We start from the raw sequence: 57671 nt of genomic DNA, 5'->3' as shown, positions 1-57671 counted from the left end.
CAATTTTTTCATCGCGCGGGTCCACCTGCTCAGCAGATGCGTCTGGCTCTACAGCCTCAACGTCATCGTGCTGTTCCGTGATAATTTCTTCAGGGGCTTGCCCCTCAGGCGTTTTCTGTTCTTTACTACTCATGAATTTCTCCGCGTTTTTCTGCATTCATCTCGCTAACTTCGCTTATTATGGGGATCAGTTTCCTGGATTCAAGGGAACAAGAGAGATTGTCATCATTCATCAGGCACAAGGACCTCCAGAAAATGAATAATCATTTCAGGTGTATTGGGATCGTCGGGCACCCGCGTCACCCTACGGCATTGACGACACATGAAATGTTGTATCGCTGGCTGTGTAGCAAAGGCTATGAGGTGATGGTTGAGCAGCAGATCGCTCAGGAACTGCAGCTTAAGAGCGTCAAAACCGGCACGCTGGCAGAGATTGGACAGCAGGCGGATCTCGCCGTGGTGGTCGGCGGCGACGGCAACATGCTCGGCGCGGCCCGCACGCTGGCGCGCTACGACATAAAAGTCATCGGCATCAACCGTGGCAATCTCGGTTTTCTGACCGACCTCGACCCGGACAACGCGCAGCAGCAGCTGGCCGATGTGCTGGAAGGACACTACATCAGCGAAAAACGTTTTTTACTGGAAGCGCAGGTGTGTCAGCAGGACTGCCAGAAACGCATCAGTACCGCCATTAACGAGGTGGTGCTTCACCCCGGCAAAGTGGCGCATATGATTGAGTTCGAAGTGTATATCGATGAAATCTTCGCGTTCTCCCAGCGTTCTGACGGGCTGATTATCTCCACGCCGACGGGCTCGACCGCCTATTCGCTTTCCGCGGGAGGACCAATCCTGACGCCTTCGCTGGATGCCATTACGCTGGTGCCGATGTTCCCGCACACCCTTTCTGCCCGCCCTCTGGTGATTAACGGCAGCAGCACCATCCGCCTGCGTTTCTCGCATCGCCGTAATGACCTGGAGATCAGCTGCGACAGCCAGATCGCACTGCCTATTCAGGAAGGTGAAGATGTACTGATTCGTCGGTGTGATTACCACCTGAACCTAATTCACCCGAAAGATTACAGCTATTTCAATACATTAAGCTCGAAGCTTGGCTGGTCAAAAAAATTGTTCTGATTTTGCATCCAGCACTTTACTGTATAAAAAACCAGTTTATACTGCATGAAAACACAGTTATGGTTTTTCATACAGGAAAACAATTATGCTGGCACAACTGACCATCAGCAACTTTGCCATTGTTCGTGAGCTTGAGATCGATTTCCACAGCGGCATGACGGCGATCACCGGGGAAACCGGTGCGGGTAAATCCATTGCCATTGATGCCCTCGGCTTGTGCCTTGGCGGGCGTGCTGAGGGTGACATGGTGCGCATGGGCGCCAACCGTGCTGATCTCTGCGCTCGCTTCTCCCTGAAAGACACCCCTGCGGCCCTGCGCTGGCTCGAAGAAAACCAGCTTGAAGATGGACGTGAGTGTTTACTTCGTCGCGTTATCAGCAGCGACGGTCGTTCACGCGGTTTTATCAACGGTACGGCGGTACCGCTTTCTCAGCTTCGCGAGCTGGGCCAGTTGCTTATTCAGATCCATGGTCAGCACGCGCATCAGCAGCTGGTTAAGCCGGAGCAGCAAAAATCGCTGCTCGATGGCTATGCAGGTGAGTATGCACTTACTCAGTTGATGGCAGAACACTATCGCCAGTGGCACCAGAGCTGCCGCGAGCTGGCTCAGCATCAGCAGCAAAGCCAGGAGCGTGCCGCACGCGCCGAACTGCTGGAGTATCAGCTCAAAGAACTGAACGAGTTTAATCCGCAGGCGGGTGAGTTCGAACTCATTGACGAAGAGTACAAGCGTCTGGCCAACAGTGGCCATCTGCTCTCTACCAGCCAGAATGCCCTCACCTTACTGGCAGATGGCGAAGACGTTAATCTGCAAAGCCAGCTGTATAACGTGCGTCAGCTTGTTACCGAGCTGGCGGGCATGGACAGCAAACTGTCCGGCGTGCTGGATATGCTGGAAGAAGCGGCGATTCAAATCTCTGAAGCCGGTGATGAACTGCGCCACTACTGTGAACGTCTGGATCTCGACCCCAACCGTCTGTTTGAGCTGGAACAGCGCATTTCCCGTCAGATTTCGCTGGCGCGCAAGCACCACGTCACGCCGGAAGAGTTGCCTGCGTTCTATCAGTCTCTCCTTGATGAACAGCAGCAACTCGACGATCAGGCTGATTCACTGGAAACGCTGACTCTAGCGGTTAACCAGCACCATCAGCAGGCGCTGACCACGGCAAAACAGCTGCATGATGTTCGTCAGCATTATGCTCAGGAACTCAGCCAGCACATTACCGACAGCATGCATACGCTGGCGATGCCACACGGCGTATTCACGATTGATGTCCGCTTCGAAGAGAACTCCCTGACGGCGGAAGGCGCGGATCGCATCGAGTTCCGTGTCACCACCAACCCAGGCCAGCCGTTACAGCCTATTTCCAAAGTGGCATCCGGCGGTGAGCTCTCCCGTATTGCTCTGGCGATTCAGGTTATCACCGCCCGTAAAATGGAAACCCCGGCGCTGATTTTCGATGAAGTGGATGTGGGGATCAGCGGCCCGACAGCCGCAGTGGTGGGTAAACTGCTGCGCCAGCTGGGCGAATCAACGCAGGTGATGTGCGTCACCCACCTGCCGCAGGTGGCGGGCTGTGGTCATCATCACTTTATCGTGAGCAAAGAAACGGACGGTGAAATGACCGAAACGCACATGAAACCGCTGGATAAACGCTCGCGTCTGCAGGAGCTGGCTCGTCTGCTGGGAGGCAGCGAAGTCACCCGCAATACGCTCGCGAATGCGAAAGAACTGCTGGCGGCATAAACTTTTTCGGGATCTCAGGGTCATACAGAACAACAAAAACGCCGCCAGACCGGTTTCAAAGTGGGGCAAGGTCTATTATCATCGGCATATTACATATGAGCCGCGTACTGCTCGGGCCCGAAAAGGAATCAAATCACTATGCGCTGTAAAACGCTGACCGCTGCCGCTGCGGTTCTTCTGATGTTGACCGCAGGCTGTTCCACTCTGGAGAAAGTGGTTTACCGTCCTGACATCAACCAGGGGAACTACCTTACCCCTAACGATGTGTCTAAAATCCGTGTAGGGATGACACAACAGCAGGTCGCTTATGCACTGGGAACCCCGATGATGTCCGATCCGTTCGGCACCAACACCTGGTTCTATGTATTCCGTCAGCAGCCAGGCCACGAAGATGTGACCCAGCAGACCCTGACGCTGACCTTCAGCAGCGCCGGTGTGTTGACCAACATCGACAACAAGCCTGCCCTGACCAAATAATCCGGCGTCAGAAATGCAAAAAGGTGCTCAATGAGCACCTTTTTTGTATCGACATTTCGCACTGGATCGTAGCCCCGGTAAGCGCAGTGCCACTACAGGGGAAAGAAAGCGCTACTTACCAGATTTCTCCGCACGCTGGCGACGCAGCTCTTTCGGGTCGGCAATCAGCGGACGATAAATCTCCACCCGGTCGCCCTCTTTCAGCACATCACCGAGCTTCACGGGGCGGCTGTAAATGCCGACTTTATTTTTTGCCAGATCGATATCGCGACGAAGCTCCAGAATGCCGGAGGCGCGGATAGCCGCCTCAACGGTTGCGCCCTCTTCCAGCGTCACGCGCTGCAGATACTGCTTCTCCGGCAACGCATAGACCACTTCCACCGCTATCTTATGCGACACTGTAGACCTCTTTGGCGCGGGTCGTGAACGCCTGAACCATATTGGACGCCAGCTCTTTGAAGATGCGGCCAAACGCCAGCTCAATCAGCTTATTGGTAAACTCAAAGTCCAGATGGAACTCGATGCGGCAGGCATCAGCGCTCAGCGGCGTAAACTTCCAGCCTCCCATCAGGGTCTTAAACGGACCATCCACCAGATGCATCAAAATACTCTGATTGCTCGTCAGCGTATTGCGGGTGGTGAACGTCTTGCTGATCCCCGCTTTGGAGACATCCACCGCCGCCGTCATCTGCGTCGGGCCAGACTCCAGAACGCGGCTCCCGGTGCATCCCGGAATAAATTCTGGATAGGACTGAACATCGTTCACTAACTGATACATTTGTTCCGCGCTGTAAGGTACAAGCGCAGTACGGCTAATCTGAGGCATAGCTTTTCCCATGGTCACACAACGGACAAATAATAACATTTATCACCTGTTAAAAAAACGCTAAGCCTCATCTCGTGCTAAGATAGCGCGTTAGACCTCACAGGACGCAATGAGGTGACTTTTTGAAATCAGATTACCGACGGCTTTACGACACTTATGACGAAGAAAAAAGCACATAAACCAGGCTCGGCGACCATTGCGCTCAACAAGCGTGCTCGCCATGAGTATTTCATTGAAGAAGAATTTGAAGCTGGCCTTGCCCTGCAGGGCTGGGAAGTAAAATCCCTGCGCGCCGGGAAAGCCAACATCGGCGATAGCTATGTGATCCTGAAAGATGGCGAAGCCTTCCTGTTCGGTGCCAACTTTACGCCGCTGACCGTCGCCTCTTCGCACTACGTGTGTGACCCAACGCGCACCCGTAAGCTGCTGCTGAACAAGCGTGAACTGGAATCCCTCTACGGGCGCATTAACCGTGAAGGGTTTACCGTGGTCGCACTGTCGCTGTACTGGAAAAACGCCTGGTGCAAAGTGAAAGTTGGCGTCGCTAAAGGTAAAAAACAGCACGACAAACGTACTGACCTGAAAGAGCGCGAATGGCAGCTCGACAAAGCACGTATTATGAAAAACGCAGGACGTTGATTCTGCACACTTATTGTACTATTCAATAAGTTAGCGTTCCGGGCTGGTATCCAGGAAGTGAAATCTGGTATACTGAGTTCAACACTATTGGGGCTGATTCTGGATTCGACGGGATTTGCGAAACCCAAGGTGCATGCCGAGGGGCGGTTTGCCTCGTTAAAAGCCGCAAAAAAATAGTCGCAAACGACGAAAACTACGCTTTAGCAGCTTAATAACCTGCTCTGAGCCCTCTCTCCCTAGCTTCCGCTCTTAAGACGGGGATCAAAGAGAGGTCAAACCCAAAAGAGATCGCGTGGAAGCCCTGCCTGGGGTTGAAGCGTTAAAACTAATCAGGCTAGTTCGTTAGTGGCGTGTCTGTCCGCAGCTGGCGTGCGAATGTAAAGACAAACTAAGCATGTAGTACCGAGGATGTAGAAATTTCGGACGCGGGTTCAACTCCCGCCAGCTCCACCAAAATTCTCCATCGGTGATTACCAGAGTCATCCGATGAAGTCCTGAGAGCCCGCATGGCGCAAGCCCTGCGGGCTTTTTTGTGCCTTCAAGTTGTCCCGCGAAGTCTGATACCAACTAATTAAATCCGAACCTTTTAGGCACCTTGTTAGGCACCTCAAAAAGCTTTATTGTTTTTGAGGTGCCTAAAACTATGGAAACCCGGCAATGGCAAGACAAACCTCTATCCGTTAAAGAAATCGAATCTGCTAAACCCAAGGGAGCGGACTACGTTCTCTATGATGGCGATGGCCTTGAGCTACTTATCAAATCCAGCGGGAGTAAAATCTGGCAGTTTCGCTACATTCGCCCTGTCACCAAGAAATGTGCGAAAAAGAGCATAGGCCCCTACCCGTCGGTTACGCTTGCCGATGCCAGAAACTATCGGGCAGAGTCTCGCTCTCTCCTTGCGAAACAAATCGATCCACAGGAACATCAGCAAGAACAACTTCGCAGTTCGCTTGAAGCTAAAACCAATACTTTCCAACTCGTGGCTGAACGATGGTGGAATGTGAAGAAAGCCGGCGTGACAGAGGACTATGCCGACGATATCTGGCGCTCTCTTGAAAGAGATGTCTTTCCTGCAATTGGCGACATTAGCGTTACAGATATTAAAGCTCACACACTGGTTCAGGCCATCCAACCAGTTCAGGCCAGAGGAGCACTGGAAACCGTTCGTCGCCTGTGCCAACGCATTAATGAGGTCATGATCTATGCCCAAAACACAGGACTGATTGATGCTGTTCCCAGCGTTAATATCGGTAAAGCCTTCGAGAAGCCTCAGAAAAAGAACATGCCCAGCATTCGACCAGATCAGCTACCTCAACTGATGCATACAATGCGAACAGCCAGCATTAGCCTTTCCACACGCTGCCTGTTCATGTGGCAACTTCTTACTATTACCCGCCCTGCCGAAGCGGCTGAAGCTCGCTGGGAAGAGGTAGACATAGAAGCGCGAGAGTGGAAAATTCCTGCAGCACGCATGAAAATGAACCGCGACCATACTGTGCCCTTGTCAGATGAAGCAATAGCTGTGCTGGAGATGATGGAGCCGTTAAGCGGGAACCGAGAATTTATCTTTCCTAGCCGTATTAAGCCCAACCAGCCAATGAATAGCCAGACCGTTAACGCATCGCTAAAACGTGCAGGTTTTGGTGGTATGCTCGTTTCACACGGTTTGCGTTCTATCGCCAGTACAGCCCTTAACGAACAGGGTTTTCCACCTGACGTTATTGAAGCGGCATTGGCCCACGTGGATAAGAACGAGGTTCGTCGTGCGTATAACCGCAGTGATTATCTTGAGCAGCGACGACCTATGATGCAATGGTGGGCTGATTTTATTATAACAACAGATAGAGAAAATTTAGTTAAAAGTGGATTAAGAGGAATAAGACTCGTTGGATAATACTTATAAACCAAGGGCTGCCCCAATACCTTAACTTGACTGTGTAGAACCATGCCTGCGATACGATATAAACACCGGCAGGGTGACAACCCTGCCATAAACCATAAAATATGGGATTGACGAGCTAAGTAGAACTATAAGTAAGGGAGAATTCTTTGATTCTCTTCACTGGAGAGCTATACGACTAAATCAATTTTCACATTGCTTGGGTATCAGCACACCTTTTCTCTAATGCCAATTGGGAAATGATTCAATTGAAAAAATTGCCACTTTTGAGCTTCATCAGAATTATGAAAAAATCTCGTAAAAACACTCCCAAAGCACATGAGTCATAACGTAGTATATCTTAAGATAACAATAGGTTATTTCATGCCACGGCGTATCGCCGAAAGGAAAATCCTAGGTCCCGCACATGAATCATCAAGAAAAACGCAAATACATACCACTTAACGTAGGCGAGACGGCAGTATTACATGACGCCAACACCTTACTTCCACGCGAGGAGATTTACGAGAGGTTAGCAGCATTCATCATAGAAGCAAGAGATCGTGCTGATGAGGCAAAAGGAAAGCCGCTAAATGAGCTACGTGCACATAATGCTATATCTATCGATGGTGCCCGTGGTACCGGCAAAACAGCAGTACTCGTTAACCTCCAACGTTATCTCGCTCTGGAGCACAGCAAGCTGTTGTCAGATATCCACATTCTGGAGCCAATCGACCCAACCTTGCTAGAAGATGGAGAGTCATTATTCCTACATATTTTAGTGGCTGCAGTGCTGCATGATGATGGAATCAAGCAGGCCCAACGCAACAACCCTGAACGATCTCGCATGCTGAATCAGGCCTTGGATAAGCTCGCACATTCGCTGGAAGCCGTCGATACACAGAAAGAGCGCCAAGGAATGGACAAAGTTCGTGCTATGTATGGCAATAAACATCTAGCCGACTGCGTGCAAGACTTCTTTCGTGAAGCTACAGAGCTTATAGGTAAAAAGCTACTGATCCTACCTATTGACGATGTGGATACATCCCTAAATCGTGCCTTTGAGAACTTAGAGATTATTCGTCGCTACCTGACAACACCTTATGTGCTCCCCATCGTTAGCGGTGACCGCGGCCTGTATAATGAAGTGACATGGCGGGATTTTCATAGCCGATTGACCAAAGATTCCGCATACCGGTCAGAATTAGCATATACAAAAGCACTTGAATTAGCCGATGAATATCAGCGTAAAATCCTTCCTTTCCCGCGTCGATTAACCATGCCAGCTGTCAGCACCTACTGGCAGCAGGAAAACATCTATTTATACGATGAAAAGCATGGCGATATTATGCCACTGCGTAACTTTATCTCTTGGATGGGAGCATTTTTAGAAGGACCAGTAAACGGCCAAGAAGATAGTCGCCTGTTATTACCTATACCGTCTATACGCAGTTTGACCCAACTTGTAAATCATTGTAGTTCCTTTATCCCCCTGTTACCTGATGCAATTCGTGGCGCTAAAAACGAATTAGAAGTGCGCCGGATCTGGCAGATGCCAACCGTACCATTAGAAGTCTTGGCTAATTTCCAATCTAGGCATAGTGAGCTAAATGAAAGAGTAAAACGTGAATATGGGGATGCATACAAAGCATTCTCAGAAAGAATGAAAGAGATTTCTCCAGTTGACTATTCCCTGTGTAAGATTAAACACGTAGATGGTGACCAGGACAGCATAACGAAAAGTGATTTAACTAAAAAAATAGCAGAATACTTCCGTTTTGAACCCAGAGCTGGCGCAGTTTATTTAGTGTTGCTTGCCAAACAACATTGGAAATTTTGGGCATCATCTTCTCCACTATTACGCCAGAGTAGTATTTTTGATACACCATTATTCCAGCCGTTGGCACACAATAAAACTGAGCTTGATTTTTTTGATAAAACTGCAGATCTTTCAGCATGGCCTAGTGCATTGGAAAACCGATTACCTAGTGAATGGCTTGCTGGTCTAAAATCTAGACAAACTATTTTGCCATACCCTGTGGCAGAAGTTGGAATTAATGCAGCCAGTCGCTGGGATTATAAGAAACTTATCTCTTCACTTACGCTAGAAGATCTAGATGAAGCTAATAAAAACAGAGCAACATTTTTGATTACATTGCTAGCACAGCGCAATTTTTATACAAATGCCAATCAGACGATGCTGTTGAATATAGGTCGTATTTTTGAGCTAATCATTGCCAGTATTATTGGGCCGGTTTCCCAGGAAGACATTCAAGCCATTTTGAATCGAGCGCCTTTCTTTTCTACCCGTGCATTGGCTCCGACCAAAACTCTTACACTTGAAGATGCGAGCGGAGAGGAACAAGATGCGATAGAGGTTGAATCGGATTATCCCTTTGAATTAATTGGCTCCTTGGTGGCTGATATCAACGAATGGCGTAACAATCATGAGGTGGATATAATAGAACTGTCACCTTGGTTGGTTTATAAGGTATTCAATAAGGTATATAGTCAAGTAACTCGCAATATAAAACCGGCAAAAGGGATATACCTTATCGGCCCATCCATCAATATAGTGGCTCATACATTTTACGCCACCTGGTCTGCTTTTGGTAGTTTTGAAAAAGGAGAGTTATTCGGTTTACCGAATGTGGTAGCAACGACCAACCTCAATTTAGATAGACTGAAAAACTTTGCGAACAACCCTCTTTTCACTACAAACATTGGTCCATTCGCGCCAACTAATGCACAAATCATTAATCGCGATGAAACTTACGAAAATAGAAGCACTTACGGCAGAAATACCCGTACAATAAGTTATTGCCTCGCTGAGCATCCATTAAAAATGTGGATTGATAAGGCTATTGATATTGAATGGCCTAGGCCTGTAAAGGACTCAACGGCTAAAATCGAGAGTTTCCTGAGAGAAAACTTACGAATAAAAGCCCAAAAATTGGATAAAGGCACCATCACTACAGCAGCAAAGAAAAGGACAAAAGCCCAGCGAGATAAAATCCTTGAGCAGATTCAACTTGCCGAATTTGATGAAGACAATGAGTTGATCAGGCTTTTTATTGAAATCTCCGCTCAGCTGGATATAATTGAACCAGCGAAAGAGACACCGTAATGCTCAAACGAACTCTTAGCGAGCATGCTGCCGAATGCTTTTACAGTGATGAGCGTTTGGCCACATTGCTATGGGAAAGCTTACAGCCAAAATCAGCCGGATTCCCGACTGATTATTGGAGTAATCTCCAAGAACATTTCTATCATTTACTGGTCGAGGGCGTTGAAGCACGCTACCCACGTGAGCACCGGTTGACCGATGTTCGCCAATTAATGGGACATATGTGTGATGGTGGATTGCTGTTAACCCCTGATTTGCCATGGCTACAAGAATTACAGGAAAGGCTGCTGCTACGCAATGGCGACCTATTATGTTATCGCGAGCGTGAGGTACAGGCTTATGTACGCCTCGCAGCAGGGATTGATCCAACGCTGCTGGCTAGCTGGCATCTAGCTCAGTGGCTGGAAAATACTCCGAAGCTAACCGAGCATAATATTCAACGCGTAGTATCAGCCCAAACTCAGTTTTTTGCGCCACTTGGCAACCAATCACTTCCTTTTGCCGAAGGGCATGTGCATTTTTGGGGAGTTACCGCTGACAATATCATTTTAGATAAGTATTTTTTTGGCGGGAATAAGTTAGCGCTGAGTAAAAAAGCAAATCTTTGGGAACGTGAGCAGTATGACCACTTAAAGATAATGATGCATCGGGCCCACCGGCTGCTCGCTTTATTGTTGGATCAACGGCAAGATTGGCGAAAGCACCTCCAGCATTTATTGATACCGATGGACACGCCGATTGCTTTACCTGATTGGCAGCTACTGCAAGACACCTTAGCAGCCGCTAGCGCTGGCTCGGTAGAATGGTTACTGAGTGAGTTCGCCCGTGCCATGCAACATGCTGATGCTAATCGTTGGTTGTGGCTTCACTTATATTTATCTTACCGCTACCGTGCGCCCGACACCCCCCCTTTACAAAGAGCGGCTATTTTGTGTTTCTGGCAAACAACTAACTCGTTACGCCGTAGCTTGATCATGGATGGTCAGGGGTTAACGCGCTTCGCTGAGCGTTATTATGGAGCAGCGCTTGGTCGTGGGGACGACTATCAGATAAATATAAATCGCATCTGGGCCGGAGCAAACGATGTCTCTGAGATCAAATCGGGACCAACATCGTTCAACCCCAAATTAGCTCGCGAGATCGCCAGAGGATTAATCACTAATGCCGGGTTGAATTTGCCCAAGCCGCCGTATATCTTCGGCGAATCGGAGATTCCTCTGGATATTAAGGCATTAACAAGCATTCAGGCCCTAGAGCGCTGGCAGTATTGCGGCCATTTTTCGCGGTCAGTCGAACATAATCAAATTAAACGCCCCACTCCGAACAGCAAGAAACTATGGAAAGACGCAGAGAAATTAAAACATAATTTGCGAAGTGCTTCTGGTTGGAGTGATGAAGAGTTTCTAGGGGGAAATCTCAATAAAAACTTCCGGTTTCAACCTTCGCGTTGGTTTCGTGGGCTAGATGTAGCAGGCGATGAAAATGCCCTAAAAATTGAATGGTTTGCGCCAGTACTGCGCTGGTTACGAAGTGATTTTAGTTCGAGCCAAGGCGAGGAATTAGCCAGTACTGGTTTTCATCTAAGTATTCATGCCGGAGAAGACTACGCTCATCCAGCCTCGGGAATGCGGCACATCGACGAAACGGTCCGCTTTTGCGAAATGCGCGAAGGCGATAGGTTAGGGCACGCATTAGCATTAGGGGTGGTTCCTAAAATTTGGGCAAAGCGACAGGGCGAAATGATACTGCCGCTAGATGAACACCTAGATAACCTTGTGTGGCTATGGCACTACGCCAGCCTTTTAAGCAGCAGCGTCACATTGGCGCAGCAAGTACTACCATTATTCACGAGGCGGATTGCCCGTTTCTGGCGTGAGTCGAGCTGGTGGCAAGTACCGGATCTAATGAATCCGTCTGACTTAGAAATGGGTTCGGCTGACTTTGATAACTCACCGTTAAGACATACAACACCTGATGATTTATTTGCGGCGTGGCTGCTACGTCGTAACTGCCATCACTGCTGGAAAGAATTGTTTGATAGGGGGACGTTGGATTCCAAGGAAATAGTTGCCCTGCCTGATTACGAGCAGCTTACGGGCAAACAGACTCTGGCAGTAAAGTTATATTTAGCACGTCATGAATGGTTGAAAACAAATAAGGATGATCAGCTTGTCATTGTACGAACGGGAAATGAGAGTCAGGTACAATCTCATTTTAAAAGCACGCGCAAAGAAAAAGTTTTGGAAGATGTCGAAACAATTGCTGAACTGGACTTTATGCATGCATTGCAAGACTGGTTGCTGAGCGAATACGACAATTTTGGACTAATTATCGAAGCAAATCCAACATCGAATGTTTATATCGCGCGGCTAAAATCACATGCTGAACATCCTATATTTCGATGGTCTCCACCTGATGAGTCTCAGCTTGTAAATGGCGCAGCGGCCAATCTTTATGGGTTACGGCGTGGTCCAGTACGAGTGCTTGTGAATACCGACGACCCGGGCATAATGCCGACCACACTACGGACCGAATTCTTGCTATTGCGCGAAGCTGCTTTCGAACTAAACATTGGCCGGACGGTAGCTGAACGCTGGCTGGAGATGCTAAGACAATATGGTATCGAGCAATTTTATCGCAACCATAAACCAGTATTTGAGCCGGTATAATTAAAATCCACCGTCCCAGGACGGTGGATTTGATTTCACCCCCGTATGGACACTCAAAGTTGGGTTCATAAAGGCCTCTTTTCATTCTTACTTTATTCACTCTGATCTTTACGAAAAATCATCGATTCTTACGAAAGGTCTACCATTAGCGTTGAAGGAAATGCTTCTCCCTCCTGTCCTCTATAACTAAGTGAATTTAAGGTCAACGACCAAGAACACCACAGATACCTCGCGATGATCGATACGATAGGTTGCCATATATCCGCATGTCTCATAATCGGGTGGCCCCAGATATTCACAACGGAGGTATGTAAGTTCTGACGGTGCCTCATATTCAAGCATGCATCCAATATAATCTAACAGAGGTTTGATCTCCTTCGCATAGGAGTAAGTTACATGGAAATAGGTCTCACAAATACCATATGACAACAGTTTGTCAAAATGCTTTTTTATGTTGACTCGCTCAAGCCCACTACAAACAAGTGCTTCATAAATGGCAATTTCTTGCCCCGACACTCTTATAACAGCATCTCGTTCACCAGGGTTACCATTAGACGTTGACCCACCGAGAGACTGATCAGCTACATCCCATTTGGCTAGTGAAAGTGAAGCTCCTAACACCTCTCTCACTGCGCTGTTAAGATCATCCTCAAATTTTGCCTCATCCTCAGTATTTTTCCTGTCGCGAAGCATCGCAGCCATATGTTGAAGTGAGGCAACAGCACGCGAGACTTGTCGAATGAGATAACCTCGAACACCTCTACCAGTGGGCCCAAGTATGTTCCCGACCAATGAAGGCGGGAGCTCACTTAATTGCTGCAGGGCGGCACGGATAGACGATATTAAATCGACATCTACAGATGCAGAAGCAATACTGGCTGGGAGCTGGCCGGACTGGAGATTATTTCTAAGTGCGACAAGTTGGTCGTCATCACCAAACTCTGTAATGGCAGCATCCAATATTGCCATCGCTTCGTCCCTATGTCCCATCTCATATTTTGCTAGTACAACAATATGTTCGATGTTCGCACTGCGCATTTCTCTACGGTGGTTAGCTACTGATTTTACTGCTTCTTCGGGACGTTGTAAGGCAAGCATTAACAGGGCGCGGTTTGCAAGTAAGCTGCTGCTGGCAAGCTCCTCATTTACGTTAACCACAGCATTGATTTCTGCAAGCAAACTTTCGCCTATTGATATGTTATCACCAGTCAATGGATGCAGGGTTGGCCCCAGAAGTTGTTGGATAGCAACAGCGAAAATGTTCTCCTTATAAGCGGAGGCAGAGCCGGGAATAGCAGCTAAACGCCGCAACACTGCCAAAGCTCCTGTCAAATTTCCGTTTGGGCGCAAAAGCTGGGATGTTGCTCGATAGAAATCGAGCTGGTTTTGCGCCTGGCGTGTCGTGAATTCATCCAGCGTTAAGGGAATGGCAGTGGTATCAATTGCAGCCCACATTCTTTCCTTCATAAGCAATTGAAGTTCTAAGCTAAAAAGCCCAAGTCGATACTGCGATGGCGCTCTATCTAAATCTTGCCCAACATCGTTCAGATGCTCGCGAGCCAGAGCATATTCACCAGCAAACAATAACGATTCAATCCGGTGTTGCAATTCTGACCAGGTCCAAAATCTTGAAGCCTCTCCCGGCCCAAGTTGCCGTAATCTACTCTGGATTTTTGACTTTCCAACCGCAGGCAAGTGCTGGCAAAGCTCAGAGAGAAAAACAGGATCGTCAGACTGAGTGAATACTTGCAGCATATCTTCCTGACAATGGCTATCGAACTTGCGCCAAGCAGCTGCAAGATCTCTTGCTGGAGACCCATCCTCGCGAGCAAGGAAATTACTTGGACTATAACGTTCCGTTAAAGCTCCAACGCGTCCTTTTTCAGCATGCTCAATAACAGTTCGAGAGATCAATAATTTTAACGAATTGAATAATTCCGACGGTATACTCTCTTCAGGCCAACCGGCCACGGCACGAGCGAGCAATCGCACGTGTTCTCTTAATGTTTTAGCAATTGAAGAATGCAAAGACGGTCTTTCATCGTCAGTAGCTACACTTATTAGTTGCGCACTATCAAACGGTATCAAAAAGGCATCACGATCAGCGATCGATTGTGAGAATGCGGTCTTAACCATTTGCGCGGCCAACTCTGAGGATAAATCAGAGGTATCGGTCCAATCCAAGTTTAAATCACGTGCAAATTTTGTATACAGTGCAACAACTGGAAGGGTGTCAACATTCAATGCATTTGAAAGACAATTAATTCCGTCGAGAACACCAGCGAAACGAGCCCTGGGTACGTTGTTTTTATAGGAAATCTGGCTTACGAGGTATTGCAACAACGAAGTCTGAAGCCCTTCCCTTTTCTTTGCAGCCATTCCGAGGAGTTGTCGCCCAACAACTCTTCTCGAATCAGCTAAAGCACGCCCACGACCAGTGTTATTGGAATAGCACCACGTGATCAATGCGGAAAACTCCTCAAGATCCAGCGAGTTACTATTAATATGGTAAGCCAATAATGATAGCGAGTCTTGAACTGCAAATGCCTTCATCTGCGCTTCACGATTTAAATTGCGATCGCTATTTCTGCCTGACTTTGGCCACCATTCTATTGCTAATTTAGTACCCAAACATGCAACACGAGGATGCATAAGCATATCTATCAATAGTTCCGGTACCGTGCAAGTTCGAAGTAGAAAATGTTGTAAAGCCATTGGATAGTCGGCTATAAACGACATAAACGCGGTTGCTGAAGACGAGATATGTGGCCCTATATCAACCTTCTCGAGCTCAGAACAAAGCAGGCTAAATGCAACACCTATAGAACCATTCTGCCCCTTAAAGAGCCGTTCCATCATGATATGTTCAACATCAATTCCTGCAAACCAATCAGCCTTGCCTACCAAAGTACTTGGTGGAAGCACCCTAGGTACTCCAGCAAACCGTAGCTGGTCTTTCGGAATCGCGAACGTTTTTTCAAGTACCTTTATATAACTTGGGATATCATTTTCCCAAGAACCCCAAAGAGTCTGACGCTCCAAAATCCGATTAGCAGCTTCGCGGCAATAGCGCGCTTCGCTTTCTCTCCAGCCAGTGTCCCAATGAACGTATACACCGAGGACTTGGCACCAGGCGGACCACTCCAGGAAGGCTCTATCAACCTCTTCTCTTAGACCCAACGAATCGTGAATTTCTTCCTGATTCGAAGTTGAATCCTGAAATGCATCATTGCAATTTTCTTTAAATTTCAACTGGGCACATAGGCGTTCCCACAACCGACCAGCAAGCCAGTCAGGGTTATTAGTGGGAATATATCGCTCCAACCAGTGTTCATCCAATATCTGGGCAGCTAGCGTTTGCGCGCCCTGAGTCAAATTTAAGGTCTTCGGAACTAGTTTGATCTTAGAAAGATTATTTAGAAAACTCTTTGTGCTTGGAGTAGGGTACGTAATATGCGAAAGCGTGCCCGGAGGTGAGCACTGCATAACCCAGCGACCACCGTCGAAAACTATCCAACCTAGACGAGTTAGCTCACTGAAAGCAGGACCTCCATCGGCAATACGCTCCTTTGACTCGTCCCAGATTTTGGCAATATCCTTTGCTGCACCAAAATACTCTAGTCGGTAGTGCTGGCAAAAATCGAGGAGCTCTATTTCATCGAACATTTCTACTTGCCCGAAACCAGAGCGCAGATGACTAGTAGTGGGTAGCCAACGTCTAAACATTTGCCTGAGCCCGCGTCGGACATCGAGTGGTGCCCACATTCCTTCGAGCTGAGGCACATCTTCAATTCCTGCCATTATCGATCCTTTAATCTTCACATCCCGCATAGCAGGAAAAAGCTACAACGAAACCAGTCGTTAGGTACGATATCTGCCAACTAATATCAATTATGTCTGTAGCATTATGTGATTATTTGTATTTCGTCTTCAGCAAACCATTGACTCTCCTTAATTCGAGCCATTGCTGCCGCTGGATCGGACGACCAAAGCACTAAGGCGAGCGATTCTTGCGCCCTGCTACAAGTCACGTACAGCAAACGTAAAGTCCGGTCAATTGTTGTCTCCTTACCAGCCTCTGCATTCTTTTTATCTGTTGGACTTAACTGCGTACCACCAAAAATTTTGTCGTACTTAATGAGAGTTCCACCAGCAAGAGCATCATCCATTACAACCATGACGTGCTTGAATTCAGAGCCTTTAACTACCTGATGTGTAGCGAGCTCTGAAATCCCAGCAAGGTAATTCCGATAGCACTTAAGTTGTTTCCATGGAGCAGCAAACAATGCACACCATCCACGGCGCATTCTTGCTTGCTTTGACTCATCTTCACCTCGTCCAGGAGCTTGCGGGGCTGGTGACTTGTCAGCATAAGCCTCCTGAAGGCGATGATCTACTTCAAATAATTTTGCATTTAAAACTGGTGCTAATACTTCAGCGATCGTTGACTCAGTATTGGCGCAAGCCATTGCAAATATCGCTATCGCTTCGAGCATTTCATCAGTACGTTCAGCTCTTGCTTCTGAGTCCTCAGGCATATTGTCTAAACCGCCATAACGTCGAAAAACCTCGGTGGCCTTAAACTCATTAACGATTCCTTCATCACTGACGCAGGCTTCTAAATGCGCCAGCTCATTAAGCAAAATTTGTACTGTTGAAGGCCCCTTATTGTCCCCACTGCCAGATGGTGCTGCAGCGTTGGGATCTAACAGAACCATTGCCTCATAGACATCAAGAAACGAGCCACGAGTGGCGACAAGCTTATGCTCAAGCGCAAGCAACTGATATTGCCCTTGATTCCAATCTGCTAAACCACTAATTTCAAACATTCGCTCAGCGCACCAGCGTTCACTAGGCACTTTATCTTCTGGACTTCGTGATGTATCCCCCAAGAAGAGCCGAACCGTTCCACCAGCTTTTTCCGTTCGGGGATGTTGTGCTGAGCCCTTTGTTGGTTGTGTCCTGCCTTCAAATTCAGTTTCCCAGATTTTATTAATCAGTGTGACTATCCGTCGTTGACTGCGATGATTCATTTGTAACTCAGGCGTTGCCCAACTTTCCGGAACAATGCTTGGAAGATCGGCATGACCATCCATATAAATTCGTTGTCGATGATCTCCCAGCAGACCAAGAGTCAAATCTCTCTCACTTTTTTTGGCAAGCACCATCAAGGAGTCCAGTACACCTTTCATCGTGTCCTGCGACTCATCAATCAGTATGATTGGATGTCGATCTTTGAGAATGGATTGGAGTGTTGGCTTATTTTGAAGCAACCAAGCTGTCGCATCGAGTACGTAATTGTGTGGTAGTGCACCAGGTCCATATGTATTGCGATCGGGATGGTATTTGAATACTTCAGTTGTCCGAAGAACCTCGATTTCATTTGTGATTTCGTCAAGGTCACGCTGTTTTGCTGCAGTAATACCCCTCGGTTTCGCTTGTGCCTCTGCAGTCTCTTTAGCGAGTTGAGCTTCTTTTACTGCTATAAGGGACTCGCGAATATCATCGTTGAACCCATTAATTAATTCCCAACAAAACGAATGGATGGTAGACACACAGACTAAGCTATTGTCTCCAAGACGTCCGTTGATTACAGAGACAGCATTCTTTGTATACGTTACCACTCTAATAGAACGCCCATACATCTTCAGGGACCGTGCCAATTGTCCCCCCTTCTCATGCTCGGTCACACCAGTAAGGCGACGTAAAACTTCCACCAATGTTCGTGTTTTACCGGAACCAGCCCCCGCAAAAAGGAAGTAGTTACGAGGTGGAATGTCTGTAAGGTAGCCGCAAATCTCTTCTACTACCCCTGCATCGCGATCATTGCCGTCAAGGATTAGTGAGTTAGTCATGGCATCACCTCCTTGCTTGGCTCAAGCTGTGTCTGGAGCCATTCCAATGCATCCACGATATATTTAGGACAGACAATCGGCTCATCCGCAGCAACCATTTCAAAGATGCTTGCGGCAAAATCTCCTTTATTAAAAGATCCATGCATTAATTTGTGCAGAGCAGCGAGCAGTTCTGGAATATTATCATTTTCAGCGACCTGTCTTGCTACTGAGCCCAGTGCGCCTTTTGGCGGTGTGATCTGCTTGCCTTCGTCATCGACTTTTTCATTCATCAACGCCTTAAACCAAGGAATATTTCTTAGTATAAGAGAATCCTCAAAAGTACTTGGCCACTGATTACCAGCTTCGGCTACAGGCAACTGCCATGCGAAACGTACAGAACATTCGGCAATTTCGTTCCAGACAATATGCTCATCTTTCGGGTTCTTGAAATCTTCAAGCTGTTGCAGCTTAGGGTGCCATCCGCGAAGAGTCGGGTTCCCACATTGCAGCCCGGGTTGTCCTGTATTAGCTACAGCAACTAAGGTTGTGGTCGGATCCCCATTTTTTTTAGGCTTACCTGGTCTTTCTTCAACTGGATCAATATCAGTAATAATTACAGTTGGAATACGGAGTCTTTCAACGAGAGATTTTAGCCGATGAGCATGGCTGCCACCAATATCAAGGAAGGACAGATAGCGACTGTTGAGTGTTGCGAAATCTCTTTCAATGAAAAGAGGTAACAACATTCGCTCAGCAACCCCCTCGACAAAGATTGCAGCATTGGCAAATAAAAGGTCTGTGTGTTGAACGCGAAAATAACGCTCAGCGAATTGACGGGTCGTTTTATCATCACCAAAAACTTGCCCAAGATTGACCACCTCGGTGGTAGGCATGTTTTGTTCTTCACTCTTGGCAACACGGCGAACATATCGTAGCCGGTCAAAATTCTCAGCATGAGCTAGATGGCTAGAATGAGTACTGATAATCAATTGGCTTTTAAGGCCTGACTCAGCGCTACCGTTAGGGCTGATTAGCTTATGTGCCTTACCTGGGAAAATACGTTGTACCTGTACGTGCAAATGAGCCTCGGGCTCCTCAATCATAACCAGGTGAATAGGTACTGGAGCGCCCTTTTCAGGATTTAGGCGAGCAGCTTTGAAGGAAACTAGTTGGTAACTAAGTGACTGTAAATTCTGATAACCGAGTCCAATGGAATATTCTGGGAGAAGCTCCTCTAATGAATCCTTCTGCATGCTGTATTGAACAGCTGTCCCATGGTCGAGTAATTCGGCTGTCTGTATGCGCGTGCGGAAACGAATCTCTTGGGGGTCATGCAAGCCGGGATACCCGAGCTCTTTAACCTCTTCTACGGATGGTCCAATAGCCTCATGAATCTTTTTATCTAGTTCCTGCTGGGCATCAGCAACAGCTTTTATGAGGTCAGCTCGATGCCCATGACCTGTTGCTGCCACATTTAGATGCTGTCGAGCAAATTTGAGAAGCTGATTAGAGAATAAACCTATGCGATGGGGACCAGAAGCAGACCGGGAATCGGCTTCCTCACTACCAAGGCCACGCTGTGCAGCCACAAAGTCTACTTTTATGATTTTCTGCAAATGTTTACGATCAATTGGACTAGAGTTAGCATCCAATATCTGGCTAACATAGGTCTTTATTCCGTCCAAAGGGTTGTTATCTGCATCCAACTTATAGGCCCGAACCTGGCCGAGTAGCGAAGGTTCTCGCAGCCAAAAATCAAGAAGATCAATCGGCCACGCAAGCGAATCCTTTCCCATATCCTTCACAGGTATTCTCGTCAGGTGATACTTCCAAGCCAACTGCTTCAGATCCTCAATGTTCGTAGCAGGTTCCAGACGCAATCGGACACCTACCCCGCCCCCCTTCCAACTGAATTTTGACAAGAACGGAGAGACATAGTGGAACATACCGGCCTTAGCATCGAACCATAGATCTAGCGTTGGCATCGCCGAAAGTAAGGTTCCAAGTTGCTCTACCCATTCATCTTCGGATGCGCCAGACGTAGATGGATCTTCTTCTAATGCGTCCCAAGCTCTTCCAAGTTCCCGCAATTTTGGCCATTGAGAAACACTGATATCGAAAGCACCAAATGGCGAGCCATCTGCGAGGAAATGGCGCAACGCTGCCAGAATTGATGTTTTGCCACTATTATTCGCACCGACGAGAATAGTAGTCTTTGGATCAACTTCAAGCTGGACCTTACCAAGTCGGCGGAACTGGCAAAGCTCAACAAACCGAAGGGATATCTGCCCAGTTAATGATGTGGTGGCGTCTGCTGCTGACATTGTGGCTCCTCTCAATCCGTATAGGGATGCGCCAACCTGTAGCAGCTTAGCGCTACGCCGTAAGCTCGAGTCCTTCCACCATGATGATGTTGAGGCACAATTAGAAAGAACTGACACGGCAAGTCATATTACCGCTTCGCTCAAAAATACCAATCCTTAATTATACTCTAACTGATTCATGTCACAGTGTTTTTGGGCATCATGCCATTCCGGCTACACTTGGACATCACGCCATTAAACGTTATTTCTCTCATGCTCAATGAGCCATTCTTTTCGCGAAATACCGCCTCCATAACCTGTCATGGCACCATCTTTTCCAATTATCCTGTGGCAAGGGATCACAATCGCAATTCGGTTTGCACCATTGGCAGCAGCGACGGCGCGTACAGCATTTGGCTTATTCATCCGTAGTGAGATGGCCTGATAGTGTGAGGTCTGTCCATAGGGAACTGCCCGCAGCTCGTTCCAAACGGATTGTTGAAAATCACTCCCCAGGGCATCTACAGAGAGATCAAACTGTCGGCGCGTTCCGGCAAAATACTCGCTGATCTCTTTTACTGTCTGCCGGGTATGGCTGTTTTCTCCGGTGACGATTCTGGCGTTAAATAAACGCTGAATATCGCGAAACTCTGTTTCTAAAATCCTGCGATCGGTAAACTCCAGCAGACAGACTCCCCGCTCTGTCGAACAGACAAACATCGGCCCAAGCGTCGTGGTAAAACGGTGAATGACTATCACCTGGGTTGCCTGAGTCGGCGCTGCACCAGTAAGCCGCTTGTAGGTATAACCAAACCCGCTCAGGGATTCATAGCCGTTGTCCAGCGCAACGTCAGTCGCCGTTCGTCCGCTTTTGAGCTCCTGCAGAGCAACGTTCACCCGCTGCATTCGTTGGAAAGCCTGAAAAGTGATGCCGTGATGTTGCAGGAACCAGCGTCTTACCCGCTCCGGACTGATACCATGCTGGCGAAGCTCCGCGTCTGCAACACGGGATTTAATATCGCGCCTGACAAGCGCAAGCGCCTGTTCAACAAATAATGGCGCGCTGTGCGCATTCTCAGCGGGTCTGCAGACCTTACAGGGTCGAAAGCCGGCCGCAAGGGCAGATTTGGCATCTTTATAAAATTCGACATTTTCACGTTTGGGCTTTCGCGCCCGACATACCGAAATGCAGAATACGCCCGTGGTTTTGACGCCAACAAAAAACACGCCAGTATATTCTGAAGCACGTTCAAGTAATGCCTGATACCAGATATCACATAAATTCTTATCGGTTATTTTCATCACCAAAAAGTCCTTCAAACGTTTGACGAGATCGGATCGCATGCATGACATCAATCAGCGTTGACTGCATGGCTGAATGCACAAAATTGCCCATGGAAATGCGGCTTACTCCGGCCAGCTTCAGCCTGTCGAATGACGAAAGGTCGGGCATACACATGACATTAAGAGGCAGACCCGTTGCCTCTGCAATGAGGCTGATGTCTTTCTCTGACGTCAGACAGGGAACAAAAAGGCCATCAGCACCTGCAGCTTTATAGCTTTGACCCCGTAATATCGTCTCCTGCAACGCATCTGCATGCCCGAGCAGGTACGTGTCAGTCCGGATGTTCAGAAACAGGCTATGATTTTCGCTTCTCAGCGCATCGCTTACTGTTCTCAGGGTACAGGAAAAATCAGAAGCATCGTCAAGCTGACGCACCCCGTTTATGACGCTGCTGTCTTCAAGGTTAACGCCTGCGACGCCTGTCTGAGCAAGGTGCCTGAGATTGGCTGTTATCTCTTCGGCTGAATCACCGTACCCTGCTTCCATGTCAACGCTCAATGGCAGCTTACTGACAGCCTGGATACGAGTGACCATATAAAACAGCGCATCAAATGGCATTCCCTGCCCGTCTTCATATCCCAGTGTGGACGCGATTGCTGCGCTGGAAGTTCCCAATGCCTGATAACCTGCTTCTTGCGCTGCGACAGCACTGGCGGCATCCCAGACATTAGCGATAAGAAGCGGCTCATGCTGGTTGTGGAGTTCTGCAAAGTTCATATCCATATCCTCTCGATAGATTGAAAATGAATCTATGCAGTCAGCAAGAACGTCACAACCGAAATTCAGACGACCATTTTTTTAGCAAACGTCGTCTGAACCCGGGGCGAACCAGATCGAAACCTTTCAAGGTCGGGTTCAGGCTTTCAGCATGGCAAGAACCGCCCATCGTGCCGCATCGTCTGCGATATTTTTCGGCAGCGCATCAGCCCGCAGATTGATATAAGCGTCAATAGCCCTTCTGATGGCAATGCTGACGGAGTCACGATCGTGTGTTGCCAGCGTGGAAGTCAGCAGGCCATCGGGATCAAGGCCATGGAATTCAATGCGGCGAACCCCACGTTGCGGCAGATTTGCACGACGGCACAGCATAGGTCCCAACACTTGCTCGCGGAAGAATGACAGCATGCCAATCGCTTCAAAGAGTTCGCCCCTTCCCAGTTTCACCGCCGCATAATGAAGCCAGATCCAGGCTCGGGACTCAAACCACTCCGGCGTCATGTCAGGCCATTGAGCACTATATTTTGCCAGTTGTTGTTCCAGAGCCAGGCGATCGCGGGTAAATAACACTGCAGGCTCCTCAACGCGTTGAGTGAGCATGTCCAGTGTGACAAATTTCAGATCGACATGGAGGAGTTCAGGACCATACAGGCATATAAGCAGACGTGGCTCTCCGACATGTTCCCCGGTAAAGGCATGCAGCAGATGCCCCAGTGTTCCGGCGAACTCAATACGCTGCGCCATGATTTCGTCATAGCAGAGAGGGTCTACCACAACAACAAAATCGAGATCGGAGTAATTATCGAACCCGCCATGAACAAGCGAGCCGCCAGCGAGAAGAGAGTGAATTCGCGAATCAGCCTGAAATTTAAGCTTGAGTTGCTCTGCAAAACTTCTGTGTAAATCGGGTAATGTACTTAGCATACTTTTTCCTGTTCACAAAAAAGACAAAGCATTACAGAATATCGAGCTCTTTAAATAAGGGCCAGATATTTTTGCAGGAACAGTCTTGCCCCTGAGGAGTTTGCTCGCGTAGCCATAAAGCAATCTCTTAGATATGAAGGGTATAGTTATGTTCTGACTGCCAGTCACGCAGTGAGCTTTGTCTGACTGCAGGCACGATATCGTGATTCATCACTTCAGCGAGTGTTGAATCTGTTTTTGCTCAGCCATAACTGTTATTGTTTTATATAATTTAGGCAGGAGCATTCAACGTTCAGGAGTGAAGAGTGATAGAAGCGCAACAGGAAGCGAAACTTCGTTCATACGGGTTTACTGATAAAAATATTACGGCTTTGCGTGCCGTACTTGAAGATCCGAAACGTAAAGATCGGACTCTGCATTCACTTTTAGTTGAGCTAAAAAGACGCTTCTACACGTCCTGGTTTATTGTCATTGGTTTACTGTTTTTTGCTACCTATGCCACTATCACTAATGATTATGGTAATGGTTGGATTTATTTCGCAATAATTATCGTTTTATCTCTTTTTATATTGGGAATGGCACCGCTGTCTGTCTCATGGAAGGCGGTAAAGTTTTTGCGCAATGAGGGGTAACCCTCCTTTCTGCCTGGCGAGCAAACTCTTGTTCATCGGTATTATACGTTTTGCCCATCGTATAAAGTTTATGGGCTGATTTTTTCACCTTCAATAGCCAATGTCGGCCCTGTCATTAAATACGATGAGGCGTTACATTAAAAACTATTTTCATGCGTTCAATGTCAAAAAGCATAAAAACATTGCTGTAATTACAGGGACGACTAATGAATATTGCATTCAAAAAATTGTATAATTGTTTATATAGGGAGAAAATTAGCCAGAGATATTATCTCTACCACGTTGTTCGTGATGATGAGGTGCTGAATGGGATTCACATACCCCGCCATTGCTGGAGCAATGCAGAATGATCAGAGAGCCTTTTCTGCTACTCTTGCTTCGCTGCAAGGAACGGCTTCAAACTTTGCTGCACATTGTATACAGGACTCGCGTGTCAGAGAGCAATATTTGCGCGATATTCAGAAAATGTCTGCTGAGCTTGTGCAAGCAGTCGAGAGCGGAAATATGTCTCCCCGAGAAGCAGCAACTTTAGCCTCCCAGACTCGTAACGAAATACTCGATCTTTCTCGGCTAAGAAACAGCCCGTAGGTAAAGCCTATGCGAAAAAGCTAAAACCATCGGGACGCACGATGGCTGACCTCACCGAACATTATGCGACTAAAATGTTTCAGCAATCTTTTGAGTCTTTATCGGAAAGGCAGCAGCCACTGTATTCAAGGAAATGATCCAGTCGGCCGGACGTGACAAGGGCGCGGTATCAGGTATCGCCAAAATGTTGGGTAAGGCAGGTAAGCGGGTTATTTTCGTTTCTTTAGCGGTCGCCGCGTATGAAATTTATCAGGAAGAAGATAAAACCACCGAAACAATGCATCAGGGCGCTATAGTTACTGCGGGCATTGCTGGCGGATGGGGAGCGGGTGCAGCGGTGGTTGCAACAGGTGTGTGCGCGGCAACTGCACCCGTTTGTATTGGTGTTGCGGCATTAGTGGGCGGCATTCTTGCGTCCGTAGGTACAGACCTCCTGTTCGGAACCGTGTATGTTTTACCGCAAGAGAGAAATTAATATGCATTTGACTGAAACCCAGCTGATCGCCCGCGTCCCCGTCTGGCACGCCTTATCAGAACTTTTTACCGGGCGCGAACTCCAGGAGTATGACTATCAATGGATGGCAAAGGTGCTGAAGAGATCCGGATTAAACCGGGAAGCGATCTTCAGAATTGTGGATGAGGAAGTCGCCCCTGCCCTACAGGCTAATCTGCTCTACAACCCAACGCCGGTGATGGACGGTTGGTCAGAGGAAGACATCACACGGCTTGTGATAGCGTATTTGAACAGAAAGCCGACAATTATCGAGCGCATCATTCCAGCCCGGGTACTGTTAAAACAACGGCGCAAACATATCAGTAACGAACTTAACAGGCTATCCGCTGAGTTGGATAAAAGCTTGTAAGAAGTCTTTAAATTCCCCCCACCAAAATCTCCCTCGGATAAAACCCTGAACGCCCATACAGCGCAATCCCGGCGTTATTCTGTATTCTTATTTCCCCATCACATTGACAAACATCAACGACACCGTCCCTCCCCTATGAAAAATTAAAAAGCACTCCCCCCAGCGCGATGGAATAGCCGCTCAACCCGGAAGGAACCCGAACATGTACAGACCCATCGTCGTCATTCTCTTTATTCTCCTGACCCTCGCCGCCCTCGCTGAAACAGGCTTTTTATCGTTTGGATAATCCTCAATCCATTGACCCTACGTTTAGGTACGTTGATCTCATTACAGTTTTTTCCTAAAGCCACCCCGCTTCGTCTGTGACATGCTGAATCACGCTCATAACCGATAACGTTAAATGAGGATATTATGAAAAAAACAATTATCGCTTTATCTGCCGTTCTGCTGGCTTCTCCAGTATTTGCTGCGACCACACATGCAACTGATGATACCGTCGCCGCGGCGAAGGCTAACGCCAACGAGGCGAAGCAAAAACTGCACGAAGAGCAGAACAAAGGTGAAGAGCTGAAGCTGAAACAGAAACATGCTGCGGAAGGTAAAAGCGAAAGCTTTGGCAGCAAGGTCAGCGAAGACTCCCAGAAAGCGTGGCATAAAACCAAAGAAGGCACTGAAAAAGGGTGGAATGCCACCAAAGAAGGCGCTGAGAAAGGCTGGAATGCCACCAAAGAAGGCACCGAGAAAGGCTGGAACAAAGCCAAAGAAGGCGCCAACGAGCTGGAAAAGAAAGTCACTGAGTAATCCCTTCGAAAGGCCGCACACGCGGCCTTTTTTATTCCCCTCTGCTCAACCTCCTGAAGACTAAACTTGTTACAGGGGGGACCTATCATGAACCACGTAGAAATCGCACCAGAAAGCCACGGCGTTGAAATCTCGGTGAATATCGTGAAAACAACCTGACGCATAACGCCGAATAGATCTTCAGGATGGCGCGTTTACTCCCTGCCACCCTAAAAGAGATCCTGAAATGCTACGACGCCTGGCAATACTGCTTGTTTTAGTCTGCCCGTGGGCTTTGGCCGCCCCACAGCGCTATGCCATCGACACCGACAACACCGCCATCCGGCTATCGTGGCATGCTTTCGGTGGCATCCTCTCGTGGGCCAGATTCAGCGGCGTCACGGGTGACGTTACCCTTAACCCGGATAATGCCCTTGACGATCGTATTCACGTCACCGTCCCGGTAGCGACCCTTGTGGCCTCAAACAGCCTGCTCACCTGGCAGCTGAAAAGCGATATGTTCTTTGAAGCTGAGCGCTATCCCACCATCGATTTTACCAGCTCTCGCGTGGTCGCTCAGGGATCGGGACGGTACAGGGTATTTGGCACGCTGACCGTCAGAGCCCTTTCCCGGCCGGTGATTCTGGAGGCCGTCGTCAAGGATGCGCACGCGCACCTCCTCACGCTGGATGCCACAACGGCTATCTCCCGCGCCGCCTACGGCATGGATAAATTTGCGCTGGTCGTTGATGATCGCATTGCCATCGCCATTGCGATCCAGGCCAGCGCGGTTCCGTCGTTATGACAGCTGGCGTTGCAGTTGCTCAGCGTTTATTTGCAACTGCGACGGCGGATTACGGCCAATCAGGACAAACTGATACCCCGCGTGATGCCACCACGCCAGGTTCATATCGTGCCGTTGCTCCTGTTGAAGCGCGGCCGTCGTCGCCTGTCCTGTCGGGGAGATGCAAAGCGCCATCGGGCCGAAGTCGGCATGGATCCAGGCGATTTGTGCAATCGAGGTGGTTTCATAGCGCAGCATACGCACCATCTTAAGCTCAGCCCCGCGCAGGATAAGCTGTGATGCCTGCAGCTGCAGGCCAATATCCTGTGCTGCCCGCTGCAGCCCGCGTTGAAGCACAGGCAGAGCGCTGTCCATATCCAGCAGCGTCTCGGCGCTGTAAAGGGACATGTATTGTGCTTCGAGGTCGCGAATATGGGCATTCTCATCCACAGCGCCGGTGGCCGGGCTCAGCCAGCGCCCGACTCCTGCGCCCACCAGCAGAAAACTGAGCGACGCCGCAATCAGAGCTCGTCTGCTCACCCCCGCTGACGTGACGGATGGCGGCTCGGGAAGGGCATCCAGCCGGGCCTGCATCTTCGCCAGCGGAGCGTCGTCCAGCATGGCGGTAAACGCCCGGGCATAGTCCTGGTTGCTTTTCATCAGCTCAGCAGTGCGCGCTGAGAGCCGGGCATCGCTTTTGAGCCGGGCGGCAAATTGCTGTGCGTCGGCAGGAGACATCTCGCCATCTATCCATGCCACGATAGCCTCGTCATTATAGGGCGGTGTAAAACGGTGCGCGTTCAAGAGCGTTTCTCCTTCGCCGGGGGCGGTGCGTCATTCGACTTTGCCAGCGTCGCCCGCGCCGTTGCCAGACGGCTCATCACGGTACCAACCGGCACCGCCAGGGTGTCCGCTGCTTCCTGATAGGTAAAGCCTTCGACATAAACCAAAAAAACGGTGTTGCGCTGGGCTTCGGGGAGCGCATTGACGCGCTGCATCACCTTCAGGTAGTGCAGACGCGTCTCATCCTGTTCACGGGTGTCCGGAGCGATAAGTTCATCACTGGCGACAAATCCCTGCCCCTGACGGACGTGCCGCGCCCGCAACTCGGAGATCCAGATGGAGTGCAGGATCGCGAAAAGCCACCTGTCGATACGCGTGCCAGGGGTGTACTGACGGCTCTTTTCCAGCGCACGTACGCAGGTGGACTGAACCAGTTCTTCAGCGATATCCCGGTTTCGCGACAACACCAGCCCATAGCGCCAGAGGCGCGACAGATGCGCGGCTAACTGCTGGCGAACCTCACTGGTAGCGATATGTTTTCCCTCCACGAGAACGTCAGGATCCCGGTTGCCCGTTAATGGCGGCCTGCAGATCGCGGTACTCCTCACAGGTCTGGCCGCAAATACCGGCAATCACTTTCAACTGCTCTTTTGCCAGATCGGGCCGTCCTTTCACCATCCACGCCTCGCCGAGATACTCCCGGGCTTGCGCATAATCGGGGGCGATAGCGAGCGCACGCTGGTAATAACCAATCCCTTCGTCCGTGCGGCCAAGTTTACGGGTGGCATACCCGCGATAATTCCATGCTTCCGCGGTGTTGCCGTTTTTCAGCGAATCAAGAAGATTCAGCGCCGCCTGGTACTCGCCTTTTTTAGCGAGATGATACGCATAGTCAGTTTTGTCCTTATCGCTGAGGCTGCTGCTCTTGTCGGGCACGCATTTCTGGGTTGCGCTGTCATACACCTGTCCGGAAGGACAGTCGGGTGTTTTGCTCTCGGTACTATTATCGCCCATGGCCAACGCCAGCGGCGCGTACAGTGAAAAAAGTAGCACCGGGATCAGACGAAGAGAGGGGGTGTTCATACAACGCTCCTGGGTATGAGAGATTACGTGAGTAAACGCGTGGGCGCGCTTTTTATTCACTTTCCCGCTGATTTTTTTTACAGCAACAAAATCATGCCTGTGGCGTATTTCTTAGCAATATAACTGTGGTTATTTTACAACCCTCCCGTCCTGGAATTATTTTTCTCATTAGCAGAAAATGACGCATATAAAAGAATATTTTTAAACCCTGTAAAAATATAATATATCTTACATCAAAAACGTTACCCTATCTTAAACCGCAATTAAGCCACCATAAACAACACCCGTTGAAATAAGATAACAAAATTCACCTACCAATTTTTTATCAGCATTATTCACGCTTAAAAATCACGTTCTTCAAAATCAAAATAATTCATTTAAAACAAAGCATTATGCATCAAAAACCCTATTCATCATCTATAAACCAATACCCACATCACATTCTCCATCCGTATTTACAGAAGCTTAATTTGCATATCCAGACTTTTCTGACTATATCATTTTCATACCGTCCCGGATTAATTCCTCTATTAATTACAAGGTTATATAAAAGACAAAATCACATTGTTGATAATTTTTCTTAAATAAATAGATCCGCTCTGATGTTGCCACTCTCTATTCTGGCGGGCATCGTTCGCGCTGAAAAAAATACGGTGAGTACTGTTTAAATAACAGTCACTCCGCCGGGGGCGCGCTTTACCCTTCACAGAGATGGCTCGTCTTGCTCGCCGTTAACGACAACTCTGCTGGAGTCATCACTAAATGAGCCAAATCTCTGTTATATCGAAACTTACGGGCGTTGAAACCACATCAGAAGGCACCCAGGTTACGCTGAGCCACACCTCTATCGTTGAGCTTAAGGTTGAGCGAGCCAATGTCGCCGATTTCGCCCGCAGCGGTAACGATCTGGTGATCACGCTCCACTCCGGCGAGGTGATTACCATTAAAAATTTCTACGTCACCGATGCTCAGGGGGCGAGCCAACTGGTCCTGCAGGACAGCGAAGGGGCGCTATGGTGGATTCAGGATCCCGCCGGGGCCGCCACCTATGAATCCATCGCCTCCACGGACGTCCTGCTTGCCGCATCCGGCAGTGATGCCGGTGGCGCCGCCATCTGGCCATGGGTACTGGGTGGCATTGTCGCCGCAGGTGGCATCGCGGCGGCGGCAAGCACCGGAGGCGGCGGCGGTGGGGATGACGATGATGACAACGGCAGCAACCCCGGCACGCCGACAAACCCTTCCGATCCGGATACCACTCCGCCGAATGCGCCGTCCGGCCTTCAGTTCTCGCCGGATGGTAAAACCATCTCCGGTACCGCCGAGCCTGGCAGTACCATCACGCTGAAAGACGCCGACGGCAACGTCATCGGCACCGGCAAAACCGGCAGCGACGGTAAATTCACCATCGACCTGGGCACGCCGCTGACCAACGGCGAACAAATCACCGCCACCGCAACGGATCCCTCGGGGAATACCAGCCCGGGCACAACCGTGACCGCACCGGACATCACCGTCCCGGATGCTCCAGATATTCTGCTGGTGAATGACGATGTCGGCAGTAAGGCTGGCCCGCTGGAAAACGGCGAGCGTACCGATGATCCCCGCCCGACCTTCAGCGGCATCGGCGAGCCAGGCAGCACCATCACCTTTTACGATAACGGCAAGCCGATTGGCACCACCCAGGTAGATGCCAAAGGTAGCTGGAGCTTTACCCCCACCACCGATCTTGCCAACGGCAGCCACACCATTACCACAACCGCGACCGACGCGGCAGGCAATACCAGCCCGGCATCCGCAGCCGTCAGTTTTGTTGTCGATACGGTTGCGCCCGGAGCCCCAACCATCACCAGCGCAACGGACGATATTGACCCCGGTAAAGGGACGGTAAACAGCGGGGGCAGCACTAACGATCCGCGTCCTCAGCTCTCGGGTACCGCAGAAGCCGGCTCCACCGTAACCATTTACGATGGCTCTGTCGCTATTGGCACTGCGGTGGTGTCCAGTAACGGCACATGGTCCTTCACCCCACCGGTCAATCTTGGTGAAAGCGCCCACCAGTTTACCGTTCGGGCAACCGATGCCGCCGGCAACACCGGGCCAGCCTCTCCGGTCTTCACCCTCACCGTGGATCTCACCCCTCCGGCAGCGCCAACGGCGATTGTACTGAGCGATGAGACCGGGGCCATTAAAGGGGCGATTACCGCTGGCCAGTTCACCGACTCCTCTGAACCGCTTCTGGCGGGACGAGGAGAGCCTGGCGGCACAATCCTGGTCTATGACAACGGCGTGCTGATAGGGCAAACCACCGTGCTGCCCAACGGCACATGGAGTCTCCGGCCAGACAACCCGCTCGCGGAAGGCCCGCACTCGATCTCCATTAAACAAACCGATGCGGCGGGTAACCAGAGCGCAGAGTCGCAGCCGGTGAACTTTACCGTGGATACCACGCCACCGGCGCTGCCCGTTATTGCCATTAACCCGGTGGGAACCCAGGTCACCGGCACCGCCGAGCCAGGCAGCAAAATCGTCATCACCAACAGCAACGGCGACGTGATTGGCCGCGCCACCACTGACGGCAACGGTAACTTTGTTGCGACCCTTTCGCCTGCCCAAACAAACGGCGAGCAGCTTTCGGTGGTAGCCACTGACGCGGCGGGCAACCAGAGTCCAGCGGCGACCCTCACCGCACCGGACACGACACCGGATATCCTCTCTGTGGTGGATGATGAACCCGGCGTCACAGGCCCCATCAGCCAGAATGGGATCACCAATGACCGCACCCCTACCCTGAACGGCACGGCGGAGCCCGGCTCGACCATCACCATCCATAGCGGCGGCGACGTCCTCGGCACGGTTGTTGTTCCATCATCCGGCCAGTGGACCTTTACGCCATCCACCCCGCTGGCCGAAGGTGCCCATGTACTGACGGCGACATCAAGCAACGGTAACGTATCAAATGCCTGGACCATTACCATTGATGGAACTGCGCCTGATGCGCCCGCCATCACCCAGCTTGTGGATAATGTGCCTGGGCGCACCGGCCCGCTGGATGTCAACGAAACCACTAATGACGCAACGCCGACGCTCAACGGTACCGGCGAACCCGGCTCAACGATCACCATCCGTCTGGATGGCGTCGATATCGGCACGGCGGTAGTCGGTAACAGCGGCGCATGGACCTTTACGCCCACCACACCGGTTGGCGACGGCACGCATACCCTGACCGCGATCGCCACCGACGTCGCCGGTAACACCAGCCCGGTATCCGGTGGATTTACCTTTACCGTTGATACCACCCCACCGCCGGTCGCGACGCTGGCAACCGTCACCGACGACGCCGGAGACGTTAAAGGCCCGCTCAACAGCGGCGATACCACGGATGACACCCAGCCGTTACTTCAGGGCAGCGCCCCGGATGGCACGGTCATCACCGTGTATGACGGCACCACACTGCTCGGCACCGCAACGCTCGACGGCAGCGGCGGCTGGAGCTTTACCCCTACCACGCCGCTCACCGACGGCCCACATTCGCTGACAATCCATGCCACAGATGCCGCCGGGAATACCTCGATTTCGGATCCGTTCGAGCTGGTGATTGATACCGTCGCACCGGCCACACCAGACACGCCAGCCATCACCGTTAACCCGGATGGCTCAGCACCTACGTCGCTGAACCCGGGGGAAACCACCCGTGATACCACACCGACGCTGAGCGGTACCGGTAATCCGGGCGATACGGTGACGATTTACAACGGCACCGACAAAATCGGTGACGCCGTGGTGGACGGCGACGGCAACTGGAGCTGGACACCCTCCACCGACCTGCCCAACGGCACCTACGACATTACCCTGACCGTCACCAACAAGGACGGCGCGGGCAACGAAAGCGCCCCGTCCCAGCCGGTGACCATCACCATCGACACCGACGCACCGGCTGCGCCAGCGGTCCCGGTGATTACCGACAGCGTCAGCCAGATAACCGGCCCGGTGGCCGATGGCGAAACCATCAACGATCCGCGTCCGGTACTGAGTGGCACCGGCACGCCGAATGACGTGATTACCATTTACGACAGCGTTGATGGCGGCACGCCAACCGCCGTGGGTACGGTCACGGTAGACGGCAACGGTAACTGGAGCTGGCGTCCTGAAAGCGCCATTGACGAGGGCAGCCACGAATTTACCGCTACCGCCACCGACGAGGCGGGTAACGTCTCTGACCCTTCTACGGGGATCACCATCACTGTCGATACCCTCGCACCGGATACCCCGGTGATTAGCGCCGTCGCCGGTGAGCCGAATGGCGGTTTTACTACCGATACCACGCCAACCGTCGGCGGAACCGGTGTGACGGGTGAAACGGTGATCGTCTACAACAACGGCGTCGAGCTTGGACGCGTGGTAGTGGTTAACGGCGAATGGTCTTTGACCCTGCCCACGCAGACGGATGGCCCGCTGAACATCACCGTTGCGGCAGTTGACGCAGCGGGTAACGTCAGCGCACTCAGCCCGGTCTATACCGTCACCGTCGATACCACTGATCCTGAGATCCCGCTGATTAACAGCGTTGAAGACAGCCAGCTCACCAACGGGACGCTCTACACCCGCGACGGTACGCCAACCCTCAACGGCACCGGCGAGCCGGGCACCACCGTGATTGTCAGCGTGGACGGTACGCCATCCACAGTCCAGGTCACGGTCCAGCCGGACGGTACCTGGAGCTGGACCGCCGACACCACGCTGGGGGAAGGCCCACACAGCTTTACCGTCTCGTCGGTCGACCCGGCGGGTAACGCTTCAGGAAGCTCTGCGCCGCTTGCCGTTACGGTGGATACCGTGCTTCCGGCAGCGCCGGACAATATCAGCGTGGCCGCACAGGGGACGCCGCTGACCGGTACCGGCGAAGAGGGCACCACCATTATCGTCAAAGACGCCAGCGGTAACGTGATCGGTACCGGGGTAGTCTCAGGCGGCAACTTCTCCGTGGCGCTCAGCCCGGCCCAGCAGGACGGCGCGGCGCTGATCATCACCGCCACGGATGCCGCAGGTAATCTCAGCCCTGAAGCCTCCTATACCGTCACTGGTACGCTGCCGAATCTCCCGGACGTGCCCGTCATTACGGTCATCAACGACGATACGGCCCCGGTCACGGGCGATGTGAAAGACAAAACCACCAACGACACGACGCCGACCCTTGTCGGGACGGCAGAGCCAGGCAGCATAATTACCGTCTACCAGGACGGTGTGCAGGTTCTGCTGCCAACCGTGACCGCCGATGCAAACGGCAACTGGACCTATACGCCAGCTCTGCCGCTGGGTGAAGGAGCGCACACCTTTGAGGTCACCGCCACGCTGAATGGCGAAACCAGCGGACGTTCACCGGCGGCGACCGTCACCGTTGATCTCACCGCGCCCGACGCGCCTGTTATTGGCGCGGTTATCGATGATGTCAGCCCTGGCACCGGCCCACTGACAAACGGGCAGACCACCAATGACAACCGCCCAACCCTTACCGGTAGCGGCACGGCGGGCGATACCATCTCCATTTACAGCAACGGCACCCTGCTGGGCACCACCGTGGTCGGCCAGACGGGTAACTGGAGCTTCACGCCGTCCGCGCTGGCGGAGGGCAATAACGTCCTCACCATCCGTGAGACCGATCCGGCGGGCAACCAGAGTGCACCATCGGCAGGCTTCACCATCGTGGTTGACACCAGCTCCACCACCCCGGTGATTGTTAACGTCACCGATGATGTCGGCAACACCGCCACGACCGTGGTCAGCGGCAATACCACCAACGATGCAACGCCAACCCTCTCCGGTACGGCGGAAGCGAACAGCGTGGTGACCATCTTTGATGGCAATACGCAGATTGGCATCGTCACGGCGGACGGTACCGGCGCGTGGAGCTTTACGCCTGAGACCGCCCTCGTCGAAGGGCCACACAGCTTCACCGTCAAGGCCACCGATCCGCAGGGTAACATCAGCCTGTCGTCAAACGCCTGGAGCGTGGTGGTTGACCTCACGGCGCCAGCGGTCCCCGTGCTGGAAACCGTCAGCGACAACGTGGCGGGCGGGGTCGTCGGTAATCTCACCACCGGCCAGGTCACCAATGACACGACGCCAACGCTCAGCGGGACAGGTGCCGTCGGCAGTACCATCCACATTCTGAACAATGGCGTGGAGATCGGTACCGCACCGGTAGACAGCAACGGCAACTGGAGCTTTACCCCTAATCCGGCGCTGGGAGATGGCAGCTATAACATTCGCATCAACGCCAGCGATGCCGCCGGTAACGTCTCAGCCAACTCGCCGGTCTTCGTCTTCACAGTTGATACCGCCGGTCCTTCCGCGCCGGTGGTCACCAGCGTGATTGACGATGTCGGTCCGGTCACCGGGACGCTCACCAGCGGCAGCAGCACCAACGACACGAACCCCACCTTCAACGGCACGGGCGAAGTCGGTGCCACGGTGCACATCATTGTCGATGGCAGCGAGATTGGTACCGCGGTCGTCAATGCTCAGGGGAACTGGACCTTCACCCCGGGCACGGCGCTCACCGAAGGACCACATGCCATTACCTTCAACGCCACCGATGCAGCAGGCAATACCGGCAGCACGTCGGCACCGATTAACCTGACGGTGGATACCTCCGCCCCGACAGCGCCGTCCATTTTGACCGCGAGCGATAACGTGGGCAGCGTTCAGACACCGCTCTCCTCCGGGCAGAGCACGGACGACACCACCCCAACCCTTAACGGCACAGCCGCGGCCAACGCGACCATCACGGTCTATCAGGACGGCCAGCAGGTCGGCACCGCCCAGGCTGACGGCAGCGGCGCGTGGAGCTTTACCCCGTCCACCGCGCTGGCGAATGGTAGCCACACCTGGACCGTCACGGCCACCGATGCGGCGGGCAACGTCAGCCCCGCATCGCCTGACTTTACGCTGGTGGTGGATACCACTGCGCCTAACGCGCCGGTTATCAGCCAGGCGGTTGATGACGTGGGCACGATCACCGGCCCGGTCAGCTCCGGACAAAGCACCGACGACACCATTCCGCGTCTCGTTGGTACCAGCGAGCCGTTTGCCACGGTGAATATTTATGAAGGAACGACGCTGGTGGGCACCGGTACCGCGGATGCCAGCGGAAACTGGAGCATTCTGCTGACCACCACGCTGGCAACCGGTCCACATAGCTTTACGGCTCAGGCGACGGATGCGGCAGGTAACACCAGCGCGCCGTCAGCGACCTTCAACCTGACCATCGACACCACGCCGCCTGCGCAGCCGGTGCTGAGCAGCATTGTGGATGATGTCGGCAATGCCGCTACGCCTGTCGCCAATGGCGGATTGACCAACGACGCGCAGCCAACCCTCACCGGGACGGCGGAAGCGGGCGCGACGGTGAAAATCTTCGATAATGGCGTGCAGATTGGCAGCGTTGTCGCCACCGGCGGTAACTGGAGCTTTACTCCGTCACCGGCGCTCAGCGATGGTCAGCACAGCCTGACGTTCACCGCCACCGATGCGGCGGGCAACGCCAGCGCACCTACCACCGGGTATGTGATCAACGTGGATGCCACCGCGCCAGCCGCGCCGGTCATCAGCGCGATTGTAGACGACGTGGGCAGCGTTACCGGGCCGGTGACGGGCAATAACCCGACCAACGACACCCGACCAACGTTGAGCGGTACCGCCGAAGCCAATGCGACGGTACGTATCTACGACGGTACCACGCTGGTGGGCACGGTCACCGCCGATGCCAACGGCAACTGGACGCTGGCGCAGACCACCACCACGCTGACGGAAGGTTCGCACAGCTTCACCGCCACCGCCACCGATGCCGCGGGCAATACCAGCGCGCCATCAACCGTGACCACAATCCTGGTTGACCTGACTGCACCGGGCGCACCGACCAGCCTGCAGGTGATCGCTAACGGAACCCAGGTCACCGGTACCGCGGAAGCGGGCAGCACCGTCACCATCACCAGCGGTACCGGAACGGTGCTCGGTACCGCGACGGCAGACGGTAACGGCAACTTTAGCGCTACCCTCACCCCGGCGCAGACCAACGGTGAAGCGCTGCTGGTCTACGCGACCGATAAGGCCGGTAACGCTGGCGTCAGCGCCTCGGTGGTTGCGCCATCAACCAACATTCCGAACGCACCGGTTATCGCCAACATTGACGATAACGTCGGTAGCGTTACCGGAGGGCTGACCAACGGTAAAACCACCGATGACACCACGCCAACCCTGAGCGGCACCGCACAGCCGAACGCCACCGTCACGCTGTATAACAACGGCGTGTCGATGGGTACGGTTGTGGCCGATGCCAGCGGTAACTGGAGTTTTACGACCCCGGCATTAAGCGAGGGCTCACACGCCTTTACCGCCACGGCAACCAACTCAGCCGGCACCAGCCCGATCTCGCTCCCGACAACCGTTATCGTCGACGTGACGGCACCAACCGCGCCTGCCGGGACCTTTAACGCTGACGGCAGCGTATTGACCGGTACGGCCGAAGCGGGCAGCACCGTCACCATCCGCCTCGCGGACGGGTCAACGGTGACCACCACCGCAGACAGCAATGGCGCCTACAGCTACACCTTCCTCAACAAGCAGACCGAAGGCCAGACCCTGCAGATCACTGCCACCGATGCGGCGGGTAACACCTCGCAGCCGGGCTCGGTCCTTGCGCCGGTGGTGCCGCTCTCTGCCAGCAATAACGTTGAAGAGCTGGAGCTCAGCACCACCGCCACCGTCACCAACAGCCAGTACAGCGACTACGGCTTCCTGCTGGTGGGCGCCGTGGGCAACGTGCTGACCCTGCTGGGCAACGATACTGCCCAGGTTGAGTTCAACGTGGGCAGTGGCGGCAGTGCGGATATTGTGGTGAATGCCAACGCCACGGGGGCCGTGCTTTCGCTGCTCAACACCCTGGAGCTGGTGGTGCAGCGTTTCGACAGCGTCAACGGCACCTGGACCACCGTCGTGGATACCGGACAACCGCAGTTCGCCGACCTGCTGACCCTTGGGGCCACCGGCGTGTCGCTGAACCTGACCGGGCTGGCTGATGGCCAGTATCGCGTGCTGAGCTACAACACCAACCTGCTGGCAACCGGCTCGTACACCAGCCTGGATGTGGCGGTGAAAGAGACCAGTGCCGGTACCGTCACGGGCGACACCAGCCTGGACGGTAACGTGATCCTGGATACCGATCCTACCGCAGGCAGCGACAATGCCCCGGCAGGTACCACCGTCTCCGCCGTCACCAACGCGCTGGGGGTCACCACCAGCGTCAACGCCGACGGCACGGTGATTCAGGGGCAGTACGGTACGCTAACCATCAACCGCGACGGCAGCTACACCTACAACCTCACCGACACCAGTGCAGCCGTCATTGGCCGCACGGAGAGCTTCACCTACACCATCACCCATAACGGTGTCAGCGCGTCGGCGAACCTCGTGCTGTCGCTCGGTGCGGGCAGCGTGGCGAATGGCATTGTCGCCGTAGACGACGCGGCTTCCCTGACCTTCGACACCACCGTCCAGGCCATCGACAACGGCACCTCGTCGCAAAGCGGCTTTACCCTGGTGGGGATCAATCTCGGCAACACGCTGGGGCTGAACCTGCTGGACGATATGACCAACCCGATCATCTACACCGTGGAGGAAGGGACGACCCGCACCATGACGATTCAGGCCTCCGTGGGGGGCGTAGCCCTGGCCTCGGTGTTCGACCTGTACGTCTATAAGTTCAACAATGCGACCCAGACCTTCGAGCAGATGCGCGTTGAGCCGGGCTGGCTGCGTGCGCCGCTGCTGGGGGGCACCTCCTCCCAGCTGACGCTGAACCTGCCTGGCGGGGAGTACTTGTTCCTGCTCAATACGGCGGCAGGGATCACCGCGCTGACGGCCTACACCCTGAGCGTGCTGGAGGATCATGTCTACAGCGTCTCCAGTATCGGAGAGAGCACCACGGGGGATGTGCTGGCGAACGATCCGGTGCCGGATGGCACGGTGGTGACGGCAGTGAACGGTGTGGCGGTTAACAGCAGTGGAACAACCGACATTCAGGGAGAATACGGCACGCTGACCATTGATTCGTCCGGTCAGTACACCTACACCCTGCGAAACGGCGTGGGTGCGGACCATATCAGCACGCCGGACACCTTCGTCTATACCATTACGGCACCAAACGGCGCGAAAGATACGGGCTCGCTCAACATTACCCCAACCGCGCGGGCAATGGATGCGGTGAACGATGTCAGCACCGAGATGAGTGTCACGTCGGTACACCATACCTCGGCCTACGCTGACACCAACGTCGGCAGCGCCAGCTGGACCACCTCGTTGTTAGGTACCACCACGGGCAGCGGAAGCGGGACCTTTGTGGTGGATCCGAACACCGCCCTGCATAGCGCGTCGCTGCACTTTGACGTCGCGTCGCTGCTGGCGCTGGGCGGACTGACGGTGAACTGGACGATCAGTGATGCCAACGGTGTTATCCGCACCGGCTCCTTCAGCGGTGGCTCTCTGCTGGGCGGCAGTATTGACGTTCCCCTGACCGGGCTGGATCTGAATGCCGGGACCTATACGCTGAGCTATACCGGCAGCGTACCGGGGCTGAGCGTGGGCAACATCACCATCACCCCGAGCGTGAACGGTACCACCTACTCGCTGACCCAGTTCGACTCCACCAGCGGCCACACCGTTGACGGCAATATCTTCGACGGCACGGATTCCGCCGGGGCGATGGATCAGCTGCAGTCGGTCGATACCCGCGTCACCATTACCGGCTACGACGGCACCATCACCACGCTGGATCCTTACACCGGCAGCACGCTGGTCAACGTCACGGGTCATTACGGCACGCTGGCGATTGGCGCAGACGGCCACTACACCTACACCCTCAACAGCGGGGTGTCGCTCTCAACCATCACGTCGAAGGAGGTCTTCAACTACACCCTCACCGATGCCAACGGCAATACGGACAACGCCACGCTGACCATCAATATGGCGCCGCAGTTCGTCAGTTCTGAGCATAACGATGTCATTACCGGCACCGCGTACGGCGATACGCTGATTTATCAGGTGCTGAACAGCACCGCAGGCAACGCCACCGCGGGTAACGTCAGCAGTACCGCCGGCGATCACTGGACCAACTTCTCACTGGCCCAGGGAGACAAAATTGACATCGGCGATCTGCTGGTGGGCTGGAACGGCAGTGCGTCAACGCTCGGTAATTACCTGCATGTGACGAACAGCAATGGCAGTACCGTGATCTCCATCGACCGTGACGGTACAGGAAGTACCTATACCAATACCACGCTCGTGACGCTGGATAACGTCCAGACCACCTACGACGAGTTAGTTAACCAGCAACACATCGTGACCTGATAGCACCTGCAGTACCTGACCCGGGCGCACTGCGCCCGGGCATAAACAATAAAGCTGTACTTATTTTTTATTAGGGACATGACATGGGAAAGATGATGCCTTACTGGTGGCTCTCGTGCTGCCTGATATCTGTGCCCGCACTCTCCGCTAATCCGGCGGCGATGATCAATACCGGACAACTTCGCGAAACGCAGGAACTCCCCTCCCTGAATGGCCGCGTGGCGCCTGTGGTGGGCAATGCCGCCCCCGGCACGCTGCAGCTTGGCGATGCCGTCAACCGCGCCGTCACCTGGCACCCGGCCATCAGTGAAGCGGTGGGAAAGCTCTACCAGCAGAGCGAAGAGGTGGACGTCGCCAAATCGAAATACTACCCGCAAATTAACGCCGGAATGGACAACGGCTATACCCATGACGGCGATGATAACGGCTTCACGCCATCGCTGGTGCTCTCCCTCTCCCAGATGCTGTACGACTTTGGCAAGGTGGCAAGCCAGGTGCGTGCCGAAAACGCCGGGGTTGCCCAGCAGCAGGCCAACGTGCTGGTGAGCATCGACACCATCGCCCACGATACCGCCATCGCCATGGTGGAAGTGCAAACCTGGCAGCAGATGGTCGACACCGCCAAAGAGCAGCTCGACGCCCTCTCCTCCATTGGCAAGCTGACCCGACTGCGTAACGACGAAGGGGCCACCTCGCTCTCTGACGTGGTGCAGACCGATGCCCGTATCGAAGGGGCCCGCGCCCAGCTGATGCAGTACCAGGCCAGCCTCGACAGCGCCCGCGCCACGCTGATGAGTTTTCTCGGCTGGAACTCCCTCAACGAGGTGGGGAACGATTTTCCGCAAAAGCTGGCCCGCAGCTGTGACATCGCCGAGCCGGACGATCGTCTGGTGCCTGCGGTGTTAGCGGCCTGGGCGCAGGCGAACGTCGCCCAGGCCAACCTCGACTACGCCAACGCCCAGATGACCCCGACCGTCTCGCTGGAGCCGGAAGTGCGTCACTACCTCAACGACCGCTACGCGGGTAACGAAACGCGGGATCGCACGCAATACTCCGCGTGGGTGAAAGTGCAGATGCCGCTCTATCAGGGTGGTGGCCTCACCGCCCGGCGCAACGCCGCCGGGCACGCGGTGGAAGCGGCGCAATCCACCATTCAGCGCACCCGCCTTGAGGTTCGCCAGAAGCTGCTGGAGGCGCGCAGCCAGGTGATGAGCCTGCTCAGCACCCTGCAGATCCAGGGTCGTCAGGAGGCGCTCAGCGCCCGCACCCGCGAGCTCTATCAGCAGCAGTATCTTGACCTGGGCTCACGCCCGCTGCTCGATGTGCTCAACGCCGAGCAGGAGGTCTACCAGGCGCGTTTCACCCAGCAACAGACCCTTGGCCAGCTGCATCAGCTGCAGCTCAACTGCCTCTACAACACCGGGCAGTTGCGCCATGCGTTCGATCTTGATAACCGCACCATCCAGACCGTGGAGATCCAGCCATGAAAGAGCGTGATATGCCGCAAGCTGAACCCATGACGGATGACGCCCTGGCCCAGTGGGCGCAGGCCTTTGGCTTTATTGCCACGCGCTACCGCGTCGCCTGCTCTCCCGGCGCGCTGCTGGCAGGCGCACCGTGGCTGAAAGGCAAACCGATGGTGCCCGCCCTCACCCAGCTCGCCCGCGAGGCGGGGCTGTCGTTTCAGCTGCTTACCGCCAGCCAGCAGTCGATCAACAGCTGGCGTCTGCCGGTGGTGGTGGCGCTAAACGACGGCAGGGTCGGGGTAATCGAACATTTCGACGGCGACGATACGCTGGAGGTCAGCTTCTTTGACGACCAGACCTACACCAACCGTTTGTCGATGACGGCGATGCTGCCCGCCATCCGCCACGTCATCGCCCTGCGTCCGCTGGCGGCGCTGAAGGACAGTCGGGTGGACGCCTATATCTCAAAATACCGCCCGGACTGGCTCTACCGGCTGGTGATGCGCGACCTGCGCCCCTACAGCTGGGTGATGCTCGCCGCGCTGTTTATCAACGTGCTGTCGCTCTCCGGGATTGTCTTTTCCATGCAGGTGTACGACCGGGTGATCCCCGCCCAGTCCTACCCGACGCTGTACGTGCTGACCATCGGGGTGCTGATCGCCACCCTGTTTGGCTTCGTGCTGCGCGTGGCGCGCGGGCACATTATGGATCTGCTGGGCAAGCGCTCGGATCTGCGCGTCTCGGATCGCGTGTTCGGCCACGCCCTGCGGCTGCGCAACAGCGCCATCCCGCGCTCTACCGGGAGCTTTATCTCCCAGCTGCGCGAGCTGGAGCAGATCCGCGAGATGGTCACCTCCTCCACCATCTCGACGATTGTCGATCTGCCCTTCTTCTTATTGTTTGTGGTGGTGCTGGCGATTATCGCCCCGCAGCTGGCGTGGATCGCCCCGGTGGCGGCGGTGATCATGGTTCTGCCCGGTCTGCTGCTGCAGAAGAAGCTGGCGGAGCTGGCGAAACAATCCGCCCATGAATCGACCCTGCGCAACGCGGTGCTGGTGGAGAGCGTGCAGGGGCTGGAAGACATCAAGCTGATGCAGGCGGAAAACCGCTTTTTGCAGCAGTGGAACAGCTATATCCAGATCACCGCGGAATCTGGCCTGCGCACCCGCGAGCTGACACAGAACCTGATCAGCTGGGGGATGACCATCCAGAGTCTGGTTTACGCCGCCGTGATCGTGGTCGGCGCGCCGATGGTGATCGACGGCACGCTGACCACCGGTTCGGTGGTCGCCGCCTCGATGCTGGCCTCGCGCATGATCGCCCCCATGGCGACGCTGTGCGGCGTGCTGGCCCGCTGGCAGCAGGTGAAAGCGGCAAAAGAGGGGCTGGACAGCATTATGCAGTTGCCGACCGAGAACCAGCGCGAGGAGACGCCGATCCGCCAGGATGTGCTGCGCGGTCACTACCTGTTCGAGCAGGCGCAGTTTCGCTATCACCCGGAGGATCCGCGCATGGCGCTGCGCATCAACCGTCTGGAGATCAAGCCCGGTGAGAAAGTGGCGATCCTCGGGCGTAACGGCGCGGGCAAATCAACCCTGCTGCAGGCGATGGCGGGCGGGATGGATCTGGCCGGCGGCGAGCTGCGGCTCGACAACCTCAGCCTGCCGCACCTCGATGTCGCCGACGTCCGGCGCAACGTCGGCTTTATGACCCAGAACGCGCGGCTGTTTTACGGCACCCTGCGGGAAAACATCACCCTCGGCATGCCGCGCGCCACCGACGACGAGATTTTCGCCGCGCTGGAGTTAACCGGCGCGGCGAGCTTTGTGCAGAAGCTGCCGAAGGGGCTGGACTATCCGATCATGGAGAACGGCGTGGGGCTCTCCGGCGGCCAGCGGCAGTCGATCCTGCTGGCGCGCATGCTGCTGCGCGACCCGAATATCGTGCTGATGGACGAACCCACCGCCTCGCTGGATGAGCATACCGAACGGGAATTTATCCAGCGTCTGAGCGCCTGGCTCGGCCACCGTACGCTGATCGTCGCGACCCATCGCGTGCCGGTGCTGGAACTGGTCGAGCGGGTGGTGGTGCTCAAGGAGGGCATGCTGGTGATGGATGCCCCGAAAGCGCAGGCGCTGAACAACAGCCGCATGCAACAACAGCAGGCAGCCGCCGCAAGGGAGTGGAAAAATGAAAATCAGTCAGCGTGATGCCGCGGCAATGGACGATCTGGATAATGCGCTCGGTTCCGAAAGCGGCTACAGCGGCGCGCGACGAATCGTGATCCTCTCTCTGCTGCTGTTTATTGTCCTCGGGATCTGGGCCTGGTTTGGCATACTGGATGAGGTCTCAACCGGTACCGGCAAAGTGATCCCCAGCTCGCGCGAGCAGGTTTTACAGTCGCTGGACGGGGGGATCCTCACCGAGCTGAACGTTCACGAGGGCGATCAGGTGCAGGCCGGACAGGTGCTGGCGCGCCTTGATCCCACGCGTTCAGAATCAAACGTCGGCGAAAGTGCGGCACGCTACCGCGCCTCGCTGGCCTCCAGCGCGCGCCTGTATGCCGAGGTGAACGATCTGCCGTTGAAGTTCCCCCCTTCGCTGAAGGAATGGCCGGAGCTGATTGCCGACGAAACGCGGCTCTACAACTCCCGCCGCGCGCAGCTTGAGGATACCCAGCGGGAGCTGCGCGCCGCGCTCGATCTCGCCAATAAGGAGCTGGCGATCACCCAGCGGCTGGTTAAAACCGGGGCCGCCAGCCACGTAGAGGTGCTGCGCCTGCAGCGGCAGAAAAGTGACCTGGAGCTGAAGCTCACCGACGTGCGTTCGCAGTATTACGTTCAGGCGCGCGAGGCGCTCTCGAAAGCCAACGCGGAGGTGGATATGGTCTCGGCGATCCTGAAAGGCCGTCAGGATTCCGTCACGCGCCTGACGGTGAAATCGCCGGTGCGCGGGATCGTGAAAAACATCAAGGTCACCACCATCGGCGGCGTGATCCCGCCCAACGGCGAGCTGATGGAGATCGTGCCGGTGGACGATCACCTGCTGATCGAAACCCGCCTCTCGCCGCGCGATATCGCCTTTATCCATCCGAACCAGGAGGCGCTGGTCAAAATCACCGCCTACGACTACGCCATTTACGGCGGGCTGCACGGGGTGGTAGAGACCATCTCCCCGGACACCATCCAGGACGAAGCCAAGCCGGAAGTGTTCTATTACCGGGTGTTTATCCGCACCAGCCAGGATTACCTGGTGAATAAAGCAGGCAGGCACTTCTCAATTGTGCCGGGGATGATTGCGACGGTGGATATCAAGACCGGGGAGAAAACGGTGCTGGATTATATGATTAAGCCGTTTAACCGGGCGAAGGAAGCGCTGAGGGAGCGGTGATGAAACGCCTTACATCATTTCCTGAAGCCGCCTCGCAGGATTGGATTTCTCCTGGATAACCTTCTTCTTTTTATGGTTAACCGGGCGTATGTTCCTCCCACGCCAGCAAAATCTGGCGTCGGGATTGGCATCCCGGTTAAACTTAATGGCGGCGTCAGCTCTTGTTGCGCCGTGCGTCTGGCTACATTCCAATGGTGGGCTGGGCGGGGGCGTCGCAAGACGCGCCGGTGTCCATTAAGGCCGGTAATGCCAACTCCGTTCAGTCCTGCCACCCGGGAAATTGGCATTTCTCTGGCAGTGTCATAATCACTTAATGGAAACTGTCATATGACCACCAGTAACGCACTTTTCACAACCCCTTTCGACTGCCACACCGACTTCATCGATCTTGCCGACAATTGCCAACGCTATTGCGAAGCGCTGGTGGAAGAGACCAATCCCGCCAGAAAAATAGCCCTCTGCGGTCGTCTTGCCTCGACGTTTGCCCTGCTCCGCCCAATGCTGCTGGAGCCTATCCCTGAGCATCTACAGGAACGTCTCACCGTCGATCGGTTTCCCGAACGTGAGCCTGTATTCAACACCGAATCCGACCAGCTCTGCCGCTACTGCGAGGAAATTACCCAACTGTTGATTAGTGGCGCGCTCACGCCCGAATCCGCACGCGTGATGGGGGATTTGCTCTTTGAACTCACTGGATATTTTGCCGACCAGCTAAAAGCCCCGCGCTGGCTGAGGACGGAGGCTGGAATCGCGTTGCTGGGTTGAGCCCGGATTGCCGGGTGGCGGCTACGCCTTACCCAGCCTACAAAACCTTGTAGGCCCGTGCAAGCGCAGCGCCGCCGGGCATAGAGCCACACGCCAGAAGTGGAATCCTCCTCGGAGAATTAACCTTTAGTCATGCATCCCACTTCCCTTCAGCCATTCCCCAGGTAACATAACAGCAGAAAAAAACCGCACTTGCGCACTGTGCAGGAGTGCATTATTATCCACTCAGCTTCATGGACTGGAGCTTACCAGCATTATGATTAATCATTTTCGGGATCAATGGCTTGAGGATTTTTTTCTTTACGGGAGATCGAGCAATGTTATTCCTTCAAATCTGGAAACCGTTCTTGCAAGAAAGCTCGACCTCATCAATGCAGCCATCTCGCATCGGGATTTGCGTTCACCACCGGGCAATATGTTTGAAGCATTGAATCCGCCGCTGAAGGGATATTCCTCAATCCGGGTAAACAGACAATACAGGCTTGTATTTCGCTGGGCAGAGGGAAAAGCAGACGATCTCTATCTCTCTCCACACAAGTACACGCAACACAAGTGAGGCACCAACTATGATACTTCAACAGGCACTCCGCAAACCCACCACGCCGGGCGACGTGTTGCAATATGAGTATCTTGAACCGCTCAATCTGAAAATCAGCGATCTGGCGGAGATGCTAAATGTACACCGCAATACCATCAGCGCGCTGGTAAATAACAATCGCAAGCTTACCGCCGATATGGCGATAAAATTGGCAAAAGCCTTTGATACCACTATTGAATTTTGGTTGAAATTACAACTGAACGTCGATATCTGGGAAGCACAATCAAACTCCAGAACGCAAGAGGAGCTGAGCCGTATAAAAACCGTTGCGGAAGTCATGGCGAAGCGTAAAGGTGGTCAACCGGATGTTGCCTGATTCAGCACAACATTTACCTACTTAATACTTTTTCAGGAGGAAATCATGCGCCAACGAACCATTGTCTGCCCTATCATTCAGAGTGACGGTACCTATCTGCTGTGTAAAATGGCCGACGATCGCGGTGTGTTCCCCGGTCAGTGAGCTCTCTCCGGTGGCGGCATGGAGCCAGTCGAGACCATGGAACAGGCGTTGCGACGTGAGATCCGCGAAGAGCTGGGCGAAGCACTGGAGATCGTTTCGGTCACGCCCAGGGCTTTTCGCGATGACATCCGGGTGAAAACCTACGCCGATGGCACCACAGAGGAGATTTATATGATCTATCTGATCTTCGACTGCATCAGCGCCAACCGGGAAGTCACGTTTAATGACGAATTTAAGGAGATCGCCTGGGTTAATCCGGAATCTTTAAAAGAGCGGGATCTCAACGACGCCACGCGCATTACCTTCGCCCAAAAGGGACTTCTTTAACCGCCCACTGCCCCGGCGTTTTACCGGTCCATGCTCTGAAAACCTCAATAAATGCGCTGACGCTGCTGTAGCCACAGGACAGCGCAATCCACCCCACCGGCTTCCCCGCGGCCAGCCACTCCATTGCCTGCATTACCCGCGCCAGTTGCCGCCAGTTAACGAAGTTCATTCCGGTCTGGGCACGAAAACGACGGTTGAACGTACGCACGCTCATCCCCGCCTGGCGGGCATGGCTCTCAACCGTCTGATTATCATCGACAAACTGCAGCAAATGCCTGACCACGTCCTTCAGACGCGGATCCGTCGGCACGGGCAGAGTAAAGTGCACCTGGGGTGCCACGGCAAGCTCATCCAGCAGCAGGGTGAGCTTTCGCGGATCGTACTCGCTTTCAGCAACGCTTAAGCGGGAAAACAGTGCATGGGTAAGATCGTCGGGCTCGAACAGGGCGGGCACATCGGGAAGCCTTGTGCAGCAGGCGGGGTCAAGATAGATGGCGCTGCCTTCTATCGCGCTTTCAGAAAAGGCGGCGTGCTGATTACCTGGCGGGATCCAGCCGATGTGTTTTGCCGGTACGACCGAGCGCCCCCGCTGCGACTCAATCACCAGCAGACCCGTTGTAATGCGCCACAGCTGGCCTGCACGGTGGCTGTGCCAGGGGGTTCGGTACCCGCCAGGGTGAAGGAGCGTTTCAGTACTGACCATGTCATGTTGACCGAAAATCGTTATTCATCGGCGTATTACAGAAACTGCGTCTTCTGCTGTCAAGGATAATGGCGACTTAACCACATAAGGAGCCCCTAATGAGCATAATCACATCCCTGATAGCTGACGCCGACAACGCCGCGCAGCGCGAAAAGATGGCGTGCCTGTTAACCCGCTTATTCAACGGCGATATCGATCCGGCAGAGGTCTTTACGCCCGATTACCAGCAGGTTACGGACGGTCACACGCTTGATTACCGGGGATTTATCCAGCATCTGAGCCACGTCAGCTCGCAGACTCGCACGATCGCCTTTACCGTGGCGGAAATAGCCTGTCATCACGAACTTCTGGCTGACCGGCATATCGTGACGGTCACGTATCCTGACGGTCGTCAGGCAGAGATCGAGGTTTACCTGTTTGCGACGCTGCGTGAAGGGAAAATCTGGCGGATCCATGAAGTCACGCGGGCCCTCAGCGGCGATGCTTCAGATCGCACGCTGGCTCATGCGACGGAATAACGTCACTCCGCCGGGCCCGGTACGGTTATACACCTCAACAAAACGTGTATTGCGCATAACGGCAGGAGCGCCGTTATGCGCAGGTCTGTTACAGCGATTTTTTCAGGCGACGAACCGCTTCTTTCAGCTCTTCATCCGTTGGTGTGACAAACGACATACGCAGCGTCGAGTGGTCTGGCTCACTGCAGTAGAAAAATTCACCCGGCACAAATACTACGCCGTTGCTTAACGTCTTTTCCAGCCAGCGCGTGGTATTACTACCCTTTTTCATATTCGCCCACAGGAACATGCCGCCCTTCGGCTTGTGGAACGACATCACATCGCCCAGTTCGGCTTCCAGTTCGTTGGCGAACGTCTGATACTTCTGACGGTAGGCTTCGCGGATCATTTTGATCTGCCCGGCCAGACGCCCGGTTTTCAGGTATTCGTAAGTCATCAGCTGCGACAGCGTGCTGGTGTGCAGATCGGTGGTTTGCTTCAGGTTCACCACCGCGCGCTTCAGCCACTCCGGTACCAGCACCCAGCCCACACGGGTGCCCGGCGCGAGAATTTTAGAGAAGGTTGAGGTATACACCACGTTCTCTTCGTTGCCGATATCGTTGGCATGGGCAATTAACGGGCGGAAAACTTCGTCGGTGTAATTAATTTCACTGTACGGATCGTCTTCGATAATCACGAAGTCATAGCGCTTCGACAGTTCCACCAGCTGTTTACGGCGCGCCTCAGACAGCGTAACGCCACCCGGGTTACCGAATGTCGGCACAATATAAACCGCTTTGATGGGTTTATTTGCCACCAGGGCTTCGAGTTCATCCACTTTCATGCCGTCGCCATCGGTGCCAACGGATTCAAAATTCGCCTGCGCCAGACCAAAGACCTGCAGCGCGGCAAGATAGGTTGGGCGCTCGACGACGACGGTATCGCCCGGGTTAATTAACGCGCGCGCCAGCACGTCGAGGGATTGTTGTGAACCGGAAGTCACAACCACATCATCCGCTTTACAGCGGATCCCGCGCCCTTCGCAGATGCGCTGGATCTCGTCCCGCAGTCCCGGCACACCCTCGGTCAGACCATACTGGAAGGCTTCACCAAAATGCTGCGACAGTACGGCATCAGCGGCCATTTTCAGACCTTCGTGATCGAACAAGGCCGGGTTAGGAATACCCCCACCCAGCGAAATGACGCCTGCCATTTTGCTATGTTTTAATAATTCACGGATGGCGGAAGATTGCAGGCCCTGCGCACTGCTGGCGAGTTTGTTTGCAGACATTCTTTGATTACCTTCTTTTTTATATTGTGCCCAATCTTAGCAGAATATGAGCAATAAATTCCGTTAGCTTAGGGAGGGGACGTAAATCCTGGCGCCACAGTAAATGCACCGGCCTCGGCGCGGGTGTAAACGGCTCCAGAACCCGAACCAGTCTGCCGCTTGCCAGCTCTTCGGCCACCAGCACCTCCGGCTGCAGCAGCAGCCCCGCCCCGGCGCGCGCCGCCATACGTAAGCCGTAGCCGTCGTTGCAGCGTAAAACGGCATCGCGCTTCCAGCGCACCTCGCCCTCCACACCCGGCAGCCGCCATTCGTTACGCGCGGTCCATACCGTGTGGGAAAGACAGAGATGGTCCACCAGATCGGCAGGCGTTTGCGGCGTACCGTGGCGCGCCAGATAATCCGGCGACGCGCAGATCACCATGTTGTAAGGGCACAGGTATTTCGCCACCAGATCGTCATTGCGGATATCACCAATGCGAATGGCCAGATCGACCCCCTCTTCCACCAGATCCACCATCCGGTTGGTGAGATCCAGTTCGATACGCACTGCCGGGTAGCGCTGCAAAAAGGTGGCGGTCAGCGGCGCGATAACGCAGCCGCCAAACGAGGTGGGTGCCGTCACGCGCAGGGTGCCGGCCGGCGCGGCACGCAGGCGTTCCACCGCGCTTTCGGCAATCGACACCTGCTCCAGCACCCGCTTCGCCTCGTCATAATAGACCCGTCCGGCGTCGGTCAGGCTTTGACGCCGCGTATTGCGCTCCAGCAAACGGGTGCCAAGCTGTGATTCCAGCAGCGCAATGTACTTCCCCACCATCACCGACGACATATCCAGCCGGGACGCCGCACCGGTGAAGCTGCCGCTTTCCACCACGGCGATAAAGATTTCCATGCCGCGAAGCTTATCCATATTACAAACCTCTGGTTAGCAATCTTCTAACTTTAGCCCAGTTTATCCGACTTTTAATTTATTAAAGAATGAAGGCTCATAACATGAGGAGTCGGCTATGAAAATCGTCATTATTGGTGCCAGCGGTACGGTTGGTCGTGCAGTAGCGGAAGAGTTGGGTCGTCGTCATGAGGTCATCCGCGTCGGCCGCACGCAGGGGGACTATCAGGTGGATATCACCTCGCAGGCGAGCGTCCAGGCGCTGTTTGAAAAGGTTGGCCCGGTGGATGCGATTGTCTCCGCCAGCGGCGGGTTGTACTTTGGCCCCCTCGCCACCATGAAGGACAGCGATTTCAATCAGGGGTTACAGGATAAACTGCTCGGACAGGTGCGCCTGGCGCTGACCGGCCAGCACTACCTGAACGATGGCGGCTCCATTACCCTGATTAGCGGGATTGTGGCGCACGAGCCCATCGCGCAGGGCGTCAATGCCACCACGGTGAATGCCGCGCTGGAAGGGTTTGTTCGCGCTGCCGCCTGCGAGCTGCCGCGTGGGATCCGCATCAACCTGATAAGCCCGACGGTTCTCACCGAATCGGTCGAAACGTACGACGGCTTCTTCCCGGGCTTTGAAAGCGTGCCGGCCGCCACCGTGGCGCAAGCCTATCGCCGCAGCGTGGAAGGCGTGCAGAGCGGCCGCGTTTACAAGGTCGGTTACTGATCCTTACGGGCGGAAATCAGCACCAGCATCGGGCGGTCTGCCTCTTCGGCCAGCGCGGGCCAGGCGTCAATCTGTGCCTGCGTTGGTCCCCATTCGTTCACTTCGCTTACCGTTAACCCGGCGGTGATCAGCGCGTTAAGCGTGCTGCCCAGCGTGCGGTGATACTTGATCACGCCGTCTGCCAGCCAGTTGCTGACGCGCTGGCCTTCGTCCTGATAGTGGTTCACGCCCCAGAAACGCACGCCGGCGTCATCGGTCAGCCAGCCCTGACGCGTCGCGCAGGTGTAAATCGGGTGCTCCATGGAAAAGACCAGGCTGCCGCCAGGTTTCAGCGCACGCTGCACGTTGCCAAACAGGGTGTTCAGCTCGGGCAGATAGTGCAGCGCCAGCGAACTGTAGACCAGATCGAAACTGTTCGCTTTCATCGCCAGCGATTCCAGATCGCTACGTTGATACACAATCCCGTCATCGTGGGTCAGCTCTGCCGCACGGGCGAGCATTTTTTCGGAGATATCAACGCCGGTTACCGCAGAAGCGCCCAGCTCACGCGCTGCGCGGCAGAACCAGCCATAGCCACAGCCGAGATCGATAACCGATTTGCCGTGTAGATCCGGCAGCATGCTTTTCAGCGCAGGCCACTCCGGCGCGCCATTCAGGCCGTCTACCGAGCGCGGCAACTGGGCGTAACCTTCAAAAAAGGCGGGGTTGTCGTAGATATTTTGTGCCATCACGGACTCCTTCATTGCAACAGAGGCGAGGGTAAAACACCCCTCGCCCGTTGACAACTAAACCGTCTGGCGAATCAAAGCCTGCGCCGGATCTTCTCCACCATGGCTGCCGTTGAGATCCCGTAGCGATCGTGAAGCGTCGGGAGCGCACCTGCATCCAGGAAAGCATCTGGTAGCGCAACGGTATCAAAGTCGACATGCACGTGATGACGCATCAGCAGCGACGCCACGGCCTCACAAAGCCCCCCTACAGTGCTGTGGTTTTCGGCGACCACCACCAGCCGCCCAGGTTTCGCGGCCTGCGCCAGGATAGTCTCCTCATCCAGCGGTTTAATGGTGGGCGAATGCAGTACCGCCACGCTGACGTTATCCTTACGCAGTTGCTTTGCGGCCTCCAGCGCGCGCATGGTCATCAGCCCTGAAGCGATGATCAGGACGTCGCTCCCCTCTTCCAGCAGCGCGGCTTTGCCCAGCGTAAACCGGTAATTGTACTGGTCCAGCACCACCGGCACCTTGCCACGCAGCAGTCGCATATACACCGGCCCATTGTGCGCCGCGATCGCCGGTACTGCCTGTTCGGTGTCTATCGCATCGCAGGGATCGATGATGGTCATCCCCGGAATACCGCGCATAATCGCAATATCTTCCGTCGCCTGGTGGCTCGGACCGTAGCCCGTGGTTAATCCCGGCAGCGCAGCGCATATCTTCACGTTGAGATGCTCTTCGGCGATAACCTGATGAATAAAATCGTAGGCACGACGTGTGGCAAAGACCGCATACGTCGTGGCAAAGGGAATAAACCCCTCTTTTGCCATTCCCCCGGCCGCGCCCATTAAGAGTTGCTCCGCCATCCCCATCTGGAAGAAACGTTCCGGATACGCCTGGGCAAAGATATGCAGATCGGTATATTTCGACAAATCCGCCGTCATACCGACAACTTCCGGGCGCTGTTCCGCCAGCTTCACCAGCGCATGGCCGAACGGTGCAGAGCGCGTCTCCTGGCCGTCTTCCGCAATAGAGGCAATCATGGCCGACGTGGTTAAACGCGGTTTTTTCTCCGTTATCTGGCTCATTACAGCACTCCTTCAGGTTTGTTGGCATCCAGCACGGCGAGTGCCTTTTGCCACTCGTCAGCATCCACGCGAATAAAATGGTTCTTGTCACGTTGTTCGAGGAAAGGCACACCTTTGCCCATCAGCGTGTCGCATAAAATGACGCGTGGTTGGTTTTCCGGATAGCGTCTGGCGTTATCAAACGCCGCAACCAGCGCAGGGACATCGTTGCCATTTACGCGCTGCACGTACCAACCGAACGAGGTCCATTTATCCTCCAGCGGCTCAAAGCCAAGAATTTTGTGCGAGTTGCCGTCTGCCTGCTGGCGGTTAATGTCCACCAGCACGATCAGGTTCGACAGGCCATGGTGCGCTGCAGACATAGCCGCTTCCCAGGTTGATCCTTCGTCAAGCTCACCGTCCGACATGGAGTTAACGACCCATGCCGGGCTCTGCTTGTGCTTCAGCCCCAGCGCCATGCCGACCCCAATACTTAACCCCTGCCCCAGCGACCCACCGGAGATCTCCATGCCCGGCGTGTAAGTTGCCATACCGGACATTGGCAGGCGACTGTCGTCCGAGCCGTAGGTCTCCAGTTCCTCTTCAGGAATGATCCCCGCTTCAATCAGGGCGGCATAACAGGCAATAGCGTAATGACCGTGAGAAAGCAGAAAACGGTCACGGCCTTCCCACTCCGGCTCGTCCGGCTTGAGGTTCATACCGTGGACAAACGCGGTGGCCAGTACGTCGGCATAGCCCAGCGCCTGCCCGATGTACCCCTGCCCCTGCACTTCGCCCATGCGCAGCGCATAGCGGCGAATACGCCATGCCGCCGCGGTAACCTGTTGAACTGTAGTATCCGTCATCGTCGGGTCTCCTTAATGGATCAGCATGCCGCCGTTCACGTCGAGCGTGATACCGGTGGAGTAAGACGAAAGGTCGCTGCCGAGGAACAGCGCGGCGCGGGCAATATCCTGCGCGTCGCCGAGGCGGTTAAGCGGAATGCCCGCCAGGATGGTGGTTTTCATCTCATCGCTGAGCTTGCCTGCGGTGATGTCCGTCTGGATAAGGCCGGGAGTGATGCAGTTTACGCGTACGTTATCCGGTCCCAGCTCGCGGGCCATCGCTTTCGCCAGGCCCAGCACACCGGCTTTAGCCGCGCTGTAATGGGGGCCACCGAAAATACCGCCGCCGCGCTGGGCTGATACCGATGAAATGCAGACAATGCTGCCCGACTTCTGCGCACGCATGGTGGGGATCACCGCCTGGGACATCAGCAGCGTGCCGCGCAGGCTAACGTCCAGCACCGCGTCGTAATTCTCGCGTTTAATCTCCATCAGCTTGATCGGCTGAGTAATACCGGCGTTATTCACCAGAATATCGATACGCCCGTATTTTCCCAGCACCTGCTCAATGGCGGCGTTGACCTGTAATTCATTGCTGACGTTCGCCGCCAGGCCCAGATGCTCTTCACCCAGATTCGCCGCGGCAGCCCGACTGGCTTCGGCATCTAAATCGATAATCACCACCTTCGCACCCTGCCCGGCAAATAATTTAGCCGTGGCAAAACCCAAACCGCGTACAGAAGCCGCGCCGGTAATAACGGCGACTTTATCTTTCAGTAGCATATATTTACTCCATTCTGATAAAAGGGGTTTATTTTTTATTTCGGCTCATCCAGCAACATAATCATAAATAAGCCAATCGCTGCACAAATACCGAAATAAATAAAGACAGAGTTAAAACTTCCTGTTTTATCCAGCAGATAACCCGCCAGCATCGGGGAAACAAATCCGCCGAGATTCCCGCCGCTATTGATAATTGACGCGGCAATGGGATAGGTTTTACTGTCTGCAACCGCCATACCGTAAGCCGTAAAAGCAGGCCAGCCGATATTCAGACAGAGGCCGACAAAAAACAGCCCCACACAAACCGCAACGGTGCTTTGCGGGATATTCAGCATGATGACCATCATTAACACGGTGCTGATGGCGGTAAACATCATGGTCGGTTTACGCCGGCGGCCGAGCAGTTTGTCGGATACGTAACCGCCAAAGATCGCCCCGATAAACCCGCCGATGCACGGCATACTGGCGACCAGCCCCATGCTCATAAACGTAAAGCCTTTCTCTTTCACCAGATAGAGCGGGATCCACGTCAACAGGCCATACAGCACGCTGACCATCATGAAATAGGCCAGACAGTCGCCGAGGATATTCTTCGAGGTAAACAGCCCTTTCACTGTGCTTACCGGGGCTAAGTCCCGCACGCGGATCAGGCGGTCAAGACGTGCAAAGCCCGGTGAAATCACGATGTTTTCCCGCCTGGCGTCCGGCGTCTCCTGGCCCGCAGTAATGGTCTCCAGTTCGGCTTTAGAGACAAATGTGCTCTCCGAGGGTCTGGTACGCACCAGCAGATACCACAGAACGGCAATGACCAGACCGGGGATCGCGAAGGAGAAGAAGACCCAACGCCAGCCCCAGGTCATGGCGATCCACACCGCCAGCGGCGGCACGAGGATCGGCGCGAACATGGTGGCCGCGATGTAGACCCCCGTGGCTGTCGCCTTCTCCCTGGGGGGAAACCAGTTATTGATGGTGGAGGCCAGTCCGACGGGGCACGGCCCCTCCGTTAGCCCCAGGCCCAGCCGAATACACTTCAGACCCAGAACAGAGGTCGCCGTACCCATCAGCCAGGTAAACGCCGAGAAACCGAATATCGACAGCGCCACCATGCCGCGAATACCCTTTTTGGCGATAAAAAAGCCCGCCGGAATTTGGCTCAATGCGTATCCCAAAAAGAACATACTGGCGATGGCACCGGCTTCGAAATTATTGATATGAAACTCATCAATGATAAAGGGCAGTACTGCACCAATATTTGTCCGGTCAGCATAGTTAATGGCATAAACAATAAAAATTAATGCCAGCACAACGAAACGGTAATTGGTTTTTTTCGTGTTTATGTAGGGGACAGCTTGTTCTATACGAGACATAACTTACCTCATTATTCGAACAACGTGAGTCGTTTTATTTTTACGTTCAAGGTCAATATATCGGCTCATAAATGAAACACCATTCAATAAACCTCATTTATTGCTGAGATAAATTTGATTCGCGATACAGCTCAAAAAAATAACATCGTGATAAAATTGCCCGCATGCCGTCTCAATGTTATGTTTTTTATCAATAAACATGACAGGAGTAGGCTATGTCCGCGCAGGATCGCCAGACGTTATCACTGCCCTCGCTCAGAAATTTGCAGGCATTCATCGCCGTCGCTAACGCATTGAGCATCCATCAGGCGGCCGAACAGCTCAATGTCACCCCCTCCGCGGTCAGCCATCAGATCGCGTCGCTGGAGTCGTGGATGGGCAAGAAATTATTCATCCGCAGCGGCAAAGGGGTTCAGCTCACCCCGACGGGAGAAAAATATCTGCGGGAGGTCTCGGCGGCGATGAGCGCCATCGGACGCGCCACCGATCAGATCGTCAAAGAGAAAGATAACGCCGTGCTTCGGGTGCACTCCTCGCCCACCTTCGGGTTGTCATGGCTGTTGCGCCGCCTGGGTAAGTTTCGCGCCGAATATCCCGATATCACCATCAATCTCACCTGCTCCTATGAGAATCTGCAATTCGCCAGAGATAATATTGATATTGATATTCGCCACGGTATCCCGGACTGGGATGCTTACCGGGTGATGACCATTAAAAACGACACGCTGGTGGTGCTGGCCTCGCCGGAGTATGCACAAAAACACCCCATCAGCACCCCCACCGATCTGCTGCAACAGTCACTCATCTCGTCCACCAGCACGCTGGTGAACTGGGAAAAATGGTTCGCCTGGCACAATATCGACAGGCCCTGGCTCAACTTCAGCCTCAGCTTTGACCGCTCCTATATGAGCTTTGAGGCGGCGCGCATGGGGCTGGGATTTATTCTTGAGAGCAAAATGATGGCGACAGACCACCTGAAAGATGGCTCACTGGTGCAGGTACTGCCGGATGAGATGGGGATCGCCATTAATGCGCACCATCTGGTGATGCCGCATATGAATGAACGCGCGTGGAAGATCCAGCAGTTCGTTGAGTGGATTGACAGAGAGTTGCGATTGTCGGGCTATCACCTGTAACGTCGGGTGGCGGCGTCGCCATACCCGACGTACAAAAGTGCGGCCTGATGCCCTCACCCCACCCCTCTCCCACAGGGTTGAGGGATCCTCATAAAATAATACCTGCACGGAGGACC

General features: G+C 53.8%; 42 protein-coding genes, 1 other RNA gene and 1 pseudogene (1 of these 44 running past the window's edge). 24 read left to right on the top strand and 20 right to left on the bottom strand.

Going from position 1 to position 57671, the window contains the following annotated elements:
- A protein-coding gene (grpE, locus tag EKN38_RS21085) for a nucleotide exchange factor GrpE (RefSeq protein ID WP_014832953.1) crosses the window boundary here: on the bottom strand, positions 1 to 133 show its beginning. 461 nt of this gene lie to the left of the window's left edge; the window shows 133 of its 594 coding nt (coding positions 1-133); it begins with the start codon at positions 131 to 133; its stop codon lies off the left edge, out of view.
- Positions 134 to 255: 122 nt separating this feature from the next.
- Between grpE and nadK the strand changes: the two genes are divergently transcribed.
- The 3 genes from nadK (at position 256) to bamE (ending at position 3358) form a co-directional block, all read left to right on the top strand.
- The gene (gene nadK, locus EKN38_RS21080; protein WP_013098356.1) at positions 256 to 1134 is read left to right on the top strand and encodes an NAD(+) kinase; all 879 of its coding nucleotides are present in this window, start codon (positions 256 to 258) and stop codon (positions 1132 to 1134) included.
- 85 nt (positions 1135 to 1219) lie between these two features.
- On the top strand, positions 1220 to 2881 hold the full coding sequence (gene recN, locus EKN38_RS21075; RefSeq protein WP_014832954.1) for a DNA repair protein RecN: 1662 nt from the start codon (positions 1220 to 1222) through the stop codon (positions 2879 to 2881).
- A 138-nt stretch (positions 2882 to 3019) separates the two neighbouring features.
- Positions 3020 to 3358 (top strand): outer membrane protein assembly factor BamE, encoded by a 339-nt coding sequence (bamE, locus tag EKN38_RS21065; protein ID WP_003863121.1) that lies wholly within the window; start codon positions 3020 to 3022, stop codon positions 3356 to 3358.
- Between the two features lie 111 nt (positions 3359 to 3469).
- Here the strand turns inward: bamE and EKN38_RS21060 are convergent, their stop codons facing one another.
- Positions 3470 to 3757 carry an RnfH family protein gene (locus EKN38_RS21060; protein ID WP_003863119.1) on the bottom strand — a complete coding sequence of 96 codons (288 nt, stop codon included), beginning with the start codon at positions 3755 to 3757 and terminating at the stop codon, positions 3470 to 3472.
- Positions 3747 to 4184 carry a type II toxin-antitoxin system RatA family toxin gene (locus EKN38_RS21055; protein ID WP_014832955.1) on the bottom strand — a complete coding sequence of 146 codons (438 nt, stop codon included), beginning with the start codon at positions 4182 to 4184 and terminating at the stop codon, positions 3747 to 3749. Before EKN38_RS21055 ends, EKN38_RS21060 begins: the two co-directional genes overlap by 11 nt.
- 156 nt (positions 4185 to 4340) lie before the next feature.
- On the opposite strand from EKN38_RS21055, the gene smpB reads away from it, so the two are divergent.
- The 5 genes from smpB (at position 4341) to rdrB (ending at position 12498) form a co-directional block, all read left to right on the top strand.
- Entirely contained in the window at positions 4341 to 4823 is a 483-nt protein-coding gene (gene smpB / locus EKN38_RS21050; RefSeq protein WP_008502505.1) for an SsrA-binding protein SmpB, read from the top strand.
- An 89-nt stretch (positions 4824 to 4912) separates the two neighbouring features.
- Positions 4913 to 5276, top strand: a transfer-messenger RNA (tmRNA) gene (ssrA, locus tag EKN38_RS21045).
- A gap of 190 nt (positions 5277 to 5466) precedes the next feature.
- Positions 5467 to 6717 carry an integrase domain-containing protein gene (locus tag EKN38_RS21040; RefSeq protein ID WP_014832956.1) on the top strand — a complete coding sequence of 417 codons (1251 nt, stop codon included), beginning with the start codon at positions 5467 to 5469 and terminating at the stop codon, positions 6715 to 6717.
- Between the two features lie 412 nt (positions 6718 to 7129).
- A complete protein-coding gene (gene rdrA / locus EKN38_RS21035; protein ID WP_014832957.1) occupies positions 7130 to 9829 on the top strand; it encodes an antiviral RADAR system adenosine triphosphatase RdrA in 2700 nt (899 codons plus the stop codon).
- Complete coding sequence (rdrB, locus tag EKN38_RS21030; protein WP_014832958.1) at positions 9829 to 12498, top strand: antiviral RADAR system adenosine deaminase RdrB; 2670 nt, start codon at positions 9829 to 9831, stop codon at positions 12496 to 12498. Before rdrA ends, rdrB begins: the two co-directional genes overlap by 1 nt.
- A gap of 186 nt (positions 12499 to 12684) precedes the next feature.
- Here the strand turns inward: rdrB and EKN38_RS21025 are convergent, their stop codons facing one another.
- From EKN38_RS21025 to EKN38_RS21000, 6 genes are all read right to left on the bottom strand, one after another.
- Entirely contained in the window at positions 12685 to 16299 is a 3615-nt protein-coding gene (locus EKN38_RS21025) for a tetratricopeptide repeat protein (RefSeq protein WP_014832959.1), read from the bottom strand.
- 104 nt (positions 16300 to 16403) lie between these two features.
- A complete protein-coding gene (locus EKN38_RS21020) occupies positions 16404 to 18353 on the bottom strand; it encodes a UvrD-helicase domain-containing protein (protein WP_014832960.1) in 1950 nt (649 codons plus the stop codon).
- Positions 18350 to 20659: an AAA family ATPase gene (locus EKN38_RS21015; RefSeq protein ID WP_014832961.1), complete on the bottom strand. Its 2310-nt coding sequence runs from the start codon at positions 20657 to 20659 to the stop codon at positions 18350 to 18352. The genes EKN38_RS21020 and EKN38_RS21015 overlap by 4 nt, the downstream gene beginning before the upstream one ends.
- Before the next feature lie 234 nt (positions 20660 to 20893).
- Positions 20894 to 21940, bottom strand: a complete 1047-nt coding sequence (locus EKN38_RS21010; RefSeq protein WP_014832962.1) for a bifunctional transcriptional activator/DNA repair enzyme AdaA — start codon at positions 21938 to 21940, stop codon at positions 20894 to 20896.
- Positions 21924 to 22700, bottom strand: coding sequence for an isocitrate lyase/phosphoenolpyruvate mutase family protein (locus tag EKN38_RS21005; RefSeq protein WP_014832963.1), 777 nt, complete (start codon positions 22698 to 22700; stop codon positions 21924 to 21926). The genes EKN38_RS21010 and EKN38_RS21005 overlap by 17 nt, the downstream gene beginning before the upstream one ends.
- A 138-nt stretch (positions 22701 to 22838) precedes the next feature.
- Entirely contained in the window at positions 22839 to 23624 is a 786-nt protein-coding gene (locus EKN38_RS21000; protein ID WP_043951685.1) for a hypothetical protein, read from the bottom strand.
- A 305-nt stretch (positions 23625 to 23929) separates the two neighbouring features.
- Here EKN38_RS21000 and EKN38_RS20995 point away from each other — a divergent pair, with 305 nt between their 5' ends.
- The 5 genes from EKN38_RS20995 to EKN38_RS20975 all read left to right on the top strand — a co-directional run bounded on the left by EKN38_RS20995 (position 23930) and on the right by EKN38_RS20975 (position 27292).
- Entirely contained in the window at positions 23930 to 24256 is a 327-nt protein-coding gene (locus EKN38_RS20995) for a hypothetical protein (RefSeq protein WP_014832966.1), read from the top strand.
- Positions 24257 to 24977: 721 nt separating this feature from the next.
- Positions 24978 to 25319: a hypothetical protein gene (locus EKN38_RS20990; RefSeq protein WP_126522585.1), complete on the top strand. Its 342-nt coding sequence runs from the start codon at positions 24978 to 24980 to the stop codon at positions 25317 to 25319.
- A 1-nt stretch (position 25320) separates the two neighbouring features.
- A complete protein-coding gene (locus tag EKN38_RS20985; RefSeq protein ID WP_014832969.1) occupies positions 25321 to 25707 on the top strand; it encodes a hypothetical protein in 387 nt (128 codons plus the stop codon).
- Between the two features lie 411 nt (positions 25708 to 26118).
- A complete protein-coding gene (locus EKN38_RS20980; RefSeq protein WP_014832970.1) occupies positions 26119 to 26508 on the top strand; it encodes a hypothetical protein in 390 nt (129 codons plus the stop codon).
- Positions 26509 to 26734: 226 nt separating this feature from the next.
- The gene (locus EKN38_RS20975; RefSeq protein ID WP_014832971.1) at positions 26735 to 27292 is read left to right on the top strand and encodes a YceI family protein; all 558 of its coding nucleotides are present in this window, start codon (positions 26735 to 26737) and stop codon (positions 27290 to 27292) included.
- On the opposite strand, the gene EKN38_RS20970 is transcribed toward EKN38_RS20975, so the two are convergent.
- The 3 genes from EKN38_RS20970 to EKN38_RS20960 are packed head-to-tail and all read right to left on the bottom strand — an operon-like array spanning position 27287 to position 29137.
- Entirely contained in the window at positions 27287 to 28075 is a 789-nt protein-coding gene (locus EKN38_RS20970) for an anti-sigma factor family protein (RefSeq protein ID WP_014832972.1), read from the bottom strand. The two genes, EKN38_RS20975 and EKN38_RS20970, sit on opposite strands and share 6 nt — an antisense overlap.
- Positions 28072 to 28602, bottom strand: a complete 531-nt coding sequence (locus EKN38_RS20965; protein WP_014832973.1) for an RNA polymerase sigma factor — start codon at positions 28600 to 28602, stop codon at positions 28072 to 28074. The genes EKN38_RS20970 and EKN38_RS20965 overlap by 4 nt, the downstream gene beginning before the upstream one ends.
- Before the next feature lie 7 nt (positions 28603 to 28609).
- A complete protein-coding gene (locus tag EKN38_RS20960) occupies positions 28610 to 29137 on the bottom strand; it encodes a tetratricopeptide repeat protein (RefSeq protein WP_014832974.1) in 528 nt (175 codons plus the stop codon).
- 762 nt (positions 29138 to 29899) lie between these two features.
- On the opposite strand from EKN38_RS20960, the gene EKN38_RS20955 reads away from it, so the two are divergent.
- From EKN38_RS20955 to nudI, 8 genes and pseudogenes are all read left to right on the top strand, one after another.
- The gene (locus EKN38_RS20955; RefSeq protein WP_126522583.1) at positions 29900 to 40540 is read left to right on the top strand and encodes a BapA/Bap/LapF family large adhesin; all 10641 of its coding nucleotides are present in this window, start codon (positions 29900 to 29902) and stop codon (positions 40538 to 40540) included.
- An 83-nt stretch (positions 40541 to 40623) separates the two neighbouring features.
- Positions 40624 to 42027, top strand: a complete 1404-nt coding sequence (locus EKN38_RS20950; RefSeq protein ID WP_014832975.1) for a TolC family outer membrane protein — start codon at positions 40624 to 40626, stop codon at positions 42025 to 42027.
- Positions 42024 to 44216, top strand: coding sequence for a type I secretion system permease/ATPase (locus tag EKN38_RS20945; protein WP_014832976.1), 2193 nt, complete (start codon positions 42024 to 42026; stop codon positions 44214 to 44216). The genes EKN38_RS20950 and EKN38_RS20945 overlap by 4 nt, the downstream gene beginning before the upstream one ends.
- A gap of 10 nt (positions 44217 to 44226) precedes the next feature.
- Complete coding sequence (locus EKN38_RS20940) at positions 44227 to 45396, top strand: HlyD family efflux transporter periplasmic adaptor subunit (protein ID WP_126522669.1); 1170 nt, start codon at positions 44227 to 44229, stop codon at positions 45394 to 45396.
- Between the two features lie 327 nt (positions 45397 to 45723).
- Positions 45724 to 46161 (top strand): hypothetical protein, encoded by a 438-nt coding sequence (locus EKN38_RS20930; RefSeq protein WP_014832978.1) that lies wholly within the window; start codon positions 45724 to 45726, stop codon positions 46159 to 46161.
- A gap of 256 nt (positions 46162 to 46417) precedes the next feature.
- A complete protein-coding gene (locus EKN38_RS20925; RefSeq protein ID WP_014832979.1) occupies positions 46418 to 46717 on the top strand; it encodes a type II toxin-antitoxin system RelE/ParE family toxin in 300 nt (99 codons plus the stop codon).
- Positions 46718 to 46727: 10 nt separating this feature from the next.
- The gene (locus EKN38_RS20920) at positions 46728 to 47075 is read left to right on the top strand and encodes a HigA family addiction module antitoxin (RefSeq protein ID WP_014832980.1); all 348 of its coding nucleotides are present in this window, start codon (positions 46728 to 46730) and stop codon (positions 47073 to 47075) included.
- A 45-nt stretch (positions 47076 to 47120) separates the two neighbouring features.
- Positions 47121 to 47546 (top strand): annotated as a pseudogene (gene nudI / locus EKN38_RS20915) (nucleoside triphosphatase NudI).
- Here the strand turns inward: nudI and EKN38_RS20910 are convergent.
- Positions 47518 to 48249 (bottom strand): helix-turn-helix domain-containing protein, encoded by a 732-nt coding sequence (locus tag EKN38_RS20910; RefSeq protein WP_014832983.1) that lies wholly within the window; start codon positions 48247 to 48249, stop codon positions 47518 to 47520. The pseudogene nudI and the gene EKN38_RS20910 sit on opposite strands and share 29 nt — an antisense overlap.
- Positions 48250 to 48347: 98 nt before the next feature.
- On the opposite strand from EKN38_RS20910, the gene EKN38_RS20905 reads away from it, so the two are divergent.
- Positions 48348 to 48767, top strand: a complete 420-nt coding sequence (locus tag EKN38_RS20905; protein WP_014832984.1) for a nuclear transport factor 2 family protein — start codon at positions 48348 to 48350, stop codon at positions 48765 to 48767.
- An 88-nt stretch (positions 48768 to 48855) separates the two neighbouring features.
- Here the strand turns inward: EKN38_RS20905 and EKN38_RS20900 are convergent, their stop codons facing one another.
- A complete protein-coding gene (locus EKN38_RS20900) occupies positions 48856 to 50037 on the bottom strand; it encodes a PLP-dependent aminotransferase family protein (RefSeq protein ID WP_014832985.1) in 1182 nt (393 codons plus the stop codon).
- Between the two features lie 19 nt (positions 50038 to 50056).
- Positions 50057 to 50944, bottom strand: coding sequence for a LysR family transcriptional regulator (locus tag EKN38_RS20895; protein ID WP_014832986.1), 888 nt, complete (start codon positions 50942 to 50944; stop codon positions 50057 to 50059).
- Between the two features lie 97 nt (positions 50945 to 51041).
- Here EKN38_RS20895 and EKN38_RS20890 point away from each other — a divergent pair, with 97 nt between their 5' ends.
- Positions 51042 to 51644 (top strand): short chain dehydrogenase, encoded by a 603-nt coding sequence (locus tag EKN38_RS20890; RefSeq protein ID WP_014832987.1) that lies wholly within the window; start codon positions 51042 to 51044, stop codon positions 51642 to 51644.
- On the opposite strand, the gene EKN38_RS20885 is transcribed toward EKN38_RS20890, so the two are convergent.
- The 5 genes from EKN38_RS20885 to EKN38_RS20865 form a co-directional block, all read right to left on the bottom strand.
- Positions 51638 to 52372: a class I SAM-dependent methyltransferase gene (locus tag EKN38_RS20885; protein ID WP_014832988.1), complete on the bottom strand. Its 735-nt coding sequence runs from the start codon at positions 52370 to 52372 to the stop codon at positions 51638 to 51640. The genes EKN38_RS20890 and EKN38_RS20885 overlap by 7 nt on opposite strands.
- Before the next feature lie 74 nt (positions 52373 to 52446).
- Positions 52447 to 53445, bottom strand: a complete 999-nt coding sequence (locus tag EKN38_RS20880) for a transketolase family protein (protein WP_014832989.1) — start codon at positions 53443 to 53445, stop codon at positions 52447 to 52449.
- Positions 53445 to 54290: a transketolase gene (locus EKN38_RS20875; protein WP_014832990.1), complete on the bottom strand. Its 846-nt coding sequence runs from the start codon at positions 54288 to 54290 to the stop codon at positions 53445 to 53447. The genes EKN38_RS20880 and EKN38_RS20875 overlap by 1 nt, the downstream gene beginning before the upstream one ends.
- A gap of 12 nt (positions 54291 to 54302) precedes the next feature.
- Entirely contained in the window at positions 54303 to 55052 is a 750-nt protein-coding gene (locus EKN38_RS20870) for an SDR family NAD(P)-dependent oxidoreductase (RefSeq protein WP_014832991.1), read from the bottom strand.
- Positions 55053 to 55087: 35 nt separating this feature from the next.
- Positions 55088 to 56419, bottom strand: coding sequence for an MFS transporter (locus EKN38_RS20865; RefSeq protein ID WP_014832992.1), 1332 nt, complete (start codon positions 56417 to 56419; stop codon positions 55088 to 55090).
- Between the two features lie 215 nt (positions 56420 to 56634).
- Here EKN38_RS20865 and EKN38_RS20860 point away from each other — a divergent pair, with 215 nt between their 5' ends.
- Entirely contained in the window at positions 56635 to 57555 is a 921-nt protein-coding gene (locus EKN38_RS20860) for a LysR substrate-binding domain-containing protein (protein WP_014832993.1), read from the top strand.
- The last annotated feature ends 116 nt before the right edge of the window (positions 57556 to 57671 follow it).

This window comes from Enterobacter sp. WCHEn045836 (assembly GCF_003965585.1).
Taxonomy (GTDB): Bacteria; Pseudomonadota; Gammaproteobacteria; order Enterobacterales; family Enterobacteriaceae; genus Enterobacter; species Enterobacter dissolvens.
Note: the sequence above shows the minus strand (reverse complement) of the source record. Positions and strands in the feature narration are given on the sequence as shown.

Coding starts and splice junctions, on each gene's coding strand:
- nadK (WP_013098356.1), top strand. CDS start 256: ATGAATAATCATTTCAGGTGTATTGGGATCGTCGGGCACCCGCGTCAC.
- recN (WP_014832954.1), top strand. CDS start 1,220: ATGCTGGCACAACTGACCATCAGCAACTTTGCCATTGTTCGTGAGCTT.
- bamE (WP_003863121.1), top strand. CDS start 3,020: ATGCGCTGTAAAACGCTGACCGCTGCCGCTGCGGTTCTTCTGATGTTG.
- EKN38_RS21055 (WP_014832955.1), bottom strand. CDS start 4,184: ATGCCTCAGATTAGCCGTACTGCGCTTGTACCTTACAGCGCGGAACAA.
- smpB (WP_008502505.1), top strand. CDS start 4,341: ATGACGAAGAAAAAAGCACATAAACCAGGCTCGGCGACCATTGCGCTC.
- EKN38_RS21040 (WP_014832956.1), top strand. CDS start 5,467: ATGGAAACCCGGCAATGGCAAGACAAACCTCTATCCGTTAAAGAAATC.
- rdrA (WP_014832957.1), top strand. CDS start 7,130: ATGAATCATCAAGAAAAACGCAAATACATACCACTTAACGTAGGCGAG.
- rdrB (WP_014832958.1), top strand. CDS start 9,829: ATGCTCAAACGAACTCTTAGCGAGCATGCTGCCGAATGCTTTTACAGT.
- EKN38_RS21025 (WP_014832959.1), bottom strand. CDS start 16,299: ATGGCAGGAATTGAAGATGTGCCTCAGCTCGAAGGAATGTGGGCACCA.
- EKN38_RS21020 (WP_014832960.1), bottom strand. CDS start 18,353: ATGACTAACTCACTAATCCTTGACGGCAATGATCGCGATGCAGGGGTA.
- EKN38_RS21015 (WP_014832961.1), bottom strand. CDS start 20,659: ATGTCAGCAGCAGACGCCACCACATCATTAACTGGGCAGATATCCCTT.
- EKN38_RS21010 (WP_014832962.1), bottom strand. CDS start 21,940: ATGAAAATAACCGATAAGAATTTATGTGATATCTGGTATCAGGCATTA.
- EKN38_RS21005 (WP_014832963.1), bottom strand. CDS start 22,700: ATGAACTTTGCAGAACTCCACAACCAGCATGAGCCGCTTCTTATCGCT.
- EKN38_RS21000 (WP_043951685.1), bottom strand. CDS start 23,624: ATGCTAAGTACATTACCCGATTTACACAGAAGTTTTGCAGAGCAACTC.
- EKN38_RS20990 (WP_126522585.1), top strand. CDS start 24,978: ATGATCCAGTCGGCCGGACGTGACAAGGGCGCGGTATCAGGTATCGCC.
- EKN38_RS20985 (WP_014832969.1), top strand. CDS start 25,321: ATGCATTTGACTGAAACCCAGCTGATCGCCCGCGTCCCCGTCTGGCAC.
- EKN38_RS20980 (WP_014832970.1), top strand. CDS start 26,119: ATGAAAAAAACAATTATCGCTTTATCTGCCGTTCTGCTGGCTTCTCCA.
- EKN38_RS20975 (WP_014832971.1), top strand. CDS start 26,735: ATGCTACGACGCCTGGCAATACTGCTTGTTTTAGTCTGCCCGTGGGCT.
- EKN38_RS20960 (WP_014832974.1), bottom strand. CDS start 29,137: ATGAACACCCCCTCTCTTCGTCTGATCCCGGTGCTACTTTTTTCACTG.
- EKN38_RS20955 (WP_126522583.1), top strand. CDS start 29,900: ATGAGCCAAATCTCTGTTATATCGAAACTTACGGGCGTTGAAACCACA.
- EKN38_RS20950 (WP_014832975.1), top strand. CDS start 40,624: ATGGGAAAGATGATGCCTTACTGGTGGCTCTCGTGCTGCCTGATATCT.
- EKN38_RS20945 (WP_014832976.1), top strand. CDS start 42,024: ATGAAAGAGCGTGATATGCCGCAAGCTGAACCCATGACGGATGACGCC.
- EKN38_RS20940 (WP_126522669.1), top strand. CDS start 44,227: ATGGACGATCTGGATAATGCGCTCGGTTCCGAAAGCGGCTACAGCGGC.
- EKN38_RS20930 (WP_014832978.1), top strand. CDS start 45,724: ATGACCACCAGTAACGCACTTTTCACAACCCCTTTCGACTGCCACACC.
- EKN38_RS20925 (WP_014832979.1), top strand. CDS start 46,418: ATGATTAATCATTTTCGGGATCAATGGCTTGAGGATTTTTTTCTTTAC.
- EKN38_RS20920 (WP_014832980.1), top strand. CDS start 46,728: ATGATACTTCAACAGGCACTCCGCAAACCCACCACGCCGGGCGACGTG.
- EKN38_RS20910 (WP_014832983.1), bottom strand. CDS start 48,249: ATGGTCAGTACTGAAACGCTCCTTCACCCTGGCGGGTACCGAACCCCC.
- EKN38_RS20905 (WP_014832984.1), top strand. CDS start 48,348: ATGAGCATAATCACATCCCTGATAGCTGACGCCGACAACGCCGCGCAG.
- EKN38_RS20900 (WP_014832985.1), bottom strand. CDS start 50,037: ATGTCTGCAAACAAACTCGCCAGCAGTGCGCAGGGCCTGCAATCTTCC.
- EKN38_RS20895 (WP_014832986.1), bottom strand. CDS start 50,944: ATGGATAAGCTTCGCGGCATGGAAATCTTTATCGCCGTGGTGGAAAGC.
- EKN38_RS20890 (WP_014832987.1), top strand. CDS start 51,042: ATGAAAATCGTCATTATTGGTGCCAGCGGTACGGTTGGTCGTGCAGTA.
- EKN38_RS20885 (WP_014832988.1), bottom strand. CDS start 52,372: ATGGCACAAAATATCTACGACAACCCCGCCTTTTTTGAAGGTTACGCC.
- EKN38_RS20880 (WP_014832989.1), bottom strand. CDS start 53,445: ATGAGCCAGATAACGGAGAAAAAACCGCGTTTAACCACGTCGGCCATG.
- EKN38_RS20875 (WP_014832990.1), bottom strand. CDS start 54,290: ATGACGGATACTACAGTTCAACAGGTTACCGCGGCGGCATGGCGTATT.
- EKN38_RS20870 (WP_014832991.1), bottom strand. CDS start 55,052: ATGCTACTGAAAGATAAAGTCGCCGTTATTACCGGCGCGGCTTCTGTA.
- EKN38_RS20865 (WP_014832992.1), bottom strand. CDS start 56,419: ATGTCTCGTATAGAACAAGCTGTCCCCTACATAAACACGAAAAAAACC.
- EKN38_RS20860 (WP_014832993.1), top strand. CDS start 56,635: ATGTCCGCGCAGGATCGCCAGACGTTATCACTGCCCTCGCTCAGAAAT.